The organism is Burkholderia sp. NFPP32 (assembly GCF_900119325.1).
GTDB lineage: Bacteria > Pseudomonadota > Gammaproteobacteria > Burkholderiales > Burkholderiaceae > Burkholderia > Burkholderia pyrrocinia_C.
Map to the genome: position 1 here is coordinate 56,264 of NZ_FPJP01000002.1, position 57,671 is coordinate 113,934.

At 65.8% G+C, this 57,671-nt stretch carries 46 protein-coding genes and 1 pseudogene (2 of these 47 running past the window's edge); 16 read left to right on the plus strand and 31 right to left on the minus strand.

Annotated elements, in window-relative coordinates; all coding sequences use genetic code 11:
* Positions 1-184 carry the beginning of a type IV pilus twitching motility protein PilT gene (locus tag BT264_RS04590; protein WP_072436846.1) on the minus strand. Its footprint begins 920 nt before the window's first position, so only the first 184 of its 1,104 coding nucleotides appear in the window; it begins with the start codon at positions 182-184; the stop codon falls past the left edge of the window.
* A 312-nt stretch (positions 185-496) separates the two neighbouring features.
* Between BT264_RS04590 and BT264_RS04595 the strand changes: the two genes are divergently transcribed.
* The 10 genes from BT264_RS04595 to sctC all read left to right on the plus strand — a co-directional run bounded on the left by BT264_RS04595 (position 497) and on the right by sctC (position 11,944).
* Positions 497-1,000, plus strand: a complete 504-nt coding sequence (locus BT264_RS04595) for a toxin co-regulated pilus biosynthesis Q family protein (RefSeq protein ID WP_072436845.1) — start codon at positions 497-499, stop codon at positions 998-1,000.
* The gene (locus tag BT264_RS04600) at positions 1,000-2,748 is read left to right on the plus strand and encodes a PilN family type IVB pilus formation outer membrane protein (RefSeq protein WP_072436844.1); all 1,749 of its coding nucleotides are present in this window, start codon (positions 1,000-1,002) and stop codon (positions 2,746-2,748) included. The genes BT264_RS04595 and BT264_RS04600 overlap by 1 nt, the downstream gene beginning before the upstream one ends.
* A gap of 11 nt (positions 2,749-2,759) precedes the next feature.
* Complete coding sequence (pilO2, locus tag BT264_RS04605; protein WP_072436843.1) at positions 2,760-4,049, plus strand: type 4b pilus protein PilO2; 1,290 nt, start codon at positions 2,760-2,762, stop codon at positions 4,047-4,049.
* A gap of 13 nt (positions 4,050-4,062) precedes the next feature.
* Positions 4,063-4,551 (plus strand): type IV pilus biogenesis protein PilP, encoded by a 489-nt coding sequence (gene pilP, locus BT264_RS04610; protein WP_072436932.1) that lies wholly within the window; start codon positions 4,063-4,065, stop codon positions 4,549-4,551.
* Positions 4,548-6,158: a GspE/PulE family protein gene (locus BT264_RS04615; RefSeq protein ID WP_072436842.1), complete on the plus strand. Its 1,611-nt coding sequence runs from the start codon at positions 4,548-4,550 to the stop codon at positions 6,156-6,158. Before pilP ends, BT264_RS04615 begins: the two co-directional genes overlap by 4 nt.
* Positions 6,148-7,224 (plus strand): type II secretion system F family protein, encoded by a 1,077-nt coding sequence (locus BT264_RS04620; RefSeq protein WP_072436841.1) that lies wholly within the window; start codon positions 6,148-6,150, stop codon positions 7,222-7,224. Before BT264_RS04615 ends, BT264_RS04620 begins: the two co-directional genes overlap by 11 nt.
* A gap of 32 nt (positions 7,225-7,256) precedes the next feature.
* Positions 7,257-7,808, plus strand: coding sequence for a type 4 pilus major pilin (locus tag BT264_RS04625; RefSeq protein WP_177318343.1), 552 nt, complete (start codon positions 7,257-7,259; stop codon positions 7,806-7,808).
* A 36-nt stretch (positions 7,809-7,844) separates the two neighbouring features.
* Positions 7,845-8,324 (plus strand): type IV pilus biogenesis protein PilM, encoded by a 480-nt coding sequence (gene pilM, locus BT264_RS04630; protein ID WP_072436839.1) that lies wholly within the window; start codon positions 7,845-7,847, stop codon positions 8,322-8,324.
* Positions 8,324-10,006, plus strand: coding sequence for a type II secretion system protein (locus BT264_RS04635; protein WP_072436838.1), 1,683 nt, complete (start codon positions 8,324-8,326; stop codon positions 10,004-10,006). The genes pilM and BT264_RS04635 overlap by 1 nt, the downstream gene beginning before the upstream one ends.
* Positions 10,007-10,123: 117 nt before the next feature.
* On the plus strand, positions 10,124-11,944 hold the full coding sequence (gene sctC, locus BT264_RS04640) for a type III secretion system outer membrane ring subunit SctC (RefSeq protein WP_072436837.1): 1,821 nt from the start codon (positions 10,124-10,126) through the stop codon (positions 11,942-11,944).
* Positions 11,945-12,016: 72 nt separating this feature from the next.
* Here the strand turns inward: sctC and BT264_RS39535 are convergent, their stop codons facing one another.
* Positions 12,017-12,157, minus strand: a complete 141-nt coding sequence (locus tag BT264_RS39535; protein ID WP_371293566.1) for a hypothetical protein — start codon at positions 12,155-12,157, stop codon at positions 12,017-12,019.
* Between the two features lie 336 nt (positions 12,158-12,493).
* On the opposite strand from BT264_RS39535, the gene BT264_RS04650 reads away from it, so the two are divergent.
* Entirely contained in the window at positions 12,494-13,363 is an 870-nt protein-coding gene (locus BT264_RS04650; RefSeq protein WP_072436836.1) for a S66 peptidase family protein, read from the plus strand.
* Between the two features lie 92 nt (positions 13,364-13,455).
* On the opposite strand, the pseudogene BT264_RS37865 reads toward BT264_RS04650, so the two are convergent.
* Positions 13,456-13,896: pseudogene (locus BT264_RS37865) on the minus strand (ISNCY family transposase); the annotation flags it as partial.
* A 186-nt stretch (positions 13,897-14,082) separates the two neighbouring features.
* On the opposite strand from BT264_RS37865, the gene BT264_RS04665 reads away from it, so the two are divergent.
* Positions 14,083-14,832 carry an SDR family NAD(P)-dependent oxidoreductase gene (locus BT264_RS04665; RefSeq protein ID WP_072436833.1) on the plus strand — a complete coding sequence of 250 codons (750 nt, stop codon included), beginning with the start codon at positions 14,083-14,085 and terminating at the stop codon, positions 14,830-14,832.
* A 9-nt stretch (positions 14,833-14,841) separates the two neighbouring features.
* Here the strand turns inward: BT264_RS04665 and BT264_RS04670 are convergent, their stop codons facing one another.
* From BT264_RS04670 to BT264_RS04705, 8 genes are all read right to left on the minus strand, one after another.
* The gene (locus BT264_RS04670; protein ID WP_072436832.1) at positions 14,842-15,420 is read right to left on the minus strand and encodes a YbhB/YbcL family Raf kinase inhibitor-like protein; all 579 of its coding nucleotides are present in this window, start codon (positions 15,418-15,420) and stop codon (positions 14,842-14,844) included.
* Positions 15,421-15,769: 349 nt separating this feature from the next.
* Entirely contained in the window at positions 15,770-16,702 is a 933-nt protein-coding gene (locus BT264_RS04675) for an MBL fold metallo-hydrolase (RefSeq protein WP_072436831.1), read from the minus strand.
* 371 nt (positions 16,703-17,073) lie between these two features.
* A complete protein-coding gene (locus tag BT264_RS04680) occupies positions 17,074-17,478 on the minus strand; it encodes a cupin domain-containing protein (RefSeq protein WP_072436830.1) in 405 nt (134 codons plus the stop codon).
* A gap of 4 nt (positions 17,479-17,482) precedes the next feature.
* Entirely contained in the window at positions 17,483-17,962 is a 480-nt protein-coding gene (locus BT264_RS04685; protein ID WP_072436829.1) for a carboxymuconolactone decarboxylase family protein, read from the minus strand.
* 179 nt (positions 17,963-18,141) lie between these two features.
* Positions 18,142-18,642 (minus strand): Ohr family peroxiredoxin, encoded by a 501-nt coding sequence (locus BT264_RS04690; protein ID WP_072436828.1) that lies wholly within the window; start codon positions 18,640-18,642, stop codon positions 18,142-18,144.
* A 472-nt stretch (positions 18,643-19,114) separates the two neighbouring features.
* A complete protein-coding gene (locus BT264_RS04695; RefSeq protein WP_072436827.1) occupies positions 19,115-20,116 on the minus strand; it encodes a bestrophin family protein in 1,002 nt (333 codons plus the stop codon).
* Between the two features lie 120 nt (positions 20,117-20,236).
* Positions 20,237-20,737 carry an Ohr family peroxiredoxin gene (locus BT264_RS04700; RefSeq protein ID WP_072436826.1) on the minus strand — a complete coding sequence of 167 codons (501 nt, stop codon included), beginning with the start codon at positions 20,735-20,737 and terminating at the stop codon, positions 20,237-20,239.
* 310 nt (positions 20,738-21,047) lie between these two features.
* On the minus strand, positions 21,048-22,547 hold the full coding sequence (locus tag BT264_RS04705; protein WP_072436825.1) for a MocR-like pyridoxine biosynthesis transcription factor PdxR: 1,500 nt from the start codon (positions 22,545-22,547) through the stop codon (positions 21,048-21,050).
* 205 nt (positions 22,548-22,752) lie between these two features.
* Here BT264_RS04705 and BT264_RS04710 point away from each other — a divergent pair, with 205 nt between their 5' ends.
* Both BT264_RS04710 and BT264_RS04715 read left to right on the plus strand, forming a co-directional pair.
* A complete protein-coding gene (locus BT264_RS04710) occupies positions 22,753-23,496 on the plus strand; it encodes an SDR family oxidoreductase (protein ID WP_072436824.1) in 744 nt (247 codons plus the stop codon).
* Positions 23,497-23,578: 82 nt separating this feature from the next.
* Positions 23,579-24,616: a LysR family transcriptional regulator gene (locus tag BT264_RS04715; protein ID WP_072436823.1), complete on the plus strand. Its 1,038-nt coding sequence runs from the start codon at positions 23,579-23,581 to the stop codon at positions 24,614-24,616.
* 393 nt (positions 24,617-25,009) lie between these two features.
* Here BT264_RS04715 and BT264_RS04720 read toward each other — a convergent pair whose 3' ends face one another.
* The 19 genes from BT264_RS04720 to tssJ all read right to left on the minus strand — a co-directional run bounded on the left by BT264_RS04720 (position 25,010) and on the right by tssJ (position 54,762).
* Complete coding sequence (locus BT264_RS04720; protein WP_072436931.1) at positions 25,010-26,017, minus strand: IS110 family RNA-guided transposase; 1,008 nt, start codon at positions 26,015-26,017, stop codon at positions 25,010-25,012.
* Between the two features lie 217 nt (positions 26,018-26,234).
* Positions 26,235-26,579 carry an immunity protein Imm33 domain-containing protein gene (locus BT264_RS04725; RefSeq protein WP_256260565.1) on the minus strand — a complete coding sequence of 115 codons (345 nt, stop codon included), beginning with the start codon at positions 26,577-26,579 and terminating at the stop codon, positions 26,235-26,237.
* Between the two features lie 21 nt (positions 26,580-26,600).
* Positions 26,601-31,250 (minus strand): RHS repeat-associated core domain-containing protein, encoded by a 4,650-nt coding sequence (locus tag BT264_RS04730; RefSeq protein WP_177318342.1) that lies wholly within the window; start codon positions 31,248-31,250, stop codon positions 26,601-26,603.
* 14 nt (positions 31,251-31,264) lie between these two features.
* Positions 31,265-32,530 (minus strand): hypothetical protein, encoded by a 1,266-nt coding sequence (locus BT264_RS04735; RefSeq protein WP_072436820.1) that lies wholly within the window; start codon positions 32,528-32,530, stop codon positions 31,265-31,267.
* 15 nt (positions 32,531-32,545) lie between these two features.
* Positions 32,546-34,750, minus strand: coding sequence for a type VI secretion system Vgr family protein (gene tssI, locus BT264_RS04740; RefSeq protein WP_072436819.1), 2,205 nt, complete (start codon positions 34,748-34,750; stop codon positions 32,546-32,548).
* Positions 34,747-37,395: a type VI secretion system ATPase TssH gene (tssH, locus tag BT264_RS04745; RefSeq protein ID WP_072436818.1), complete on the minus strand. Its 2,649-nt coding sequence runs from the start codon at positions 37,393-37,395 to the stop codon at positions 34,747-34,749. The genes tssI and tssH overlap by 4 nt, the downstream gene beginning before the upstream one ends.
* Positions 37,396-37,407: 12 nt before the next feature.
* Positions 37,408-38,496: a type VI secretion system baseplate subunit TssG gene (tssG, locus tag BT264_RS04750; protein ID WP_072436817.1), complete on the minus strand. Its 1,089-nt coding sequence runs from the start codon at positions 38,494-38,496 to the stop codon at positions 37,408-37,410.
* Positions 38,493-40,364, minus strand: a complete 1,872-nt coding sequence (tssF, locus tag BT264_RS04755; protein WP_072436816.1) for a type VI secretion system baseplate subunit TssF — start codon at positions 40,362-40,364, stop codon at positions 38,493-38,495. The genes tssG and tssF overlap by 4 nt, the downstream gene beginning before the upstream one ends.
* A gap of 4 nt (positions 40,365-40,368) precedes the next feature.
* Positions 40,369-40,926, minus strand: a complete 558-nt coding sequence (tssE, locus tag BT264_RS04760; protein ID WP_072436930.1) for a type VI secretion system baseplate subunit TssE — start codon at positions 40,924-40,926, stop codon at positions 40,369-40,371.
* 26 nt (positions 40,927-40,952) lie between these two features.
* Positions 40,953-41,444 carry an Hcp family type VI secretion system effector gene (locus BT264_RS04765; protein WP_072436815.1) on the minus strand — a complete coding sequence of 164 codons (492 nt, stop codon included), beginning with the start codon at positions 41,442-41,444 and terminating at the stop codon, positions 40,953-40,955.
* Positions 41,445-41,527: 83 nt separating this feature from the next.
* A complete protein-coding gene (tssC, locus tag BT264_RS04770) occupies positions 41,528-43,036 on the minus strand; it encodes a type VI secretion system contractile sheath large subunit (protein WP_072436814.1) in 1,509 nt (502 codons plus the stop codon).
* Positions 43,029-43,583: a type VI secretion system contractile sheath small subunit gene (tssB, locus tag BT264_RS04775; protein WP_034179510.1), complete on the minus strand. Its 555-nt coding sequence runs from the start codon at positions 43,581-43,583 to the stop codon at positions 43,029-43,031. Before tssB ends, tssC begins: the two co-directional genes overlap by 8 nt.
* A gap of 73 nt (positions 43,584-43,656) precedes the next feature.
* A complete protein-coding gene (gene tssA, locus BT264_RS04780; protein WP_083533910.1) occupies positions 43,657-44,772 on the minus strand; it encodes a type VI secretion system protein TssA in 1,116 nt (371 codons plus the stop codon).
* Positions 44,759-47,104 (minus strand): serine/threonine protein kinase, encoded by a 2,346-nt coding sequence (locus BT264_RS04785; RefSeq protein WP_072436813.1) that lies wholly within the window; start codon positions 47,102-47,104, stop codon positions 44,759-44,761. Before BT264_RS04785 ends, tssA begins: the two co-directional genes overlap by 14 nt.
* Positions 47,105-47,144: 40 nt before the next feature.
* Positions 47,145-47,837: a type VI secretion system-associated protein TagF gene (gene tagF, locus BT264_RS04790; protein WP_072436812.1), complete on the minus strand. Its 693-nt coding sequence runs from the start codon at positions 47,835-47,837 to the stop codon at positions 47,145-47,147.
* Entirely contained in the window at positions 47,834-51,460 is a 3,627-nt protein-coding gene (gene tssM / locus BT264_RS04795) for a type VI secretion system membrane subunit TssM (protein WP_072436811.1), read from the minus strand. The genes tagF and tssM overlap by 4 nt, the downstream gene beginning before the upstream one ends.
* A 1-nt stretch (position 51,461) precedes the next feature.
* Positions 51,462-52,796 carry a DotU family type VI secretion system protein gene (locus BT264_RS04800; RefSeq protein ID WP_072436810.1) on the minus strand — a complete coding sequence of 445 codons (1,335 nt, stop codon included), beginning with the start codon at positions 52,794-52,796 and terminating at the stop codon, positions 51,462-51,464.
* Between the two features lie 14 nt (positions 52,797-52,810).
* Positions 52,811-54,250, minus strand: a complete 1,440-nt coding sequence (gene tssK / locus BT264_RS04805) for a type VI secretion system baseplate subunit TssK (protein WP_072436809.1) — start codon at positions 54,248-54,250, stop codon at positions 52,811-52,813.
* Positions 54,247-54,762, minus strand: coding sequence for a type VI secretion system lipoprotein TssJ (gene tssJ / locus BT264_RS04810; protein ID WP_034179516.1), 516 nt, complete (start codon positions 54,760-54,762; stop codon positions 54,247-54,249). The genes tssK and tssJ overlap by 4 nt, the downstream gene beginning before the upstream one ends.
* A gap of 629 nt (positions 54,763-55,391) precedes the next feature.
* Here tssJ and BT264_RS04815 point away from each other — a divergent pair.
* Positions 55,392-55,778: a TssQ family T6SS-associated lipoprotein gene (locus tag BT264_RS04815; RefSeq protein ID WP_072436808.1), complete on the plus strand. Its 387-nt coding sequence runs from the start codon at positions 55,392-55,394 to the stop codon at positions 55,776-55,778.
* A 48-nt stretch (positions 55,779-55,826) separates the two neighbouring features.
* The gene (gene tagH / locus BT264_RS04820; protein ID WP_072436807.1) at positions 55,827-57,284 is read left to right on the plus strand and encodes a type VI secretion system-associated FHA domain protein TagH; all 1,458 of its coding nucleotides are present in this window, start codon (positions 55,827-55,829) and stop codon (positions 57,282-57,284) included.
* Positions 57,285-57,327: 43 nt separating this feature from the next.
* On the opposite strand, the gene BT264_RS04825 is transcribed toward tagH, so the two are convergent.
* Positions 57,328-57,671 carry the 3' portion of a DUF4430 domain-containing protein gene (locus BT264_RS04825; protein WP_072436806.1) on the minus strand. The gene runs 28 nt beyond the window's last position, so 344 of the gene's 372 nt are visible here — the last part of the coding sequence; its start codon lies off the right edge, out of view; its stop codon occupies positions 57,328-57,330.

The following is a 57,671-nucleotide window of genomic DNA, read 5'->3' on the forward strand; positions in this document are numbered from 1 at the left end:
GCAGCGGCCGCATGTCGTCGAGGAGCACCGGTTCGTCGCTCGTCTCGACCCAGCCGCGCGGGGTCTTGATCGTGACGGGACGGTCCTGCTCGATGTGGATGTCGGTGAACATCTGCTTCAGGTCGATCAGGCCGAGCACTTCGCCCGCGAGATCGCGCAGCGGGGCGGCGGCATGCTGGTTCATCTTGGCAGTTCGAATGAATGGATTGGGCGGCGGATTTCGCGCGGTGAAAGAGAAAATTGAATGGTCTATTTAATTTTGCATGCAAACTAGCTTTTGTCAAACTGTTCGGGGTATATTTGCCGCGCAATAATCACTTCAATAATGCGACTGCGTGCGTAGACCTATTATGTAACGCTGCGGTAATCCCATGTTCGGAAAGCCATTTCCGGCCGCGCAGGCGGTCCGGGGCGTCGAACGCGGCATCCGGGATCATCGAGCAGCAAAGCGCGGGGGCCAGCGGCGCACGGCAGCAGTCGAGTAACGAGGACAATCATGATGCACGGCGCTACGGTCGCCGCGGCCGCGTTCATCGCGACCGCGCTTTTTGCAACCGATTGCGCGGCGAGCGGCCCGCCCGCCGGCACCGATCCGGCGATCGGCGGCCCATTTGTCGAGCGCTTCGATCACGCACCGCTGACGGCAACGCGCGTCGACGTCTTGCACGCGGTATCGCCATCGGCGTCAGCCGGGGCCGCGCCGGCCACGGCCGCGCGGCCCGCGTCGCTGCCCGTTGCGGACGCACCCGTCTGGGACGTGCGCGCGTCCGACGGCACGATCCGCGGCGTCTTGTTGCGATGGGCGCGCACGGCGGGCTGGCAGCTCGTCTGGGATGCGCCGGTCGATTTCAGCATCGACGCGCAGGCGACGCTGCGCGGCTCGTTCGAGGATGCGCTGCAAGTGCTCGTCGCGAGTCTCGGCCGCACGGCGACGCCGATCCAGGCGATTCTCTATCAAGGCAATCACGTGTTGCGCGTCGTCGCGCAGGGAGCGGGCTGATGCGCGTCTTTTTCGTCATTTCGTTACTGGCCGCCGCGCTGCTGGGCGGCTGCACCGGGCTGCGCAGCGGCATCGAGCGGGACGTGCGACGCGATTCGGACGAATCCGGCGCGCTCCTCAAGCGCACCGCCGACGGCGACAACAGCGTGCACGCGCTGTCGCCCGTCGTCGTCGACAACGGGCTGTGGGTGTCGGCGGGCGCCGTGAAGCTGCAGAGCCGCGAACAGCTCCCCGCGCTATTCGACGAGCCGGCGTCGTTCGACCGCGCGGTCTCTTCGTTATCCGAATTCGCCGAGCAGATCACGCGGCTCACGCTGGTACCGACGCAGGTCGCCGCGAGCGCGCAGCAGGCGGCCGCGCGTTCGCAGCAAGGCGGCGGCGCGGACGGCGTCGCGCGCGGCGCACCCGCGTTCCTCGACGCGGCGGGCGGGCGCTCGGTGCCGCCGCTGCCGCCCGGCATGCCGGGTGGCGGGTCGTCCGGCGGCGGCAAGGCGGGCAGCGGCGCGGACGGCGGCGGCGCCGGCACGTCGTTCGCGCCGGCGCGCATCCTATACACGGGCGGCACGCTGCGCGGCCTGCTCGACGCGGCATGCGCGCGCTTCGGGGTCTTCTGGAAATACGAGCAGGGGACGATCCGCTTCTTCTTCACCGATACCCGCACGTTCCAGGTCAACGCGATTCCCGGCGACTCGTCGCTGAACGCGTCGGTGGTGAGCGGCGCGACGAGCGACGGCACGTCGGGCGGCTCGCAGTCCGGCGGCTCGGGCGGCGGCGCGAGCGGCTCGGGCTCCGGCACGACGGGCCTCACCGCGAACAATACGGCGAACACCGCGGTGAATTCGCAGCTGTCCGTGTTCAACGGGCTGCAGAGCGCGATCCAGTCGATGCTGTCGCGCTACGGCAGCTCGGTCGCATCGCCCGCGACCGGCTCGATCTCGGTGACCGACACGCCCGACGTGATCGAGCGCGTCGCCGCGTTCATGACGCAGCAGAACCGCTCGCTGTCGCGGCAGGTGATGCTCAACGTGACGGTGCTCAGCGTGTCGCTGAAGGCGGGCGACGCATACGGGATCGACTGGAGCCTCGTCTACAAGACGGTGTCGGCGCAATTCGGGATCTCCAACCCGTTCACGCCGGCCACGGTGACGCCCGGCGACCTGTCCGCGACGGTGCTCAGCCCGACGAGCCGCTTCAACGGCACCAAGCTGCTGATTCGCGCGTTGTCGCAGCAGGGGACGGTGCGGCGCAAGACGTCGGCGTCGGTCACGACGCTCAACAACCAGCCGGTGCCCGTGCAGGTCGCGACGCAGACGGGCTATCTCGCGTCGGTGTCGACGACGAACACCGCGAACGTCGGCTCGTCGACCGCGCTCACGCCGGGCACCGTAACGACGGGCTTCAACATGACGCTGTTGCCGCACGTGCTCGACGATGGCACCGTGATGCTGCAGTTCTCGACGAACATCTCGTCGCTGCTCCAGCTGAAGGAAGTGTCGAGCAGCACGGGCAGCGGCGCGACGCGGATCCAGACGCCCGACGTCGACATGCGCAACTTCCTGCAGCGGGTCGCGATGAAGTCGGGCGAGACGCTCGTCATCAGCGGCTACGAAGGCACGAACGATTCGCTCGACGAGCGCGGCATCGGCACGCCGAAGATGATCGCGCTCGGCGGCGGCTACGAGGCGCAACGCTCGCGCGAGGTGATCGTGATCCTGATCACGCCCGTCACGCAGCGCGGCGGCGCCTGACGGAGCCGGCAATGAGCGCGCAGGTGATTCAAATCGGCCGCCAGCGCTTCGTCGGCGGCTTGTTCTGGCAGTCGCTGTCGAGGCGCAACGAGCTGCGCGCCGAAGCAGTCGAGCTCGCGAAGAAGCTGAAGTTCGACCTGATGGTGCTGCGGATCGATCGCGGCGGCGCGGCGGCGGGCTATGCGAACACGCGCGACGGCTTCGCGCCCGGGCATCTGTCGCTCGGCGCGATGGTGTCGCGCGCGATCGCGCTCGAAGGCGCGTTCTACAACGGACGCCGGCAGCCCGCGCCGAACTGGCTCGGCGCGTTCGCGCTGCCCGACGGACGCTGGGCGTACTTCGCGGTGCGCGACCACGCGTTCATGCCGAACGGCGACTGGGTCGGCACTCGCGAAGAAGCGTTGGAACGGCTGCATACCGATTACGCTTGGGGCGGCTGGAACGTCGTGATCGGCGAGCTGGAGCTCGAGAAGCAGGGCTTCCAGAATTTCCAGCCGAAGCGGCTCGACGATCTGCTGCCGCGCCGTGGCGGCCGGCCGCGTACCGAGCGCTGGTGGGCGTTGCGGCCCATCGAGCGGCGCTTGTCGCCGCGCGCCGCACTGGTCGCCGCGGCGGTCGTGTGCGTCGCGGGCGGCGGCGCGTTCGCCTATTGGCATCATCGCGCGAAGGTCGAGGACGAGCAACGCGAGGCGGCGCTCGAACGCGTGCGCGCGGAGCTCGCCGCGCGGCAGGCGAAGAGCGGCCCCGTCGTTCCGCCGTGGGCGGCGCTGCCCGACGCGGTCGGGTTCGCGCGCGCGTGCGCGACGCGCTTCGGCCGGCTCGCGCCGGGCGGCTGGCGGCTCGATCGCTACGAATGCACGCCGGACGCGGCGCACTACACGTGGGCGCGCAATGGCTCGAACGTGCGCTACCTGCTCGCCGCGGAGCCCGACGCGATCGTCGACACCGACGGCGAACGCGCGACGCTCGAGGTGCCGCTCGCCGCACCGACGGCGGGCGACACGCCGCTCGTCGACGATTCGGTTGTCAGGACGCAACTTCTGTCGCGTCTCCAATGGCTCGATGCCGTGGCTAAACTGGACCCGCTGCTTCCCGATCAGGCGGCGCGCGCCCCGCTCGCGAATCTCGCGCAGCAGGCGGCCGCCGCGGTCGGGTGGCGCGCGTACCGGCTGAACGCGAGCCTCGGCGGCGTCGCGCCGCCCGAGTTCGTGCGCGCGATCGACGTGCCGGGGCTGCGCGTGCAGCGCCTCGCTTACCAGAACAATCAGTGGACTCTCGAAGGAGTGCTCTATGCGAAATAGTCGCGTCCGATGGATATGCGCACTTGGCCTGGCGGTGCTCGCCGGCGCCGTGCGCGCGGCGGGGCCCGTGTCGTCCGACGAGGACGGCGCGACCGCCGCGCGGCTCACGCAGTTGCAAAGCGAGACGGTGCTGCTGCAGGCGCAGTTGAAGAAGCTCGAGACCGAGCAACAGGTCGCCGAGCGGTCCGCGCAGCTCGCGCGCGTGCGCGGCGGCGCGCCGGCCGGGCAGTTCGCGGTGACGGCGATCGAAGGCGTCGGCAAGCGCGCGTTCGCGACGCTGCGGATGAACGGCGGCGCCGAATTCGAAGTGCAGCGCGGCGACGCGCTGCCGGACGGTGGACGCGTCATCGCGATCGAGCCGCGTGCGGTCGTCGTATCGAATCGTGGGCGCACCACGAGGCTGTCGACGGCGTCGCCGTCGTACGCGGGCAATCCGCCGCTGCCGGCCGACCCGGCCGCGCCGCCGCCGATGCTGCCCGCACTGCCGGCGAGCGGATCATGAGCCACGCCGCGCAACGACCCGACGCGACGCCCGTGCGCGCGCCGCTGCCCGCCAGCGGCGATGCCGCGCCGCCGCGCGGCCCGCGCGCCGTCAGCGAAGCGGGCGACTTCGCTGCGAGCGTCGAGGAACGCAAGTTCGTCTGCCTGTTCGACGACGGGCGTCTCCTGATTGCCGACGGCCACGAGATGAATCCGTTCGTGCTGTCGTATCGCGCGCGGCTTGACCGGATGGGCCGGCCGTACCGGCCGACGCCCGCGACGCTGATGCAGGTGCGCGAGGCGTACCGGCAGAACGCCGCGGGCGGCGGCGAGCGGCTCGATCACACGGTGATGCAGGTGCTCGCGAAGGAGCTGATCGGCCGCGCGTGCCGCGAGCGCGCATCGGACATCCATATCCGCGTGCGCCGCTTCAGCACCGAGGTCTACTTCCGGATCCACAACGAGCTCATGCGCGTGAACGAGCACACGCGCGAGCACGGCGAGCGGCTGCTCGCGACGCTGTACGGCGCGATGACGACCGTATCGGACAACAGCTACCGGCCGAGCGAACGTCAGGACGCGAGCATTGGCGACCGCGACAAGCTGCCGGACGATCTGTACGGCGTGCGGATCGCGACGACGCCGACCAACGAAGGCAGCCTGATGGTGCTGCGGCTCCTGTACAACGATGCAGGCGACGCGACCGATCTCGCGGCGCTCGGCTTCGCGCCCGAGCACGTCGCGGCGTTCCGTGCGCTGCGCGCACAGCCGCACGGGATGAACATCATCAGCGGCCCGACGGGTTCCGGCAAATCGACGACGCTGCAGCGGATGCTCGCCGCGCAGATCGACGAGTCGCGCGGCAGCCTGCACGTGATCACGGTCGAGGACCCGATCGAATATCCGATCGACGGCGCGGTGCAGACGCCCGTCGCGAACGCGCCGACCGAGGACGCGCGCGCGCTCGCGTTCGCGGCGGCGATCACGAACGCGATGCGGCTCGATCCGGACACGATCATGATCGGCGAGGTCCGCGACCGCGCGTCCGGGCAGACGGCGCTGCGCGCGTCGATGACGGGCCACCAGGTGTGGACGACGGTGCACGCGAACAGCGCGCTCGCGATCGCCGACCGCCTGATCGATCTCGGCCTGCACGCGCGGATGGTCACCGATCACACGGTGATCTCGGGGCTCATCAGCCAGCGTCTCGTGAAGCTGCTGTGTCCGCATTGCAAGCTGCGGCTCGTCGATCATCCGGACCGGATCGAGCCGGGCCTGTTCGCGCGGCTGCGGCTCGCGCTCGACAGCCGGATGCACGACGTGTGCATCGCAGGCGACGGCTGCGAGCACTGCCGCACGGTCGGCACGATCGGCCGCACCGTCGTCGCCGAAGTGATCCTGCCCGATGCGCGGCTGTTCGAATTCCTGCGCGACGGCGACAAGGTCGGCGCGCTCGAGTACTGGACCGGCACGCGCGGCGGGATGACGCTTGGCGAGCACGCGCTGCGCAAGGTCGCGGCGGGGCTCGTCGATCCGCGCGGCGTCGAGCGCGTCGTCGGCACGCTCGCGCCGGTTGCGGGCGAAGCGCGACAGCAACTGTCGCTCGTCGGATTCAGCTATGGCACTTGAGCTGAATCGCCGCTGGGCGAAGTTCTGCCTGAATGCCGACGAGCGGCTGCGCGTCTATCGGAAGATCGCGAAGATGCTCGGCAACGGGCTGCCGCTCCTCAAGGTGCTGGAGGAACTCGAATGGCGCGCGTCGCGCGAAGGGCGCAAGCCGCGCGAGCCGCTCGCGATCGTGCTGTCCGACTGGCGGCTCGCCGTGCAGAACGGCCGGATGCTGTCGGAGGCGATGGAGGCATGGGTGCCCGCGACGGAGCAGATGATCGTCGCGGCGGGCGAGCAGGCGGGGCGCATCGAGGACGCGCTCGTGTCGGTTGCCGACATCGTGCAGTCGAGCCGCAAGATCCGCCGCGCGGTCACGGGCGGCGTCGCGTATCCGGTCGGGCTCGTCGTGATGGTGATCGGCTATCTGTACCTGTTCGGCACGCACGTGATCCCGAAGTTCGCGCTGATCGCCGATCCGACGCACTGGCGCGGCGCCGCGCGCTCGCTGTACCTGATGTCGCTGTTCGTGCAGGGCTGGATGCTCGTCGTCGTCGCGGCGCTCGTCGCGGTGCTCGCCGCGCTCGCGTGGTCGCTGCCGCGCTGGCGCGGGCCGCTGCGCATCTACGCGGATCGCGTGCCGCCTTATTCGATCTACCGGCTCGTCACGGGCAGCGGCTTCCTGATCGCGTTCTCGGCGCTGCAGGCGTCGGGCGTCACGGTCGAGAGGGCGCTGCTCAAGATCGGCGCGGTCGCGGAGCCGTGGCTGCGCGAGCGGATCGACGACACGCTGGTCGGCGTGAAGTCGGGCCTCAACGCCGGCGAGGCGCTGCTCAACGCCGGTTATCAGTTTCCGTCGCGCGAGATCGTCGAGGATTTGTGCATCTACGCCGAATACGGCGGCTTCGACGCGGCACTCAAGATGCTCGCCGACGAATGGCTCGAAGAGGGCGTTGCGCGGATTACCGCGCAGATGCGCGTGCTGAACGGCGTCGCGATCGTCACGCTCGCGATGGTGATCGGCTGGCTCGTGACGGGCTTTTTCGGCATTCAGCAGGAAATCGCCGCGATGACGCGCGCGATGCATTGACGTCGCGCATTTTCAATTCAGGAGAACACATTATGAAACCACTCGCCAACCCTCCCGCCTATCGACATACACCGGCGTTCTGCCGGAGGCACCGCAAGGAGCGCGGTGCGTCGCTGCTCGAGAGCATCGCGTATCTGGGCGTCGCGGCGATCGTGATCGTCGGCGCGATCGCGCTGCTCGGGTCGGCGTTCTCGAGCGCGAATACGAATCGGCTGACTGAGGATCTGAATGCGATTCAGACGGGCACAAAAAAGCTTTACATGGGGCAGGTGAACAACTACGGCTCGGGTTCGATGAACGCGAATTTGAGTGCGGCGAAGGTGTTTCCGGGGACGCTGACACCGGACGGCAACGGCGGTGTTTCGAATACGTGGGGAGGGACTGTGACCGTGACCGGTGCGAACCAGACTTTCACAGTCACTTACACGCAGGTGCCGAGAGAAGTCTGCGTCAACACGTTGACGGCCGGCGGAAACTGGAAATCGGCGAAGATTGGCGAAAATTCCGTCGATTATCCGGTCTCGCCGAGCGCTGCGACAGGCGCTTGCACCGATAACGCCACCATGATCTGGACGTCGAACTGACGCCACCAGACTCATTCGCCATCACCCACTTCACTTATGTACGCCCTCGCCGCCGCACTGGCCTTCGCGTCGATCGCCGCTGTCTATGCGACGCTGCAAGACCCGTCCGCCATTCCCGCGCTGCAACCGGCGCGCACCGCGCAGGCGCTCGCCGAAAACCTCGCCATCTACCGGCAGGCGACGCTCGACTACGCGCGCGTGCATCCCGGCACGCGCGGCGCGGTGCCGAATACGCGGCTGCCGTTTCCGACGTGGTATCCGGGCGCGAACCCGCTATGGCGCAACTACGTCATGGACGGCACCGTTGTCGCGTATGCGTCGGCGGCGCCGTCCGTCAATATCACCGGCGAAATCACGACGCTCGCCGACGGTTCGCTGTTCGCGGGCGTCGCGTATCGCAATGCGGTCGTGCGCCCCGGCAACGCGAATCCGAACGCGCCGGTGAGCGGCGTGCCGCTGCCAGCCGGGTTGAAAATTGCGAACGGCATGCCGGTCTGGATGGGGCAAGCGTACTGATGCATTTCAAGTCTTCCCGTCGCCGCGCGCGCGGCATCGCGCTGATCGAGGTGCTCGGCGCGCTGGCGATCGCCGCAGTGATGCTCGCCGGCATCGCGATGATGATGGATTCGTCGCTGGACGACGTGCGTGCGGAGCAGGCCGCGCAATACCAGGCGCAGGTGACGGCCGCCGCCACGCGGGCGTTGAAGCGCGATTACGATACCTGGCTGCAGCGCGCGAACAAGCAGACGCCCATCGTGATGAAGCTTGCCGATCTGCAGGCGACGAATGATCTGCCTGCAGCACTTCGGCCAACGAATGCATACGGCCAGAACACGTGCGTACTCGTCAAGCGGAGCGCGCTCGGCACCGGGCTCGACGCGCTGGTCGTGACGACCGGCGGCGAGACGATCGGCGACAAGGAACTCGGGCTCGTCGCCGCGAGTGCGGGGCCGGGTGGCGGTTCGATCAGCAGGGCGTTTCCGAATGAAGTGCGCGGCGCATTCGACGCGTGGCGGATGCCGCTCGGCACGTTTCTCGGCGGCAGCTCGCCAACCTGCGGTCCGAACGGCGCCACGCCGCCGAATGTGGGACACCTCGCGAACGAGATCTTCTTCAACGGCCCGGGCCAGCAGATCAACAGCGATTACCTGTACCGCGTTGGCGTCGGCGGCCATCCGGAGGCGAACGCGATGCAGGTGCCGATCTGGCTCACGCACACGTTCACGGACGGCAACCCCGACGCGGCGAACTGCGGAACGGCCGGCAACTTCACGAACGGCAAGCTTGGCGCGGACGCATTCGGCAATCTGCTGAGCTGCAAGAGTGGCGTGTGGCGCGGCGCTGGCGGCCACTGGAAGGATCCTGTCGAAGAGACCAACGATCTGCCCACCGATGCATCGAACGAGAAAGGCGACGTGCGCCTCACGCTCGACACATTCCGCGCCTATGCGTGGACGGGCGCCGCCTGGCAGGCGCTCGCGGTCGATCAGAACGACAACCTGATCGTGCCCGGCGTCGTTTCCGCGAACCAGTACGAGATCACCGGACGTGTCGTCGTCAACACGCCGTGCGCGCCCGACAAAAATCGTCCAACTGCCGGCCTCATATCGATGGGCCAGGACGGACAAGTGCTGTCATGCCAGGACGGCAAGTGGCTGCCGCAGTCAGGGATCAAGATCGGCGGCACCGACACGGCATGCGCGATCCTGATGGAGACGCCTGGCGCGAGTGATTTTTCATGCGGGTTCACCTACCGTGGCGGGTATCCGAATCCGCCGCTCATCACCTACGAACGGGACGGCACGTACACGTACACGATCGACCGGCCGGTGAAGCTCGACAACAATGGCCTGATTGCGGTGAGCGCATACATGCACATGAGCTATGCGACCTGCGACCTGAAGGGGCGGGAAGGGCAGATGCGCCTGGTCGTCGAAGTCATCGACCGTCAGGGCGACAAGGTGATCGCGCACAACGAGGCGCAGTCGCCGAAATTGCGCGAAGACGCCGCGACGATCAACGTCACGCTGAACGTGGCCGCCGAGCCGCGCAGCGGATACACGGTCAGGCTTTCGAGCAAATGGGCGACGTACGACAGCTACGCGAAGACGCCGTGGACGTCCTCCTATTGCGGCGGCGGCCAGACCTTCCTTCAGACGCCGCTCGCAACCGGCTGGACCATCAATTCGTTCTATTGAACGGACCTTCGCCGCGCGCGGCCGCTGCCGCGCCCGGATGCGGTTAACTGCACGGGTCTCCCATTCGCGGCGCGCGCCTGTCCGACCGACGGCCGCGCGTCCTCACCGGACGGACCCATGAAGGCCAAGATTTCCATTTTGCTGTCCCTGATGTGCTCGCTTGCGAGCCTTTCCGTCGATGCCGCGCCGATCCGCTGGCGCAGCACCGAAATCCAGTACGCGGCGGAAGGCAAGGACGTGAAGGACGTCCTGCGCGACCTCTCCGCGAGCCAGAACATCGCGGCGAACGTCGCGTCCGGCGTGAGCGGCGCCGTCAGCGGCAAGATGAAGATGCCGCCGCAGCGCTTCCTCGACACGCTCTCCGCGTCGTTCGGCTTCGTCTGGTACTACGACGGCACCGTGCTGTACGTGACGCCCGCGAGCGACATGAAGAGCACGCTCGTCAAGCTCGATCACGCGAACATGGGCGACCTGCGGGACCTGCTCGAGCAGATGAAGGTCGCCGATCCGCGCTATCCGGTCACCTACAACGCGCAGCAGCGCACCGCGCTCGTCGCGGGGCCGCCGCGCTACGTCGAGCTCGTGACGAGCGTCGCCGCGCGGCTCGACGAGAATTCCGCGCGCACGGGCGGCACGACGATCCGCGTGTTCTCGCTGAAGCACGCGTGGGCCGCCGACCGCGACGTCAACGTCGACGGCACGACGGTGACGATGCCGGGCGTCGCGTCGCTGCTGAACCGGATGTATCACCCGGGCGGCGGCAAGCGCGCGTCGCAGACGACCGTCGGCAAGCCGATCAGCCGCGCCGCACCGATGACGGATCTCGGCGGCGGGCGCGGCGGCGTGCCGCAATTGCCGCCGCTGCCGCCGTACATGCAGGGCGCACAGTCGGGCGATGGCGCGAGCATGCCGGCCGGCGGCCTCGGCGGTCAGGGCGGCGATCCGCGTCCGAGCGGCATGGTTGCCGCCGCGATCGCCAATCCGGGCGCGGCGCGCGTGTCGGGCGCCGGCTGGCCCGACGCGAGCGGCGGTGCGAACGGCGTACCGGTGGGCGCGAGCGATTCGACCGACCTGCCGGTGATCCAGGCCGATCCGCGCACGAACTCGATTCTCGTGCGCGACGTGCCGGAACACATGGCGCAGTATCCGGACCTGATCGCGCTCCTCGACGTGAAGCCGCGCTTGATCGAGATCGAGGCGCGCATCATCCAGATCGACGAAGGCGCGCTCAAGCAGCTCGGCGTCGACTGGCGCGCGCACAACAGCCATCTCGATCTGCAGACGGGCACGGGGCTCACGTCGCAGAACTCGTATGCGAACGGTTCGCTGAATCCGACATTCGGTTCGATCACGCTGCCTGGCAACGATTCGGTTGGCCTGCCGGCGAGCCCGCTCGGTTTGTCGCTGACGGCCGTGCTCGGCGACGCGGGCCGCTATCTGCTCGCGCGGATCAACGCGCTCGAATCGTCGAACCAGGCGCGCACCGACGCGAGCCCGAAAGTCACGACGCTCGACAACGTCGAAGCGGTGATGGACAACAAGAAGCAGTTCTTCGTGCGCGTCGCGGGCTACACGTCGGCCGACCTGTACAGCATCTCGACGGGCGTGTCGCTGCGCGTGCTGCCGATGGTCGTCGAGGAGGGCGGGCGCACGCAGATCAAGCTCGACGTGCGGATCGTCGACGGCGAGCTGTCGCAGCAAACGGTCGACAACATTCCGGTGATCGTATCGAACGAGATCAACACGCAGGCGTTCATCGAGCAGGGGCAGGCGTTGCTGATCGCCGGCTACAAGGTGGATGCGCGCTCGAGCACGCAATCGGGCATACCGGTGCTGTCGAAGCTGCCGCTCGTCGGCGCGCTGTTCCGCTCGACCGACAGGCAGGACGGCCATAGTGAGCGGCTCTTTCTCGTGACGCCGCGTGTGATCGAGCCTTGAACGGGCGGCAGCCGGCTGCTTCGTGGCGGCCGGCGAGCGTGCGCGTGGGCGGGGTGCCGGCGCGCAATGCGTTCACCGGTCGATCTGCCGGACCGTCAGGCCCAGTCGTTCGGCCGCGCGGCCAGGCCGCAGGCCCAAATCCACTACAGCCTGGATTACCTTCAGACGCTCGAGTTCTCGCATGTTCAATGTCACCAGTGCTGTTCGGTGCATCGCCGGCTCCATGATCTGACGGGGAGCCGGCAAGCTTACCGAGGTCCAAACGCGACATTTCAACTTTGCTGCCACAAACAAAAGAATCGTATCTTGGTACTTGAGGGAGCGTGTTGCGTCGCTTGGTTCTACGCTTCTCTTAGATTTCTAGGCGTAGTACAGGTGGGTTGCTCACAGATTATCGGATTTATTCTCAAGCGGTGCTGGAAGCGAATCGGATTCGCGGACGACGGAGAATGGCATCTCCCCGCGTTCAATGTCGCCTCGCGGGTGTGAGCGGCTCGCGAAGGGTATCAGGTATATTCAGCGGGTTCTTATCCTCACGGTATCCGTTCAATGGAATCAAGACGCAAGACAGTGTGCGTCGTCGCGCCCGCAGGTGTACCCGATCCGCAAGGAATCGAGCGCGGCATCGCGCTCGTCGAAAGCTGGGGCTTCAAGGTCACGACGAGCGCACATCTCGGCAGCCGGTACCGCTATTTCGCCGGTACCGCCGAGGAGCGCGCGGACGATCTGCGGCGCGCCTTGATGGATCCGTCAATCGATATCGTCTGGCTCGCGCGAGGGGGATTCGGTTGCGCGCATCTGCTCGAGCACCTGCCCGACGAGATCGCGACGCCGAAGACGATCGTCGGTTTTTCCGACGCGACGTCACTATTCTGCGCGCTTGCAGACCGGCCCGGCGTGCGCTTGTTGCATGGTCCGACATTCCACAGCCTGGCGACCAAGGTCGACGACGCGACGCGTGCCGACATGCGCGCCGTGCTGACCGGTGGCAAACGCGCCCCGCTGAGCCTGCGGCATTTGTCCGGCGCCCCTGGCGCGGTGCGGGGACGTCTGTGCGGCGGCAACGTGACGGTGCTCGCGAGCGTTGCGGGTACACGCTGGTCGCTTCGCTCACGCGACGCGATCGTACTGCTGGAGGACGTGACGGAATTCGGCTACCGGCTCGACCGCAGCCTGACGCAACTGCGTCTGAGCGGCGCGTTCGACGGGGCCCGCGCGTTCGTGCTCGGGCAATTCATGCGCTGCCCGATCCCGGACGGCGCGGATTTCACGCTCGAGCAGATGCTTGTCGACGTGCTGGGCGGCTTCGGCCTGCCGATCTACTCGGGTCTGCCGATCGGACATGAACACCGCAACATCACTTGGCAATACGGCAACCAGGCTGCCATCGAGAACAGCGCGATCCGGTTCGTCGCGTAGCGTGTCAAAGCCATTTCAAGATGTCGTAGCGCCAGCTAAATGGAAATGTCGTGTTTTCAGGGGTTCAGGATTTGTTTCTCATGGGCTGCAGCTCACGCCGTATCGAAGAGCTGGTCCTGATCGGGCAGGGCGCTTACGCTTACTGCGTTAGTCTTCGCAGACCGTCGGCCAGGTTTGCGAGGTTGATTCTGTGCCTGTCGGTGTTCAGCGAGATCCAAGATTACCTGCTCGACGTCGGCCTGCGTAAATGCACGTTGCTTCCTCGTGCCAACGGGTTGCTTTGAACCGCGCACGGCCTGACCTTGGTTGGTTCGCGACGGCGATTCGGAAGCTCGACGGTTGTCGCGCTGAACCTGAATCGCTTGCGAAACTTGCAGCACGTGGCTCAATCGCTTTTGCTCGATCACTGCACCTTGATCGACTTCCGCCAGCTTGTCGTAAAGCCGGCAAGACAGGACCTTGCCATCGGCTCGGATTTCGATTCGCCCGTCGGGGTACTCCCATACATCGATGTAGCGGTGAATCAGCATGCGCGCTGCTCCGGTGAACGAACCGACCTCGACCGCTCGAACAAAGGCAGATAAGCCGTTCAGGTTCTCAACAGTCATTTGTGCTCATTCGGCAAAACTGATAGTCCCGCTGGATGAGTAGGCTGTCGTCTCACCCAAGGCTAAATTAGCGTTCTACGCGACGTCCGCGTAGAACAACGGAGATTCAAAATGAACAGACTCGAAAACAAAGTCGTCGTCATCACCGGCGGTAATAGCGGCATTGGCTTTGCGATGGCAAAGCTGTTTGTGGCCGAGGGAGCGCATGTACTGATCGTCGGACGGCGTCCGGCCGCGGTAAATGCCGCAGTGTCCGAGATTGGGGATCGGGCAATGGGCCTCACCGGCGACCTCGCCGATCCCGCAACGCATGACCGGGTTGCGTCGTTGATTGCAGAACGGTTCGGTGGCCTCGACATTTACGTCGCCAATGCTGGCGTCAACACGATCACCCGCTCGGATCTAGTCAGTCTCGAAGAGTACGAAGCACAATTCGCCACGAACACCCGGTCGGTATTCTTCGGTGTTCAGAAAGTCGCGTCCCAACTTCGCAACGGAGGCGCCATTCTGTTGACGAGCTCGATAGCGAGTTCGAAAGTATTCGAAGGCCATGCGGCGTATGCCGGTAGTAAAGCAGCCATCGAAGCTTTCGCTCGCAGTTGGGCGCTCGAATTCAAAGAGCGCGGCATCAGGGTCAATGTGATCAGTCCAGGCCCCGTCGACACACCCATTCTTTCCAAGTTGGGTATCGCCGCTGCCGATCGCCCCGCATTCGAGACCGCCGTTGCGGGAAAGATTCCGCTTGGCCGGCTGGGCCATGCAGAAGAGCTGGCTCGTGCCGCACTGTTTCTCGTTAGCGATGAAAGCAGCTTCGTTACCGGCATCAACCTGAACGTCGATGGTGGAATGTCGTTGGCGTGACCGCAACCATCAATCGTTAGTCAAGGCGCGATGATATCTGGCGACGTACTTCGCCTGAGCGATGACTTTCCCGTGCATCTGATAGGCGACGACTGCAGGACTCGCCGCCGGCGCCACGTCAATTTTTGCCACGTCCAGGGCGGACGCCGTCACGACATATCGATGCGACGCTCCCTGAGGCGGGCAGGGCCCACCGTATCTGGATTCGCCAAAGTCCGTCAACGTCTCGACAGCGCCTGCCGGCAGGAGCTTCGGATTGCCGGAAGCGCCTTTTTCGATCGACGACTCCGAAGGCGGAATATTGACGATCTCCCAGTGGGTCCAGCCGAGTCCCCCGGTCGGCGCATCGGGGTCGAAAATTGTCACGACGATGCTCTTCGTGCCGCGCGGAACGTGAGTCCACGAAATGCGCGGCGAAACGTTCTGACCGTGACAGCCAAAACCTCCGTACACGTGTTCGTTCGTAAAGTGTCCGTGACTGAGGTCATCGACCCTGATTGTGAACGGCGCCGCGCTGGCTGTCGCCGGGATGACCGCTAGTGCTGCTGAAGTGCATAGAATCGCGGGAAAAAAAATCCTCGATCGCATGATGTGCTCCGTTGAAGGGTAAGAGTTCAGTACAACGGTATCAACCGTATCGTGTAGCGATTCGCACCGGAAGGCAGATTCGCGAACCACGGTGTTGCCTTCGCTGCAACGTCGTGGCAGGACTTTCAGTCGATTCGATCGTCGCTCGTGCCGGTGAGGTCGAGCGCCGGCATGTACGAGAGCAGCGGCGGCGGGCGCTGAATGAGCGTGCAAGTGCCTTTGAACGAGTGGCCACCGCGCAGACAAGCGATCGTTTACAAAAAACCGCCGCGAGTCATGTGAATTCGCGGCGGTTCTCCGGCAATCGTCAATGCAACCTATACGACTATTGCTGCCAGTCGAGCGTCGATCAGTAGTCCCACTGCACCGGCACGAAACGGAAACCTTCACCGCTCTTTGCAATGTGACCGATGGAGGGGAACGCGACATGCGCCGCGGCCAGCAGTGAGCCGGTTTCAGCCGCTTCGTTGAGCAGCGCGATACGCACGTCGATAGCGCCTTCCGGATCATGCTCGAAGCCATTTTGCCAATCGGGATTGTCGAAGTTGACTTCGAAAATCGCGTCGCCCACGAACGTCAGTTTCTCGCCGTTGGACGCGATGTCCACGACGCAGTGTCCCGGCGTATGACCGCCCGTCACGCGGGCCGACACGCCCGCGGCGACTTCCACGGTCTGATCGAACTGCACGATGTTTTCGCGGTAGAGTTCCACGAACTTTGCAGCAGCCTTGCGCAGCGCGGGAGGTACCGTTTCCGGCATCACCGTCTTGCTGAAGTCTGGGTTTTTCCAGAATTCCATTTCCGTGGCCGACACGTGAATGCGTACGTCGTGGCGCAGCTTGGCCTTGACGCCATTCACGTTCAGTCCACCGACATGATCCATGTGCATATGTGTAATCACGATATCGGTGATCGCCGCCAGGTCGATGCCGGCCGCTTCCAGGCGCATCACCGACCGACCGGCGCGCGAGAAGTATTCGAATCCGTCACCCACGCCCGAGTCGATCAGGATCAGGCGTTCGCCGCTACGCACGAGCGCGATATTCAGCGCCCAGTCGAACATGTCGCGCTGGAGGAAACGACCGTCGAACCATTCGTTGCGGTCGGCTTCGCTCACGTTGGTTGACATGGTGGACGTCGGCAGCGGCAAAACGCCATCGCTAATCAACACGACGTCGACGTCACCCACGCGCACGGCATAGCGGGAAGGCACGAGTTCGCCCGACCCTTCTTTGCCAAGGTTGGCGATAACTGGCTGCACATTGCGGATTGTTTTGCTCATCTTCAATAGTCCTATTGATTAAGTGGAGTAAGCCGCGCAGCACGGCACGGTCAAACAGTACGACCACGAACGTCGCGCGCTTCGTTTTGCTCGCATTTCGAAGGAGCGCGTGACGGATAGTAGTCTTGGATGGTGAGAGTCAGTAGCGTCGCGAATGTGTACATCATGTTGTCCGAACGGCAAAAATCACCGACTGACATGAGAGGCAAAGCGAGCGCCAGTATTACTGCTCAGCCTTTCCACAGAAACGCCTTCGCGCATGACTGGTTTGGCGCGTCCCGCGCAATATAGGTAGTGCGCGATCGCGACGCACTGGCTCGACCAAAACCGGGGAAGCGGCCCGGCGTGGCCGGGCCTCGACAACGATTGCGCTAATTCACGGGCGTGAGGACCGGCGCCCCATTGTTCTTGATCAGGAACACGACGAATCTTGCCGGCTTCGTGCTGCTGGCATTTCGGCCGACCGTGTGTATGTCTTTCGGGCCTTCGTGGAACGTATCGCCGGCATGGAGCGTGACTTCCTTCCCGCCATTCAGGCCCATCACGATGCTGCCGTCCAGCACGTAGACGAATGCGTGCGCGTCGTGACGATGAACGGGATCGACGCTGCCGGGCGGATAATCCACGACGATCATCTCGACCTCCTTGCCCGGATACTCGGGCAACGGCTCCGTGGTCAGCGTTGTAACCGTCGCTTGCGGCGCGGCGGCGGCCGGCTGAACGGGCATCAGCAGCGACAGCGCGAGCGGTGCAAGTGCGAGCATGATGCGTTTCATGTCGTTACTCCAGGTTGGCCTTGTCGAGCCCGAACGTCTTGTCGAACGATCCGGGCACGATGCGGAACGCGACATTCAGCCGGTTCCAGCAGTTGATCGCACCGACGAGGAAGGTCAGATCCGACAGCTCCTTTTCGGAATAGTGGGTACGCACGCGTTCGTAGAGATCATCCGGCACGCCATCCGACGGAAGATGCGTCAGGGCTTCGGTCCATGCGAGCGCGGCGCGTTCGCGCGGCGAAAAGAGCGTCGACTCGCGCCAGATCGCGACGTGATGCATGCGCAGTTCGCGCTCGCCGTGGATCCGGGCCATCTTGACGTGCATGTCGACGCAGAACGCGCAGCCGTTCAGTTGTGATGCGCGAATCTCGACGAGCTCGCGGACCGGCGCTTCGATCGTCGTCTTTTGAAACAACCCGTCGAGCTCGACGAGTTTCTTGGTGAATTCCGGCGATTGCTGAAAGTAGTTGATACGTTGCGTCATGATCCGTTCTCCTGATTGGTGGAAGGGGGTACTGCCGACCCTGCGTATCCCGATTGATCGCACGACCCGCTTGGCAGCCATCGTAATCGCGGGTCCCGCGGGTCAGTAGTACCGGGTGCGTGTGCACTCTGTTGTCGCTTCGGCACCAATCGTTCGCCACGTATGCCGGCGAGATTCAGTCACGCCGACACGGCGAGGACACTGCAGATTCCCTGCCGCGCCATCTTCGTATAGGGGCACAGGCGTTCCGTGTCGCGGACAAGACGTTCCGCGACCTGCCGGTCGATACCCGGCATGCGGACGGTGATATTGGCGATCAGCGCATATCCGCCATCCATCGGATCACGACCGAACGTGACTTCGACGGACACGGTGGCGTCGCGAATATTGATCCGCTCGCGTTGCGCGAGCAGGCTCAGCGCGCCGTGAAAGCACGCGGCGTAGCCGGCGGCAAGAAGCTGTTCGGGATTGGTCCCGCCGCCCGGACCACCGAGTTCGGTCGGCAACCGCAGATCGAGGGCGAGACAGCCGTCGTCGGAGCGCGCGACGCCCGAAGCACGGCCGTGCCCGGATTCGCCTCCGGAGACGGTAACCGTCGTCGTGTAGAGCGGGGCGAATTCCCGCCCCCGGTATTTGTCGAGTAGCGTCAGCGGCGGAGGTTGCAACCTCTCGTTCTCCATACGTCTCCCGGTCTGTAATCGGCGAACGCGAACGTTCGAATCTTGCGTATCCGGACGGTGCGTGGTGTGTCGAAGCACATCGGCGCAAGGGGGCTGGCCTTGCCGGCGAGTCGATTCCATCACCCATCGTTCGAACGATGGCCGACGCGCACTCGCATGCTAGTCAAAGACGCGCCGCCGGACCAGATCGGCTCGGGATGCATGGTGTTGCCCGCTCCGTACCAATACGGTGAGAGCGACGGGTGCCCGGGCGCATGGATTTTTCCACGACTGCGGTGGCGAGACCGATGGGCGCTGGTTGTCGTCGATCATCTTCATCGTGATCGTGCCGCTGGTCTGGCTCACCAAGCCCGCCAGGGGCGGTGGTGGCATGGCGGGCGGCGCGCACTGAACGAGGCCGCCGGGAATCGTACGCAGGTGATCGGACGTGCGCCACCTTCGGCCCGATGCCGGCGAGAAACTGCCCGGTTCCCTATAGCGCAATGATCGTGTGGTCGCACGGATGGTCGGCAGGATCTCCGAGCATTGCTTTCAGATCGCGCTCGATCGTGCCGCACAGCGTCGAAATGGGAACGTCGTTCGCACCGCCTTCGAACGGATTCTCGGTGCTTTCGCCGACCTGGTCGAGCGACGTATACATCCACGACACCGCGACGCTGCATGGCACGACCAGCCATACCATGTTGCCGTGCATGAAGCCGCTCACGCCATCGTTCAGCCGGTTGAATTCGTTCAGAAGACCGAACGGAAGGGACAGGCAGAAGAACCGGACGAACAGCGAGCTGACGGTCGCGTACTGTCGCGGATACGGGAAGTTCTTGAAACGTTCCGATCTCGACTGGAGCGCGATGAAATCCCCGATCGTCTTGTGAAGCTCCATATAGAAGCTCGTATTCAGCCGACCGGCCGCGTGAAGCGTCCTGAGCGCACTGCATTGCAGGTTCAGCACGAATGTCGCGATGGACGCGGAAGAGAGCGCCTGTGCCGTCTCGGACGGCGACAGGTATTTCAGCAACACGTCCCTGATGTCCTGTTCCCACTCCGGAACGCGATAGAACCGGCGGTACTCCGCGTTGTAGAGTTTGCTCGTGCTTTCCCAGACCCGAGGGCGACGCAGTTCGTATCGCTGCGCGGTCAGCCATCCAAGGTGCCGATCGATCAACGTGCGGGAAATCGCTTCGTCGCCGGCAAAATCGCGCGCGATCTGGCCCCAACGACGGCTCTTGCCCACGATTTCGGTCCAGATTTCCAGCGCGTCCGTTGCGTGGTTGTACGTCTGGACATTCTTGAAGCCGACGATGAACGACGTCGCGGTTCCGAGGAGAACCACGATCGTCAGCGGGATCGACAACCATGTGACGCACAGGAACTTGTACAGAATGACCGGCACAGTCCCGAAGACGAAAAGCGCGTAGATGTTCCACCGTGTCCAGATCAGGAACTCCGACAACTTGTACGATTTTCCGAGATGCATTTCATTTGCCTCATCGAGGACTCGGCGCGTCCCCGAATGCGCGGCGCAGCGCCACGCACGACGGAGCAGCAACGAAGGTCTTCAGCGGACAGGTGCCGCTACCGCCCGACGGGCGTCGCGTCAATCAACGACAGTCACGATATTGACGGTGGCTGGTCTGGCCATCTTTGCGTACGGGCACAGGCGCTCCGCGGCTCGAACCAGTTCTTCCGCGATGTCTTGATCGACGCCGGGCATCCGGACGCGGACGTCGACGAGCAATGCATGACCGCCGTCCATCGGATCGCGGCCAAACGAAACCCGCACCTCCACGACCGTATCGGCGGGTTCCATGCCGGCGCGTTGCTCGAGCAGGTTCAGCGCACCGTGAAAGCACGCGGCGAAGCCCGCCGCGAACAATTGCTCGGGGTTGGTCCCATTGCCGGGTCCGCCCAACTCGGTGGGCAGGCGCAGATCGACGGCGAGGTTCCCGTCGTCCGAGCGCACGACGCCGGATGCGCGGCCGTGTCCCGTTTCGCCACCGGACACGGTGACGCTCGTCGTATAGAGCGGCTGGAAATCGCGACCCCGATACCTGTCGAGGAGGGAGAGCGGAGGGGCCTGCAGCTTGTTGTCATTCATGATGCGTGCTCGAGTTCAGCGACGCTTCGATTCCCGGTCGTTCATTTGTCGAAGCGTGTTGCAAAGGGGGGCTGCACGGCCCGGGCAGACGGCATCTTCACGAAAGGTGGAGCGAACGATCGTATGCGGAGCGTGGCGATCTTCCGGTGCAGCCCGAATCCAGGTTCGTCCACGGAGAAGGGCGCCCCCATGCTAGCGGAGCGCACCGTGCGACGGTATGGCCGTCGCGGGCGATTCAATGTTTCCCGTCGGACACCAATCGGGGCCGTGACGCAGGACTGTGACACCCCACCCGGCTGCGGCCCGCGCGTCAGCGGCCGACGCAGGCGCGCAGCGTTGTCGCGTGACGCTGCGCTTCGTCCGCGTCGACGATGTTCGCGAACCCGATGATGAGGCCGCGCGGCGTGAGCTGCGTGTGGCTGTTCGCATACCAGATCGACAGCGGCACGACCGCGAGCCCGGCGTCGCGCGCGCGTGCGGCGACGGCGACGTCGTCGACCGGCCCATCGGGCCCGTCGGTGAATCGCACCGCGAACTGGATGCCGCCCACCGGCAATTCGACGATCAGCCGCTCGCCGAACGCCTGACGCAATGCATGCACGATCAGCATGCGGCGCTCGCCGTACAGCGCGCGCATGCGCTTCAGATGGCGGGCAAAGTGCCCCTGTTCGATGAAATCGGCCAGCGCCGCCTGCAGGAGCGGCGGCGACCCGGCATTCATGCTGCACGCCACGCGTTCGACGCGCTCCACGGCGCGCTCCGGCACGACCGCGTAGGCGAGCCGCAAACCGGGGTACATCGCCTTGCTGAAGGTACTGCAATAGATCACGCGATCGCGCCGGTCGAGACTCTTCAACGCGGGCAGCGGGCGGCCGAGATAGCGGAACTCGCTGTCGTAGTCGTCCTCGACGATCCACCCCGACATTTTTTCGGCCCAGTCGAGCAGCGCGATGCGGCGGGACAGCGACAGCGTATGCCCGAGCGGGCTCTGATGCGACGGCGTCACCAGCGCGAAGCGTGCCTGCGCGTCCAGCTGCATGCCGCGTTCGACGTCGATCCCGTCGGCGTCCACCGGCACGGGGACGAGTTGTACGCCGGTCTCGGACAGGAACCCGCGTGCGAGCAGATAGCCGGGATCCTCGAACCACACGCGCTCGTCTGCCCGTGCGAGGCTGCGCAGTATGAGTTCCAGCGTGGCGCGGTAGCCGCCGGTGACGAACACCTGTTCCGGCACGCAGGTGACGCCGCGCGACAGCGTCAGATAGGTGGCGATGTGTTCGCGCAGCGGCCGGTAACCGGCCGGATTCGGGTAGCCGAGCAGTGCGCGTTCGCTGCTGCGCGCGCGCTGCGACACGAGCCGGTGCCAGACCTTGCGCGGAAATGCGTCGAGCGCCGGGAGCCCGGGTTGCAGCGGGCGCGGCTCGCCGCTCAGCGCGACGGCGATCGGCTGCGCTCGGCGTGGCGGCGGGGTGTCGTTCGATCCGACTGACGCACGTTGCGGGTCGGCGTGTTCGGCGGGGGCGGGCGGCGGCTGCGTCAGCGAGACCGGGAGGGACGGCGAGACGAATGTGCCTGCCGCGCCGCGCATTTGCAGATAGCCCTCGTCGACCAGGATCGTGTAGGCCTGTTCGACCGTGCCGCGCGCCGTATTCAGTTGCGTCGCCAGGCCGCGCAGCGCGGGCACGCGATCGCCGGGGCGCAGATGACCGGCGGCGATCGCGGCCTTGAACCGCTCGCAAATCTGCAGATAGACGGGCAACTGGTGTTGCCGGTCGATTTCGATGGCCAGCGGGGGCGTTTGCGCAGACATCACGGTCTCTCGGGTAGCGCGAACAGGACGGGAACAGATGCGGTATGGACCAGTCCGATCGACGATTCTTGGCACTTATGGATAGGACATGATTCTTCCACAATTGCGGCACGTCATGCGACGGCCATGACCGCCTTTCAACAGATCCGACGCCGTCGCGTACCCCTCGCAGTCCAATGCAATCCATTCGTCAGGAGATTTTGCGATGAAGATCGTTGTCATCGGTGGTTCGGGCCTGATCGGCTCGCGTGTCGTCGCGCTGCTCGGCGAGGCCGGCCATCATGCGCTGGCTGCCTCGCCGCGCACCGGCGTCAATACCATCACGGGCGAAGGCCTGGCTGACGCATTGACGGGCGCGGACGTCGTCGTGGACGTGGCGAATGCGCCGTCATGGGAGCCGCAGGCGGTGCTGGACTTCTTCCGCACGTCGGCACGCAATCTCGGCAAGGCGGAAGTGGCCGCCGGCGTGCGCCACCATGTCGCGTTGTCGATCGTCGGCTGCGACCGCATGCCGGGGAACGGTTATTTCGCGGCGAAGGTCGCGCAGGAACAGGCGATCGAAGCGGCGGGCGTTCCGTACACCATCGTTCGCGCGACGCAATTCATGGAATTCATCGGCGGCATCGCGGATGCCGGCACGGTAGACGGCACGATCCGCATCGGCGACGGCCTGTTTCAGCCGATCGCTGCGGAAGACGTGTCGGCGCTCGTCGTGCAGGTCGCGCTCGCCGGGCCGCGGAACGGCACGGTCGAGATCGCGGGCCCGGATCGCGCGCCGTTCGCGGAGATCGTCGCACGGTATCTGAAATCGGTCGGCGATACGCGTACGGTGGTGACCGATCGCGACGCCCGTTACTACGGCGGCCGCGTCGAGGAGAAATCGCTGGTGCCGCTTGGGAGTGCGCGACTCGGCCGCATCGGTCTCGACCAGTGGCTCGCAAGAAGCTGATTCGCGTTCGCACGTGCAGCGGTTCGCCGGCGCACGCCGGTAACGGGCAATCGGAGTGAGCGACATGTCTGAGGAAGCGGAAATGAATCATTCGGAACCATCGGAGCACGGCGTTCGTCGCGACCTGACCGGTCGCGCCGATGCACTGTCCGCGAGCTTCGGTGCGAGCTATGCAGGCATCCTTGCCTTCGTTGCAGTGGCGAGCGAGGGAAGCTTCACAAAGGCCGCCGAACGGCTCGGCGTCGGACGGCCGGCCGTGAGCCGGAATGTCCAGAAGCTCGAAGCGCAGTTAAGTACGCGGCTGTTCCAGCGGACCACGCGCATGACCGAGCTGACGTGCGAAGGCCAGCGATTCTTCGAGAACTGCCGCCAGGGCGTCGCGCAGATCGTCGAGGCCATGAACGACATGCTGGAACTGCGGCAGGGGCCGCCGCGCGGCCTGATCCGTATTAGCTCGGCGGTGGGGTTTGGCCGGAAAATCGTTGCGCCGTTGCTGGAAACGTTTGCGCAGGCGTACCCCGACATCGTCTTCGACCTGCTGCTCGACGACCGGCCGATCGACCTGGTGTCGGAACGGATCGACGTGGCGTTTCGCAATGGCCGCATCGAGGACTCCAGCATCATTGCGCGGCAACTGATTCCGATGCAGATGGCGCTTTGCGCAGCACCATCGTACGTGGCGAGGCACGGGCTCCCGCAGAGCCTGGAGGATCTCGACCGGCACGAGTGCATCAACTTCCGTTTTGCGAGCGGCCGTATCTTCGAATGGGAATTCAACGTCGAAGGCCGAGTACAAAAGTACTTGCCGACGTCCCGCCTCACGTTCAATGACGCGGATCTGGTGTTGCAGGCGGTTCTACGCGGAGCGGGTATCGCGCAGATGGCGGGCTATCAGATTCGCGACCACCTTGCATCGAACGAGCTCGTAGTCGCGCTGGCGAAGTATTTGCCGGAAGATCGCGGTCACTACATCTGCTATCTCAGTCGGCAACATCTGCCGACACGCATTCGTATCTTCGTCGACTTCATGACCGAGCAGATACGCGCACTTGACCTGAACTGCATGACCCGTTTCAACCCGGATGTCACGGATGAATCATCGCCGGCATTAGCTGCTTGAAGGATCCAGGAAGGAAGACGTTGAGGGCGCGCGATTGACCTGTCGAGCATCGGGTGCGGGTGAGCAGACGGATGTTGAGACCGCGTCAGGCAGTGGTGACCCAGCGGCCGGTCAGCTTACGCGACACGAACACGACATTTCTTATATGGTCGCCTCCCATTTGCAAGGTGATTTTTGATCGTGGCGAGGAGGGTGGTTGCGGACTTATATCCGGACTCGATCGCAGGACGTGCCTGCCGGCCCCGATGGATTTCGCCGCAAGGTTCCTAATCTAAATAGCGGACTCGAGGTCCGAGAAATGTCTCAGGCTTGCCCTTGCGCGGTCCAACCTGTCTTGCCATCTTTCAGCATCACCTGTGCAACCGTGGATGGGTTAAAGGGATTGAAGCTTGACTACTGCGACGGTGCTGCCTCATACGTTCGGCCATACGCCAGCAGCGCCCAGATTGTTCGCGCCATCTTGTTTGCGAGTGCAACAGCAACGACGTTCGTTGGTCGTCGGGACAGCATCTGACGCAAACGCTCCGGCAAGTGCTTTGAGCTCGAGATGACCGATCGCGCGCCGTGGATCAGCAGCGTCCGCAAATAAACGTCACCGCGTTTGCTGATCCCACTGAGCTTGATTTTGCCTCCCGAGCCGTTTTGCCGCGGCACGAGACCGAGATAGGCGGCAAACTCCCGCCCCGAGCGAAACGTTCTTGCCTGTCCAATGACCGAAACCGCGGCAGTTGCCGTGAGCACGCCCACGCCCGGAATCTCAGAGATGCGCAGGCATGCGTCGTCATTGCGACGCCAATTGAGAATGCGTTGCTCGATCCGAGCAATCTGCTCATCGAGCGCACGGAGTCGCGAAAGCTGATCCTGCAGGCTGTCTAGCAGCATGGCCGGCAACTCGTCGGCCAGTGACGCCAGCGCGGCTTTGGCGGCGTCGACCGATGCACGACGGCCTTGAGGCAACACGACGCCGAACTCGTAGAGCAATCCGCGAAGTTGGTTGACCTGCATGACGCGAATCCGGACCAGTTGCTGGCGTATCCGGTGCATCGCCAGCATGGCCTGCTGGTCTTCGGTCTTAACGGCCACGAACCGCATGCCGGGACGCTGGGCAGCCTCCCAGATCGCCGCGGCGTCAGCCGCATCATTCTTGTTTGACTTCACGAACGGCCGCACAAACTGAGCTGCGATGAGCCGCACGTCGTGGCCGAGCCGCGCCAGGACCCGGGCCCAATGATGAGCGCTGCCGCAGGCCTCCATAACGACGTGGCTCGCCGGCCGGTTGGCGAAGAACGGCAGCATCTGGGCACGCTTGAGCACCTTGCTGTGAATCGTGCCGTCCGGGTCCACAAAGTGAATCTGAAAAACGCGCTTGGCTAGATCGATGGCAATGGTCGTGGGTTCCATCTGGTTCTCCTTGTCGGCTAGGCTGCCGAACCAGCAATGTCGCATGCTCTGGACGCGAGATTGCGGCGCCGGACGGCCCGTTAAGGCGGGAGGCGACCATTCCATCTAAAAAGCTACTACACCCAAAAATTCGATAATTCACGTTATGTAAAATCAAAATTGCACGCAAACCGAGTTGCGACGATCATTGACCCGGCGGTCGACTACCGCGACGATTTCAGGCCGGCTCCTGCCACACATCTTCGTATCCTTGATCGTCGATGATGAAATGTGTGCCCGGCGGTAACGCGAGATATTTGATGACGAGCGGCAGCATTTGTTGAAGATGCTCCGTATGTATCGGCTGATAGAAATCGTCGGCGTCCGAGTATTCACCACAATGAAAGTACCAACTGATATTGTCTCCCGCACCGCGTTCAACGCGCGTGCCATAGACAGGCATCTGACCCAAAGTCGAGGTCGCGAAGGCGACCATGTCCTCCACGGGTTCGCGGCGCAACCCATATCGTTCGCATACTTCGCGCTGCATTACCGCAATCGCTGCTTCGTGTCGTGATTCCATCTTCCTCTTCCGGATGTGCGTTCAGATACCGAGAATCTTGTTCATTGCTTTCGAAAATGCCGATGCCTTGCCCCCTTGGGATGGCGAGCAAGTGGGGCAATGTGGTTGCACTGCGGCAACTGACGATTGCACGCTGACGTCGTTGGCGCCGGTTCGATAATACTCGACCACAAGTGCATCGATATGGTCCGCAATCATCCTGGGCTTCGTCTGGCCACACTCCGCGCATGGTTTGCCTTGTACCGCCCTCGTTTGTGCTGGGGTTGGTCCGCATTTTGAATTGCGCGAGTATGGCGTCGTGATGCCGGACTTGGGTTTGAACAAGGTCCTATCAGGGATACCCAGGGCGACGATCGGGACCGTATTCCCCTGTCCGTCAATGGTGTTCGCAAGACCATAGGGGTCGACCCAGGAGGCAGGATTCGGAGCATATTGATAGAGGGTTGGACCGCCCTCGATCCGGCTCGGGTCCTGACTGATGAATTGCCCGATTTCATGGTCAAAATACCGATATCGGTTGTAGCAGAAACCGGTTTCTTCGTCGTAGTACTGTCCTTGAAGACGAATGGGCTGATCAAGATTCGTTCTGTCTTTCCCCTGTATCGGGGCATCGCTTGTCCATGTGGCGTAACTCACTTCCCACGCGACGTCGCCATGTTCATCGACCAGGCGGACTGGTGCGCCGTTCGGGTCATTGTGAAAGAAGTAGACTGTGCCACGAGGATGATAGGACTGCGACCGATCAGCTGTGTCGATTTGCGTGGCGTAGTCTGGAACCAGCGCAGGCGGTCGCGACCGTTTTCGTAAAGGCTCGTCTGTCTCGCCTGGATATTCGTCTTGTCGCGTCGTGCGCCCTATATCAACGTTGGAGTTCCGATGAACCATTGCGATCGGACGAAATGTGTCCGGATAATAGATCCAGTCCCGTACGTCCTGACGAGTTGGCGCGTCGCGCATGCCCGGTTGGACCATGCCGGGGCGACACGCGGCTTGCTCGGCTTCTGGTGTGATCTCGTCCGTCGTTTCGGCATCGAACCGTAATTCGCTGGCGAGCATATCGCCGTCCCAGAAGAATCGATGGACACACGTTCGGCTGACTTCGCGCCGCAGTGTCGACGTGATTTTCCTGGTTCGTCGCTGGAAAGCGTCGTATTCGTACCGCACGCGAATACGACAATCGTGACTGCGGTTGCTTTTTCCTGAGTGCCGGGTCGCTAGCGTCTCGGTCAATTGCCCTGCGGCGTCCCATCGAAGCGCAATATCCTGTTCCGCATCTTGCTTGTGCGTGAGATTGCCCGCTCTGTCGAACACGTAGCGACTGTCGCCGTGCCACCCTTCGCGCAACCATGTGCGCGACGTCGAACTGTTCTGGATAGCGCCCGTCAGAAAATTCTTGGTGCGCAGCAGATTTCCGGCGGGATCGTACAGAAAACGACGTACCGTACCCGCGGGATCGATATGCGCAACGACGTTTCCGACCGGGTCGTATTGAAACCGCTCTATACCCGACCGGGAATCGCGTCGCTCGATCAGATCGCCGTTCGCGTTATACGCATACTCGATTGCGAACATTTCCCCGGTCTCGGCAAGCAGCGATTGCCGAGACAAACGCCCTCTTGCTTCATACGACATCTCGCGGCGGAGAACATCGCCCAGGCGTTCGTCGCGGATTTGACCAAGCGCATCCCGTTCGATAACGATCGGCGCGTGTCCGTCGATCTCGATTCGGACGACGGCATTCAATGCGTTGTAGCCGTAACGAATCGATTGCTCGACGGGTTTGCCACCGGAAACGAGATGTGTTTTTCGTTCGACGCGATTACCGGCAGCGTCGTATCGATTGAAAAGCCTGAAGTTGTTACCCTGTCGTTCTTCGATCAGCTGGCCGTCGCAGTCATATCTGAACTGAAGGATCACGGATGGGTTTGATGCGCGGACAAGATCCCCATGTTCGTCGTAATGAAAGCAATCCGTACGAAATCCGTTCTGCTGGTCCGGATCGGGAATGCGTTTCTCGACGATTCGCCCCACTCTGTCATATCGATAGTGGATTGTTTGACCGAGAGGGTTGATCGAGCGTAGGAGTTCACCGGTCTGGCCGTATTCGTAGCGGCGTGACTGCCCCCAATAGTCGATTTCTTCGACTATTCTTCCTAGCGCGTCGCGCTTGATCAGGTAGCGCTCTCCTCGCTCGTTGACAACCTCGACAAGTTGTCCTTCAGGATCGTAGTGATACTGGACTTCGGTGCCATCCGGCTGAATACGCTTAGCGATCTCACCAAGCGTTGTATAGGTTAGGCGTATCACATGGCCGGCCGGATCGTGATACCGCACCAGATTGCCATCTGCGTCGTAGGTACAGTGGGTTTCACGTCCGTCGGATTCGATGGCTCGCACGAGCCTGCCGCATGGATCGCGTTCGTATCGGTTTTCATGTCCGGCTGCATCGACAGTGCCAACGACGTATCCACGCGCGTCACGCTCGTATTGCGTGGCGTTCCCAAGCGCATCGATTATTGAAGTGAGATTGCCATGACGGTCGTAACCGAATGTCGTCGCATCGCCGTTCGGTCCGGTCCAGGATGTGATGCGACCATGACTGTCGTACTCGTATCTGGATATCGCTCGGGATGGGGTGATGTAAGAGAGAAGGCGTCCGCGTGAATCCCATTCGTATTGCCACTGGCGCCCCCCCGGGGCGGTGACGAACCGGGGCTTGTGATTCGCATCATATTCGGTTCGGACAGCCTGACCGTCCGGCATGAATTGCGCGGTCAGATTGCCGTGCACGTCGTATTCCCATCGAGACGTACGGCCCATCGGGTCCGTCTCGGTACTGGTTCGCCCATGGGCGTCGTAACCGTAGCTGGTTATGCCTCCGAGTACGTCGATCTCGGCGATCGGAACGTGACGCCCGTTCATCTGGATGACGGCGACGTGTCCGATGGAATCGGTAATGCGCGTTTCGTATCGGTCGAGATCGTAGGCGAAGCGGTAATCAAGCACGCCCTCATCGCCCCATGCGTGATCGACACGCCATATGCCGTCGCTACCTTGCAGATAGCTGTAATGGAACGAAACGCCGCGTGCGCTCGTATGCCCGGTCATTCGATTGCCGTTCTCGTAGTTGAAAGGGCACGAGTTGCGAATGGCGTCGAGTGCTGCGACCAGATTCAATTCGCGATCGTATTCGTACCCCGCGAGCGGATATGCATGCATGTCGGCATCGATTAGCGTCATCGACGTCGTTAACGCTACATCCGAGACGATACTGGATTCGCATTCGATGCATCGTCCGCTTGGACCCTCGACGTCATGTTCAAGTACTCGCGAAAGATGACCTGAAGGCTTGCGCTCGAACAGCCACGCGTGACCATGGAGATCGCCGATCCAGTCGAGCATCAGCGTTAGCGCGGGCGTGTTGGCTAGGCTGCCGACAGCCGCGTCCCACGATTGCGGTAACGAGAACCCGTATTCGATGCCTTCGCCCGTTCTCAGTACCAGTTGATTGTCGCGGGAATACAGTGCATAGCCGTATTGCCAATCGTAGACCCGCGTCGACCACCCCTCATGCCTGGGAACTTCATCGAATGCCGTGGCGTGATCGACGAAGTAGACGGCTGCCCCGATGCCGTCGTCGCGCGAAACGAGATTCAATTGAATGTCTGCTGGCGTACTCCATCCGACGCCAATGGTACCGAGGCGCCGGTCGCTGCTCGCATAACGCCGGTTCCATTCGAGAGGAAGATGTCCGGTGACAGTGAAGTCGTGCTGCGCAACGATGACTTCTCCTGTCGTGACGTCCACCGGTTCCGCATGCAGGATGTTGCATTTCAGAAAACCCGGCTTGAGATTCAGCTTGTCCGCGAGCTTCTTCGCCCACTTCGACCCCTGAAACGCCTTGAACAGCCCCTTCGCCGCCGCAGCCATATTCAACACCGGCGGCCCGCCGACCATCACCGGCCTTCCCGCCGGAATCGGCAGCATCACCGAACTCGGCATCGACGGATAAGTCCGCTCCGTATGCGCGCTGTTGTGCCCCGGCGGCTCCATGCCAACCGACCAGCAGCTCAGCGCCGGCAGTGCCATGAACGACATCGGATCGTTGTTGGCCAGTACCGTCCGGCTGCCCATGTACGACTCCGCGTCGTCCGACGGCATGGGATCCGGCGCCGGCGGAGGTGCGAACGACTCCCCGAGTGGAAAATGCAGCCCCGGAACGTGATACGAATGCGTCCCGACTGTGGCCCGCATCAAGCCGTTCACGAATATCGGCCTGCCGGCGGCTCCACCCATTCCGACGCCTGCGCCGAGCACGCTTCCAATGCTGTTCCGTAGTGCCGCGGCTTGCTGTTCGAGTTTCAGCCCCTCCTCGACGATCGAGTTGTCCTGGATATCCGTCAGTTTTCCCGACGTGAACGCTGCCGCATCGTCGAGCTTCTTCACGACATCCGGATGGTCCTCGAGATACTCGGTCACCTTCTCCTGAACAATCGCCATCGCGATGCTGCCAACGACGCCCTTCGCCGCCTCGACATACTCCCGCAGGTCGAGCATGAACCCGACGTGGGGATGCGGTAGAAACACCGGCGTCGGGCTAGGTGCAACCAACACCGAATGAACGTCGATGCCAACGACGGGATCCAGATGCTTGACGGCCAGTAGTCCCACGTCATCCTCCCCGCTCAGCGCCCACCGCGCAACGCGGCGACCTTCTCGCTGAGCGCGTTGCGCCGCCGGTCTTGCACACCCAACTGCGAAATCATCCACTCGACAACCATCGGCAGATTACTTTTCGCCCGCATCGGTTCGTCGACCATCAATCCCGCATCGAGCGCATTGAACCCCGCCTCGAGCGCATGCTCTCGCTCTCCTGCCCGCTCCCAGCACACGGCGCTCATGCGCCACGCCTCGACGGTCATCAGCCCGTCTTTTGCAGCCGTGGTCGACGCCGCTGCGCGTTCATAGCAATACGCCGAGTGAGCGTAATCCTTGTGCGTCAGATGCACGCTCGCCTCGCCGAACAGCCCGTTAGCAACAAGCTTGTGCCCTGCCGGATGCCCTGCCTCGACCGCGAGCATGCCGCTGCTGGCGGCGCTCCGGTACGCTTCTATCGCACGCTCGCGATCGCGCCACTTCAGATACGCCGCACCTGCGATCAAATGCACGACAACGCACTGGTCGAACCACTGCTCGCGTTGAGCTACCTTCAGCGCCGCCGCACGCAATTCTTCGAGCCGAACCGGATTACCGCCTTCAATCACCTCGGTCAGCATCACGAAATGTCGTCTAAACTCACCACTCGGCCCGCGCTCGCCCGACTCCGCCAGCAATTCGCGCGGCACGCTCGCCATCGAATACTTGCCTTGTACAACGCGCACCGCGGCGCGATGCCGTTGCATCAAGGCTTCAAACGGCGCGATATCGATGCGCGGCACCACAAAACGCACGCGCTCGCCAAGCTGCGGCGCGACCGCCATGATCGTCAGCAAGCCATCCATCCACTGCACCCATGCCGCGTCATCCCGCACTTTCGCCGGCTCCAGCACGAAGACCATCGCCGGGAAAATATCCGGATGGTGCTGCATCAGGCTGTCGGCAACCGTGAACAGATACAGCAAAGGATTCTTCCCATCGTCGTACGGCGCTTGCCAATCCGCCCGCACACCTTGCGCAGCGGACCCCTCACGCCGACTGTCGTAGAACGCAATAAGCTCGTCCGTCAGCGCCTTCGCATACCCTGCTTCATTGACGAACGACGCCCGCATCGTCCTTACCGCACACGAAGTTTCATCCTGGACCTGAAAATACAGCCGCACGAGTTCCGCATCCGTCTCGTCGGTCTGCCATATCATCAATCGCGCGTCGCGTTCCTTCGCGAAACTCATCCAGTCCGTATGCGCATCCATGAACCTGCGCTCCACCGGATTGGTCGGCTGCCAGTTCTGCATTCGTGCGAACCTCCGTCACGGATTCAGTTTCAGGATCGTCCCTTCGACCGTGTGCTCGACCGACGCCGACGACGTTACCTTCTTGCTGTTCACGCTGTGGCTTTCCGTGCCGCTTGATGCGACATTGACGCCCTGGATCGTGATCGTGCCGTCGCTCTTCATCACGATGCTGGACATCCCGCAGACGAGCGAAAGCTGGTCGCCGGCGTTGACGGTCACCTGATGCTGTACGTTCGTCGTATGGTTCGCCCCGACGTTGACGGTGTGTTCGCCGCCGACCGTGTGCGTATGGGCTTTGGCGATCGTCGACGTTCGCGTGCCGATCTCCTCGGTATGCGCCGACGCAACCAGCGTCTTCATGTCCTGCGACGTCGTCTGATACATCTGTCCGACGTTCAGCGTCTTGCCTTCGCCAATCGTTTCGGTCTTGGCATGCGTGACCGACTCCGTGTGGCTGCCGCCGATCGTCGCCTCACGATCCGACGCGATCGTCACGGTCTCCTTCTTCCCGACCGTTCGCGTCCGGTTCCCGCCAACCTCATGCGTTTCATCCACCCCGATCTGCGCGACCCGGTTCTTGCCGATATTCACCGTCTCGTTCTGCCCCACACTACGTTGCCGGTTGTTCTTGACCTGCATCGTTTCGTCATTCCCGACCGTATGCGTATGGTTGTTCCCGACGGAAAGCGTGTGATCGGCCTCCGTCTCCGCATCGAAGTTCCGTTCCGCGTGCATCCAGAGTTGCTCCGCGCCCTTCTTGTCCTCGAACCGGAACGCATTCGCATGCTCGGTCGTTCCGCCCGGCGACGATCTCGACAGCAGCCCGCTCTGCGTCGCACTCCCCGGCAGCCCCCACGGCGGCATCTTCTCGCCGTTATAAACGCGTCCCGTCACGATCGGCTCATCCGGATCGCCGTTCAGGAAATCGACCACCACCTCGTCGCCCACACGCGGAATCTGCACGCCCCCGAACCCGCCGCCGGCCCAAGGACTCGACACCCGGACCCAGCAAGACGAATCTTGATTGCTCTGCCCATACCTGTCCCAGCGGAATTGCAGCTTCACCCGCCCATACTGATCGGTCCAGATTTCCTCGCCCGGCGGCCCGACGACGGTCGCCGTCTGCGGCCCGTTGGTGCGCGGCCGCGGCGTCTCACGCGGCGACCGGAACGGCAAACTCGACGGCTGCACGAGCATCATCGTCTGATGCACCACCGCCTCCGCGCCCTGATCGCTCGCGTACGCGTTCTCCTGAAAGCGGTACCGACACCGCACGATCAGGTACTCGCGGTTCTGATCGGCACGAGGACAATGCGCGAGCGTGAACAGATACCCAGGCGCGGCGCCGCGTACGTCGGTATCCGCGCTTGCGCGCTCGTGCTCCGCCTGCTGTTCCTCGAGCCTTACGCGGCTGTAATGCACACCGGGCGCATCGTCGCGATAACCGCCCGGCCATTCGAACGACGCAAAACTGTCGTGATCGTGTCCGCGCGGATCGACCTTCTGCGACGAAAGATCGGCGCGCGGCTTCGTATAGTCGTAGTCGGTGGTCTGGTGCTTGCCGACGCTTACCTCTTGCGCAGGCAGCCAGCCGTCGATGTGCTCCTCGTCGGCGATCGCGGTGCGGTCGCGCGCGATGTACGGAATCGTTTCGTAGCCGGGCAGCGCCGTGTGCGACGACATCGCGTCGCTCAGCATCAGCGTATGCGTGTCCTCCGCATGCTTGAACCAGTAATAGATGCCCTCGAACTCCATCAGCCGCGACACGAACGCGGCGTCGGTCTCGTTGTACTGCACGCAGTACTCGCGCGGCACATACGATTCGGCGAGGTGGTTTTCGATAGGAAAGCCGTACGTCGACAGCACCTCCTGCACGATCTCGGGCACGGTCTTGTTCTGGAAGATCCGGCAATCGGAGCGGCGCGTCGCGAGCCACAGCCACGGGCGCACGACCAGCTCGTAGCCGTAGTACCGCTCGGCACGCCGGCCGGCAAGCGATGCGCGCGCAACGATGCCGTTCAGGTAGCGCGTCGACTGGTTCTGCTGTTCGATGCGGACAGTCACAGGCTTGCCGAGCATGTCCTTCAGCGACAGGCTGTGACTGTCCGCAAGCGCCTCGATCCGGAATTCGAACAGCCGGCCGAGTTCGTCGCTGCCGTCGAGCGTGTGGAATTTCAGGTCGTCGCCGTGCGGGCTGTCGAGGGTGAATACGCGATTCACGTCGTTGCCTCCTCGTCGAACCGGTAGGCGAATTCACCATCGGCCGCGCTCACCTCGATCGACGCCAGCGTGCGGCCTTCGAGCGTGGCCTGCAGGATCGCGCGGCTGATGCGCGGCATCACGGTGTGCGTGAGGATCGCGTCGACCATCCGGCCACCGGATTCGATCGTCCGGCACCGCTCGACGATCAGCGCGGTCGCCGCGTCGGTGCAGCGCAGCCGGATGCCGTGATGCGCGTCGATTCGCTTCTCGATCCGCCGCAACTGCAACGCGACGATCCGCGCGAGCGTCGCATCGGTGAGCGGGTAATACGGCACGACGGTCAACCGACCGAGCAGCGCGGCCGGGAACACGTCGAGCAGCGGCGCGCGCAGCGCATCGGCGAGCGTCTGCGCGTCGGGCAGGCGCTCGGGGTCGCGGCAGAGCTGCATCACGCGATCGGCGCCGACGTTCGATGTCAGCAGGATCACGGTATGCCGGAAATCGATGTCGCGCCCCTCGCCGTCCTCCATCCAGCCCTTGTCGAATACCTGGAAGAAAATCTCGTGCACGTCGCGGTGCGCCTTCTCGATCTCGTCGAGCAGCACGACGCTGTAAGGCCGGCGGCGCACGGCTTCGGTGAGTACGCCGCCCTGCCCGTAGCCGACATAACCGGGCGGCGCACCCTTCAGCGTCGACACGGTATGCGCTTCCTGGAACTCGCTCATGTTGATCGTGATCGCGTTGCGCTCGCCGCCGTACAGCGTGTCGGCCAGCGCGAGCGCGGTCTCGGTCTTGCCGACGCCGGACGGGCCGCACAGCAGGAACACGCCGTGCGGCTTGGTCGGATCGTCGAGCTTCGCGCGCGCGGTCTGGATCCGCTGCGCGATCAGTTCGACCGCATGCCGCTGGCCGACGACGCGTTCGCCGAGCGTATCGGCGAGCTTCAGCACGGCCTGCGTCTCGTCGCGCACCATCCGGCCGAGCGGAATGCCGGTCCAGTCGGCGACCACGGCCGCCACCGCGTGCGTGTCGACGGCGGGCAGCACGAGCGGCGCATCGCCCTGCACGTCGGCCAGCGCCTGTTGCGCGGTCGCAAGGTGCGCCTGGATTTCGGCGCGCGTGGCGGCATCGAGTTCGCGCGACGGATCGTCGTCGAGCAACGCGGCGCGTGATTCGACGATCGCCGCCAATGCGTTGCGTTCGGTTTGCCAGCGCACGTCGAGCTGATCGAGTTCCGCCTGCGCGGCCGCAATGTCGGTGTCGATCGCGTAGCGCCGCTCGGCATCACCGGTGCCGAGCGCGCACTCGCGCCCGATCCGCTCCTGTTCGACACGCAGGCTGTCGATGCGACGGCGCGCGTCCTCGATCGGCGCGGGCACCGCGTGCTGGCTGACGGCGACGCGCGCGCAGGCCGTATCGAGCAGGCTGATCGCCTTGTCCGGCAACTGCCGGGCGGGGATGTACCGGTGCGACAGCGTGACGGCGGCCTGCAGCGCGTCGTCGAGCACGAGCACGTGGTGATGGGCCTCGAGTTTCGCGGCGAGGCCGCGCAGCATCGTCAGCGCGGCCTCTTCTTCCGGCTCGAGTACGTGCACGAGCTGGAAGCGCCGCGTCAACGCGGGGTCCTTCTCGATGTACTGCTTGTACTCGGACCACGTGGTCGCGCCGACCGTGCGCAGCAGGCCGCGCGCGAGCGCGGGCTTCAGCAGGTTCGCGGCGTCACCGGTGCCGGCCGCCCCGCCCGCGCCGACGAGCGTATGCACTTCATCGATGAACAGGATCGCCGGCCGCTCGGACGACATCGCTTCGTCGATCACGCCGCGCAGCCGGCTCTCGAACTCGCCCTTCACGCTGGCGCCGGCCTGCAGCAGCCCGATGTCGAGCAGGTACAGCGCGACGTCGCGCAGCGACGGCGGTACGTCGCCGGCGGCGATCCGCAGCGCGAAGCCTTCCGCGACGGCTGTCTTGCCGACACCGGCCTCGCCGACCAGCAGCGGGTTGTTCTGGCGGCGCCGCAGCAGGATGTCGACGATCTGGCGAATCTCGGCGTCGCGCCCGACGACGGGATCGATCTCGCCGGCCCGCGCGCGCTCGGTCAGGTCGACGGCGAAGCGCGCGAGCGCCGAGCCGTCGGCTGGCGCGGCGCGCAACGCGTCGCCCTTCGATGCCTGTGCGGCCGGCTGCGCCTCGGGCGAGCCGTCGACGATCGATTCGAGTTCGTCGGCGAGCAGGTCAGGCACGATGCGCTCGAATTCGCGCGTGATCGCAATCAGCACGTTGCGCAACTGCGGCGTCTTCAGGATCGCGAGCAACAGCACCGCGCCGCGAATCCGTGTCGCGTCGTACTTCAGCGTCGCATAGACCCACGCGCGTTCGACGGCGTCGTCGATGTGCACGGACAGGTCCGACACCGAGCCCGCGCCACGCGGCAGCCGGTCGAGCGCGGTGACCAGCGCGCGGTCGATCACATCCGTGTCGATGTCGAAGCGGCGCAGCACGCGCTGCAGGTCGCCGTCGGGCCGCTGCAGCATCTGCTTGAACCAGTGCGCGAGTTCGACGTACGGATTGCCGCGCAGCCGGCAGAACCCGGTCGCCTGCTCGAGCGTCTCGTAGAGGAACGGATTCAGTTTTCCGAACAGGTTGACGCGGCCGATATCGGACATGACGGCTCCCGTTTAGGCGGTTTCGCGATGAAGGGGGGCACCGCCACGCCGCACGTCGTAGCGGACGACGAGGTCGCGCGCGGGGCCCGGTTCGAGCCGCTGCCCGAGCCACGCGGTGCGGCCGATCCCCTGCGGCGCGCCGAGCGCGATCGCCGGCACCGCGTCGGCCGCCAGTTCGAGCTGCACGTCCCAGTCGAACTCGATGCCGACGTATTCGCGCACCCATTGCGCGAGCTGCCGCGCGTGCGGCCCGCCCGGCAGGAAGCCGCGGTAGGCGTCGAGCGACAGCGGGCCGAGCACGATCCGGAAACGCGACTGCGCATCGCGCACCGCGACGCCGAGCGCGACGGCGCCGACACGCAACGTCGGCCGCGTCGCGCGGATCGTGCAGCGCTGCGAGCGTTCGATCGCGACCCACTGCGGTACGTGCTCGACGATGCGCGCATCGACGCCGAAATGCCGGCGCAGGATCTGCACGAGCCCTTCCGGGTTGCGTGTGTGCCGCACGAGATGGCCGGCATGGAAATAGCGTGCATGCGGCGCGAGCGTGTCGGTGTCTGTCGGCGTGGTCGGCGTGTCGCCATGCGACGACCGCCCGATCAGGCTCGCGACATAGCCGTCGAACCGTGCGCGCCCGGGGTGATCGAGGCTCACCGTCGGCTGTGCGTCCGCCCATGCGCGGTAGAACAGCAGGATCAGCCGGTGATGGAACAGGTCCGCGAACGCGGCGAACGTCGGGTCGTCGTGCTGGGCCGCGCGCTCGTGCGCATATTCGGTCAGGTGCGTCGGCAGCGGCCCGTTCGGCCCGAACAACCCGAAACCGTGGATCGCGATACGCGGCGGCGCGGTGCCGTTCTCGTGCACGCCGGCCAGCATCGACGCCGCGAATGCGAGCGACGGCTGCTGCCCGAGCCGCACCGGCTCGTCGCGCGGTCGCGCGGCATGGCCGAGCGGCGCGCGGCCGGGCGACAGCGCGTCGAGCCAGCGCAGCGCCTGGAACAGGTCGTAGCCGTGCGGCGCGGCCCGCAGCCGTGCCCACCACGCGTCGCGGCGTGCGGCTTCGGCGGCCGGCCGAGTGCCGGGCGACGTATCGCGTTTCATATCGCAGGCCGCCTGCCGATGCGCGCGGGCCAGCGTGCGAGCGTGCCGCGCTGCGCGCTGGTCAGCACGCATTCGGCGAACGCGTTGATCGACACATGGCGCGCGAAGAACTGTTCGAGCACCGCGCCGAGCAGGAACGGGCTGTCGCCGGAGAACGCATGGTCGTCGACGGTCACGTCGACCTGCACGCCGCGCCCGAACATCAGCGGCCCGAGCGCCGGCAGCCGGCGGAACACCGGCGAGAACGCGACGCGCTGCACGCCGTCGATCTGCCGACGCATTGCGGCATCGGCCGGATCGGCATGCAGGCCGAGCAGTTCGCGCAGCGCATGCGCGCCTTCGTCGTCGTCGAGATCGGTCAGCGTGTGGCGTGCGAGACCGAGATGGCGGATCAACCGCCATGCGGTTTGCGCGTCGGCGATCGGCGGGCGCGGCCGCGACGGGCCGCGGATCGCGACGATGCGCTCGACCGGGGCCGACACGCGCAGCGTGAACGTGTTCGCGTCGCCGGGCGGCTGCAGCAGCACGAGATCGCGGTTCGTGCACAGCGTATCGGCCGCCAGGTAGCGCATCGTCTCGTCGTAAGGCGCGCACTGGCTGTCGACCAGCGACACGTAGGTCTCGCTGCCGACGTAGCCGGTGCGCGTGCCGTTCGCGCGTGCCTGCGCGGACACCAGCCGCGGCTCGCGCCGCACCGTGTAGTACGCGCCGTGGTTGCCGTCATCGCCGGCGAACGATGCGTGAAACGGCCGAAATTCGCGCGACTGGCCGTCGTCGCGCTGCTCGCTTGCGAGCCGCTGCACCGCATAGACCTCGTAGTCGAGCGGCCGGCTGCGGTCGACGACGACATGATGCTCGCGCGCACCCGGCTGCAGCGGAATCCGATCGGCGCGGCGCGCGAACAGGTTCACGGCCGGCGTGCAGTTCAGCGCGAGATGGCGCGCGTCGACGGCCGCTTCGAGCGCCGCGTCGTGGCGATCGAACAGCACGGTCAGCTCGCACTCGTCGCCGGTCGCGCGCGCCAGCGCGGCACGCAGCCCGCCGATGCCGAAGAACAGGAAGCGCGCCGGAAACGCGAAGTACTCGCGCAGCAGCCGGTAGCCGTGGAAGCTGCGGCCGTCGTCCGGCAGGATCGCCTGCGCCGGATCGAAACCCTCGTGGACGATCGCGTCGGCGTCGAGCGTATGCAGCCAGCGCGGCGGCTGCGCCGGGTCGTGACACACGACGCCGAGCGCATGCGCGGCGATCAGTTCGAGCAGGTGCAGCGCGTCGCGCTCGGGGCCCGCGAGATGGAACGTCAGCCGGTCGAGCGGCAACTGCGATAGTTTGGCGCCGCCGCGCGCCTTCAGCCGGATGCGCAGCGCGGCGCGCACGTCCTGTCGCGCCGCGACGGCGCCGCGCGGCAGCCACGACGGCGCGCCGGTGACGGTCGCATCGGTCAGTTCGAGCGGCCACAGTGTCAGGTCGTGCGCGGTACGGAATTCGCACGCGGTCTGCTCGGACGCCGCCGGTCGCGCGCGCAGCGCGGTGCCGGCCGGCAGCCGCCAGCCCTGCGCAAGGCTGCCTTCGTTCATCAGCGGCGCGAACCGGACGATCGCCATCGACGGTAACGGCGAGATGTAACCGGGATACACGGCATCGAGCAGCGCCTGCGTGAAGCGCGGGAATTCGGCGTCCATCTTCAGCTGCACGCGCGCGGTGAGGAAGCTGAAACCCTCGAGCAGCCGTTCGACGTACGGGTCGGGCGGCCCCGATTCATGCAGCCGCAGCCGCGCGGCCACCTTCGGGAACTGCTGCGCGAATTCGCCGCCGAGCTCGCGCAGATACGCGAGTTCGCGGTTGTAGTAGTCGAGCAGGCGCGTATCCATTGCGTCAGGCCCCCGCCACGGATTGCAGCGACATCGCGCCCGTTTCCAGATCGAGGTCGGAGCGCAGCACGAATTCGAGCGGATGCGGGATCGACCACAGCGTGCCGCGGATCTCGAACTGCAGCACGTTGTGGCGTCGCTCGCCGGCCCGGCCGCCCGGCGCGTCGATCACGCTGCGCACCTCGACGCTGTCGGGCGCGATGCGCGGCTCGAAGCGAACGATGGCGTCGCGGATCGACGCCTCGACCGACATCCGCTCGACGCCCGACATCGGCTTACCGACGAGCGGCCGCATCCCGTAGTTCAGCACCGACGCCTGCGCGTGCGCGAACGCCGACCAGTCGACGAAACCGTCCTCGGCGTTGCGCGTGTTGAGCAGCCACGCGAGATCGCGCAGCACGGCCGCGCGCAGCCGCTCGGTGCCGATCCATTGCGTGCCGGGCGCTTCGGCCGCGCGCTGCGGCGCATCGTCGGTGAGGCGGTCGAGCAAGGCGGGTTGCAGCCGGTCGCGCAGGCTGCCTTCCCGGCCCTCGCGTCCGTCGCGGGTTCGCGGGTCGTCCATCGTCGTCTCCGTGCCTGCCCGGCCCGTCACATCTCGGTGTTTTCCTTGATGTTCCAGCCGACCGTCACTTCGGCGCCCTTGCCGCCGTTGTCGTTCTGCTGCCAGTACTGCTTCTTCACCTTCGCGGCCTGGAAGCCGTAATGCATCATCAGCCGGTCCGCGACGTCGCCCGGATCGACGCCCGCCACCTGCGCGGACGTGACGAGCACCTCCTGCAGCGTCACGCGCATGAACTCGACCTGCGTGCCGCCCGTCTTGCACGCGGAAATCTCGACCGACGAAAGGTGCTTGCCGTTCGCGCAGTTCTTGATGATCGCGGGTGCGCCCTTGTCCATGTACGCGGCGACGACGAGATCGTTGAAGCTCGCCTTGCCTGCGTTGCCGCCGCTGCCGCTCGCCATCGCGCCCGGCTGGCTCGCGCCCCACGTAAACGACTGGATGTCGGTCCAGCCCTTGTGCTGCGCGTCCGCCGATTCGCCGGTCACGCCGTCCACCTTCATAAACATTGCCACGCCCATTGCCGTCTCCGTTTCGGTTCGAGGTCAGGTTGAATGCCGTGTTGAATGCCGCTTTCCGCTCGTTTTTCAGCTCATTTTTCAGCTCATTCGTTCGCCGCCTTCGCGGTCGGCAGCCGCGAGATCAGCCGCAGCGACACGGTGAGCCCTTCGAGCTGGTAGTGCGGCCGCAGGAAGAATTTCGACGTGTAGTAGCCGGGGTTGTCCTCGACCTCGTCGACGACCACCTGCGCGGCCGCGAGCGGCTTGCGCGCCTTGGTTTCCTGCGACGAGTTGGTGGGGTCGCCGTCGACGTAGTTCATGATCCAGTCGTTCAGCCAGCGCTCCATGTCGGCGCGCTCGCGGAACGAGCCGATCTTGTCGCGCACGATGCACTTCAGGTAGTGCGCGAAGCGGCAGCATGCGAACAGGTACGGCAGGCGGCCGGACAGCCGCGCGTTCGCGGTCGCGTCGGGATCGTGGTATTCGGCCGGCTGGTACAGCGACTGCGCACCGATGAACGCCGCGAAATCCGAGTTCTTCCGGTGTACGAACGGCATGAAGCCGTTCTTCGCGAGCTCGGCCTCGCGGCGGTCACTGATCGCGATTTCGGTCGGGCACTTCTGGTCGACGCCGCCGTCGTCGGTCGGGAACGTGTGGCTCGGCAGCCCTTCGACCGCCCCGCCCGATTCGACGCCGCGGATCGACGAGCACCAGCCGTACTGTTTGAACGAGCGGTTGATGTTCGCGGCCATCGCGTATGCCGAATTCGCCCACGTGTAGCGGTCGTGGTTCGCGGCGTCCGTATCTTCCTCGAAGTCGAATTCGTCGACCGGATTGGTGCGCGCGCCGTACGGCAGCCGCGCGAGAAAACGCGGCATCGCGAGGCCGACGTAGCGCGAATCCTCCGACTGCCGCAGGCTGCGCCACGCCGCGTATTCGGTGTTCTGGAAGATCTTGGTCAGGTCGCGCGGGTTCGACAGCTCCTGCCACGAATCCATCTGCATCAGCTCCGGCGATGCGCCGGCGATGAACGGCGCGTGCGCGGCCGCCGCGATCTTCGACAGCTCGCCGAGCATCTCGACGTCGGGCGGGCTGTGGTTGAAATGGAAATCGCCGACCAGGCAGCCGAACGGCTCGCCGCCGAACTGCCCGTATTCCTCCTCGTAGATCTTGCGGAACAGCGGGCTTTGATCCCACGCGACGCCCTTGTAGCGCTTCAGCATCCGCGCGACCTCGTTGCGTGATGCCGGCAGCGCCTTGATCTTCAGCAGCTCGTCGGTCTCGGTATGCGTGACGAGGTAATGCAGGCCGCGCCACGCGCCTTCGAGCGTCTGGAACTCCTCGTGATGCAGGATCTGGTTGATCTGGTCGGACAGCTTCCGGTCGATCTCCGCGATGATCTGCTTCACGCTGCCGTACGCGTCGGTCGTCATGCCGACCGTATGTTCGAGCGCCTGCTGCGCGAGCGTGCGCACCGCGCGCTCCACCGATTCGCGCGCCTCGGCCGTCTTCGGCTTGAATTCCTTTTGCAGCAACGCGGCGAACTCGTCGTGCGCGACGGCCGGCTGCGCGGCGTCGCGCGTGTCGGCGCGGGTTTGGACGGGGTCATTCATCGCGGGCCTCCGGTTGGGTCGCATCGCCGCGCTGCGCGGATTCGTGCGGATTGCGCACGAGCGTCTTCAGCAGGTCGGGATCGTTGATCGCGCGCTCGATCAGTTGTTCGGCACCGTGCTTGCCGTCCATGTACGACAGCAGGTTCGACAGCTCGGTGCGCGCTTCCAGCAGCCGGCGCAGCGCGTCGACATTGCGCGCGATCGCGGCCGGCGAGAAATCGTCGATCTGCTCGAACGTCATGTCGACGTTGAGCATCCCTTCGCCCGTCAGCGTGTTCGGCACCTGGAACGCGACGCGCGGCGCGACCGACTTCATCCGCTCGTCGAAGTTGTCGACGTCGATCTCGAGGAACTTGCGCTCCGGCAGGTCCGGCAGCGGCTCGGCGCGCTTGCCCGCCAGGTCCGAAATCACGCCCATCACGAACGGCAGCTGCACCTTGCGCTCGGCGCCGTAGGTTTCGACGTCGTACTCGATCTGCACGCGCGGTGCCCGATTGCGCGCGATGAACTTCTGTCCGCTGCCCGCTGCCTTGGTTCTGTCAGTCATCGTCCACTCCTTCACGTCGATCAGGTTGCGCGGTACGTTGCCGCCGCCCGCGTGGCGGCTTCCCTCGTTCGGTTCATTCGCTTCGCTCGCCGCTCAGCAGGTCCAGCTTCGGCAGGCTCTCCGGCGCGAGATCGCGGATGATTTCGTAGAAGTCGAGCGCGAGCAGCCGCTGCGCGCGCCGCAGCAGCAGCGGCGCCGGATGGCTCGGCTCGTGCAGCTCGAAATAGCGGCACATCTTGTCGAGGCCGAGCCGTACGTCGTCGCGGCTCGTTAGCTCGGCATCGCGCCATGCATGCGCGTTCGGCATCGCAGCGGGCGCGGCCGGCACGGTGCCGGCCTGCGATGCGTCACCGGATGCGGCCTGCGGCGTGGAGTTCGCTCCGTCCGACGCGCCCGGCTGCGATTCGGGCACCGGCACTTCGCGCACGATCCTCTGCAATGCCTTCTCCGCATCGCCCGCATCGGGTGCCCACTCGCGGCCGAGCTTGTCGATCACGCACGCGCGGATCGTGTCCAGCGCTTGCAACGCGGCGCGCGCAGCGTCGAGCGGCGTCGTGCCGTCGCCGCGCACGGCCGACAGCGCGGCAATCAGGCTTGCGCGGCCGCCGGCTTCGTCGCGGCCGTCGAGCAGCCGTTCGGCATCGCGCACGCTCGGGCCGCCGTCGAACAGCGGCTGGCGACGCGCCGCACGTGCGCAGTCGTGCGCGCCGGCCACGTCGGCGAGCGCGTTCATCCGTGGCGTCGGGTCAGGTTCGTCGTCGGCGTCGAGCCTCGGATGCAGGTCGTCCCACCGGCGCTCGAGCAAGTTCGCGACGACCGCGAGCGCGTCGGCATAGCCGGGCAGGCCGTGTTGCTCGATCCAGCTGCGCGCGAGATGCGCGACGACGCGCAGGTCCTTCGTGCGTGCGGACAGCGCCAGCGCCAGCCGCTCGACCGCGCCCCAGTCGGGCGCCTCGGCCGGGATCACGGTGTCGCCGTACTGCTGCTCGGCGCGCGGCGTCGCGCGCTCCTGCAACTGCAGGAATTCGGCGTCGTATTCGAGGTTCGCGCCGCACGGCGCATCGGGCGCGACGTCCGCGAGCAGCCGGCCGATCAGGTCGGCGCGCGGCGACGCCCACGGTACGCCGGGCGGCCCCGGGGAAAGCGCGGCGGCGGCCAGCGCCGCCTGGCTGATGTCATTCGAATGCATAGTCGATATTGATCGGTTTGCTGCCGAAATCGACCGCAACGGTGCGGTGCAACGGCGGCAGCGAGCCGTTGCGGATCTCGATCTGGTAGACGCCCGGCGTCAGCGACACGGAGCGCAGCGGCGGGCTCGCGCCGCGCCGCGCACCGTTCACGTACACGTCGCCCCACGGCCGCACGTTGAAGCGCACCTGGACGGTTTCCTGCGCCTTCGGCGGACGCTGTTCGGCAGGCAGCACGTTCACGGCAGCGACGGCCGTATCGGCTTCCGACGGCGGCTTCGGCGCCGGGGCCGGCGTCGTCGCCGGTAATGCGGCCGCTTCCGACGGCGGCACGCTGACGACGCGCTCCGACGTGTCGAGGCTGCCGGCGGGCGCGATGGTCGAACTGGAACCGGCATGCGAAGGGGGCGGGTTCGTGACCGTGGTCGCGACCTGCGGCGCGGCAGCGGCGGCCTCGACGGCTGGCGTGCTGGCCGGCGCGGCGGCGACGGGCGGCGGCGGAACCTGTGCCGACGAACCGGCCGGCAGGCTCGACGGCGGCACGACGATCGGCGTCGGTCCGTGCTGGGCCAGCGTGGTGTCCGGCGTACTGGCGGGCGACGACGTGCCGGCCTGCGGCTGGCTCGCGCCCGGTGCGGCCTCGTCGGCGATGCGCGCGGGACGCGACAGATAGGTCGCGGCGAGGCCGACGGCGATCAGCGCGACGAGCGCGCCACCGACGTAGACCGGTATGCGGCGGCGGGATCCTGCGAGTAAGTGGCTGCGTTGGGTGCCGGACGGCGCGGATGCCCGGCTCGATGCCGATGCAGCGGGATGCGGTGCGGTCGTATCGTCGGCGCCGGCAGTCGCATACGCGTTCCCGTTCGTGTTCCCGGAATCCGCTGCGCTGCGCTTGCCGATGTCTGCGTCGGCACGCGTGGATCGTGTATCTGCTTCGTGGTGCGTATCGGTTCTGGCAGGGGCTGGCTCCGTTGTACGCTCGGCGTTTCCGTTCGGCGCACCGGATTCAACCGGTTTCGCCGGGGGCTGCGAAGCATGCGAGGCCGACGATGCCGGCGCGCCCGTTGCCGCAATCGCGGCGCCCTGCGCAGCGGTCTTCGACGTTGAAGGCGCACCCACCTCCGGCTTGGCACCGAACACGGCAGATGAAGCAGACGCGGTGTCCGTCGGTGTCGACATACCGTCCTGACGCTCAGGCATTGACGACTGCACATCCGACACAGTCTTGCCCGAAGCCGTCCCGCCCGTGCCGATCGCAGCAGCACCAGCAGCGGCCGACGCGATGCCCGACGCAGCGGAACCCACCGACGCCTCACCCTTCCCCTCTCCTCCGCTGCCCGCGTCACCCACCGGCGGCACGACCGCGCCATACCCGCCGCCCGCCCTGTCGAAGTCCCGCAACCCGAGCTCCGCCGCGAACGCCGCGACCGATTCCGGCCGATCCGGAATCCGCAGCTGCAGCGCATGATCGACGGCCGCGAGAAACGCCGGGCTGTACACCTCGCCGGCCGGCAACTCGCGCGACGCGAGCGGCCGGTACGTGTCCTTGATGCTGCGCACGACGGCCGCGGGCGGCAGTTCGCCGGTAATCATCGCGTGCATCACCGCGCCGAGCGCATAGAGATCGGTCCACGGCCCCTGGCTGAACGCGGGATCGTCGGTGTACTGCTCGATCGGCGCGTAACCGGGCTTGATCATCATCGCGCCGTCGTCGACGAGATCGCCGATCCGTTTGCGCGCCGCGCCGAAGTCGAGCAGGATCGCGCTGCCGTTCGGGCGGATCAGCACGTTGTCGAGCGCCACGTCGCGATGGAAGCACTGCGCGCGATGCAGCGTGTCGAGCGCGCCGAGCAGCGCGCCGACGATGTTGCGCAGTTGCGTCTCGCTGATCCGCATGCCGCCGTCGAGCAGCTGCTTGAGCGTGCGCCCCTCGTAGAACGGCATCACCATGTACGCGGTGCCGTGGCTTTCCCAGAAGTGCAGGACCTTGACGAGCCCCGGATGATCGAATTGCGCGAGCAGGCGCGCCTCGTTGAGGAACGCGCCGCGCCCCGCGTCGAACGCCTGCGCGAACCGCTCGGAACGCAGCGACACCGTGTAGTCGCCGCCGCGCGTCGCGAGCATCGACGGCATGTACTCCTTGATCGCGACCGCGCGCCGCAACGTGCGGTCGAACGCGCGATAGACGATCCCGAAACCGCCGATCCCCAGCACCTCGTCGAGCTGCAGTTCACCGAGGCGATGGCCGAGCGGCAGCGGCCGCACCGTGAATTCGGATGCGTCGCCGCGTGTCGCCGTGTCGTACTCGTTGTCTCTCGATCCAGCGTCCTTCATGTCCACCTCATGAAACCGTGTGTCTTCTGCCCGCCGCGCTTCAGCCGGGCTGCTGACCGCCGCCGAACAGCGTCAGGAACAGCGCGTTGTCGGGCGTGCCCGTATGCGCATGCGTGCGCAGCGGCGATCCGTCGGCGCGGTTGGTCCACCAGAAGCTGGTGCCGCCGTGCGGATCGAAATAGCCGGACAGCCCCGGCCACGCTGCCGGCGCCGGCTGCTCCGGCAGCGCGGCCGGCATGCCGTCGACGCGTTCCGCGTACCTGCCGCTGCCCGGCACGAGCCGCACGCGTTCGAGTGTCCGTTCGAGATCGCCCGGCGCGCGCGCATGGCGGATCGCGTCGAGCAGCGCATGGCCGACCTGCCAGTAGAACGCGTCGGCGGTGTCCGGCAGCCCGTTCCAGTAATCGGCCGCGCGCATCGGCAGCGTGACGATCACCGGGTAGTAGCGCCCCACGCGGTCGCAGCTCGGCGCAAGGCAGCCCGGCTGCACGCACGACGCGCCGGCGCCCGTCGGGATCAGGAAATTCCAGACCGGCGCGACCGTGTAATGGCGTTCGATCTCGTCCGCGCCGCGCTGGCGCATCGCGGCCATCCCCTGCTGGAGCCAGCGTTCCCACCAGAGCGCGAGCGCATGCGGCAGCCGGCTGTTCACGAAGTCACCGGCGCCGGGAATCTTCCCGTACCAGGCCGGCGCGTCGCCGGCCGTGCTCGTGAGCGGCGGTGTGGGGCTCATTGCTTCGGAGGGCATGTAAAGGACTCCATCTGGGCCAGCCTGAACGGGTTGCGGACGCTGCCCGCATTCACCTGCAGCACGATCGGTTTGCCGTCGACCGTGAAGCGCGCAATCATCTGGTCCGAGCCGTGCCCGGCCGATACCGCCGCGCGGTCGAACAGCCGGTGCAGCGCCCACGGCCCGCCGGTCGTGAAACCGTCGGTCGCGCCGGCCTGCGCCGACACCTGCAGCCGCACCTGGTTGCTGCCGCGCGGGCCCGGCCAGTCCACCGCGCTCTGCACGAGCGGGCCGTGCGCGTAGCGGACGATCTGCCCGTCGACGTCGAGCACCATCTCCGTGATCGACGGGTCCATTTCGAGCGGCTGGATCTGCACCTTCAACTGCGCGGTGCGCGCCCCGCCGCCGAAATACGCGTCGCGGATCACCGCGGCCTTCTCGAACGACGCGAGCATCGCGGCCGCCGCCGGATCGGCGTCCGCATTGCGGTTCGCGAAGCGCCACGGGTGCGACGTCGTATCGACGATCGACTGCAGGTTCTTCTGGAAGAAATCGTCCATCAGCCCGCCCGGCGCGAACATCTGCGCGAAATCCGCCGGCGCGACGTCGCGCGACGATCCGCGCGCGAACGGATAGCGGCCCGCGATCGCCTGCCGGCAGAAGTCGCCGACATTCGCGCCGGCCCGCAGCGCGACGCTGCGCTGCTCGACGGTCGCGACGCTGCCGTTCGCGACGTTCGACAGGTCGTCGAGCACTTCGCGGAACGGCGTCGGCAGGCGGCCGGCCTGCGCGCGCAGCCGCGCGGGCGCGTCGGACGGTGGTGGTTGCGCGCCGCTGCGCAGCGCGTCGTCGGTGGCCGTCAGGTACGTGTACAGCGCGTCGATCGACTTCAGCACCGCGTCGAATCCTTGCGCCTGGTCGCCGCTGCCCGGCGCGAACGCGCGCAAGCCGGCGAAGTGGCTGTCGACGATCTGCTCGGGGCTCGCGGGCGCCGTCGCGGACGGATTCGCGTCGCTGGCCTGGCCCGCGAAGATCTGCGACAGCGAACTGCGCGCCTCGTCGACCTTGTCCTGCGCACGCGCCGCGAAATTGCGCGCCCCGCCCGGCGCATCGCCGAGCGCCGTGTCGCGCGCGAGCGCGACCATCAGCCGCGTAAGCGGCGAATCGGCCGACGACAGCGCGCGCGCCACCTGGATGCTCTGCGCGAGCGTGGCCGTGCGCTGCAGCTTGATGTCGGCAAGATAGTCGTCCCAGATCTTCAGGTAGTCGTTCAGGTAGAGCTGGCGGATATCGCGCGCCCACGCGGCCGCGTCGTTCGGCCCGGGGATCTCCGACAATCCGAGGTTCAGCACCCACACTTCCTCGCGCCCGTACGCTTCGACCTCGCCGGCCAGGCGCGGCGCGAACACGTTGCGATAGCCGTTGCGCGTATAGAGGCCCGGCACGCCTTCCGACAGCGGCTTGCCGCCCTGGCGGCGAAACACCAGCGATGCGTCGGGGCCGACCGCGCGCGCGACGCTGAAGTCGAACGCGGACGTCGCCGGGCGCAGCGTGCGCGTGAGCTGCCGGTACAGCCGCTGCGAGAACGGCACCTGTCGCAGCCGGTCGCGCACGTCGGCCACGAGCCGCTCGTTCATCGGATACGGCGACACCGCGACGCGGTTGCCGAACAGCGCGGCGAGATGCGCGCGCAGCGCGGAACGTTCGGTCGGCGAGAAATCCGGTGGCAGCGAGCGCTCCATCTCCAGATCGACGACGGCCTGTACGAACGCGGGATCGTAGTGCGCGCTGTCGTACAGCATCAGGTACGCCTTCAGCGCCGCATACGCGTAGTCGGTTTCGTCGGGCCGCGCGTCGCGCAGCGCGGCCTCCATCCGGCTCGCGGCGATCGGCAGCAGCACGTCGTCGAGCGCGCGCCGGTACACGGCATCGACGGCCTCGTCAATCTTCTCGCCCTGGAACAGCCCCCACCGATATGCGAGCGGCGGATGCTGCAGGTCGACGCCGCCCGCATTCGCGAGTCCGCCGAGCGCATCGAGCACGGGCAGCAGCCGCGCGATGTCGGCCGCGTCGGAGAACTTCGCGCCGGCGATCCGTGAATCGACGGCCGGCACGCCCGCGGCGATCTGGTCCAGATACGCGCGATTGTTCGAATAGCTGCGCAGCCACGCGGCCAGCACGGCCACGCATGCGAGCGCGAGCAGCGCGTAGCCGGCGATCCGCAGCACGCGCCGCTTCTGATGCCAGCGCAGGTCGCTGCCGGCGAGCGCGGCTTCGCGGAAGATGTGCTCCTGCAGCAGCGACTTCAGGAAGAAGCTGCGCCCGGTCGAGCCGACCTGCGCGACCGGCGGCACGCCCTCGATCTTCAGGAAGCGCTTGATGCCGCTCATCACGCGATCGAACGCGGTGCCCTCCTGCGTGCCGCTCGTCAGGTAGACGCCGCGCAGCATCGGCATCGGCTCGAAGCTCGATACGGAAAACACCTCGGCGACGAACTGGCCGAGCATGTCCTGCAGGTCGGCGATCTGCTGCGGCAGCAGGTAGGTCATCTCGCGCTGGCGTGCATCGGTCTGCGCGGCGAGCAGTTCGGGCAGACCGTCGTTCAGCCGCTGGTGCAGCAGCCGGTATTCGCGGTCGAATGCCGCGCGCAGGTCGAAGCCGGGCGCCTCGCTCTGCGCGAGCGGGAACGTGAAGCCCCACACCTGCGCGCATTCCGCGCGGCCGTAGTTGCCGAAATATTCGGCGAAGCCCGCGAGCAGGTCGGCCTTCGTCACGAGCAAGTACACGGGAAAACGGATGCCGAGCTGCGCGCGCAGTTCGAGCAGCCGCTTGCGCAGCACCATCGCATGCTGCGTGCGTTCGGCCTCCGACGCGCCGAGCAGGTCGGCCACGCTGATCGTCAGCATCGCGCCGTTCAGCGGCTGGCGCGTGCGGTATTTCTTCAGCAGGTCGACGAAGCCTTTCCATTCGGCTTCGTCGAGCGCGCGGTTGCCTTCGTGCGTCGTGTAGCGGCCGGCCGTGTCGATCAGCACCGCGTCGTTCGTGAACCACCAGTCGCAGTGCCGCGTGCCGCCCACGCCGCGAATCGCCGCGCGGCCGAACTGCTCGGCGAGCGGAAAGCTGAGCCCGGAATTCACGAGCGCGGTCGTCTTGCCCGAGCCCGGCGCGCCGATGAACACGTACCACGGCAATTGATACAGATACTGGCGCGACATCCGGTCGAACCAGCGCGGCAGGCCCTTGCGCACCGCATCGGCCTGCCCGAAGCGGACCTTCTTCAGCAGCGTCGCGGCTTCGTCGAAACGGCTGCGCAACTCGTCGAGCTGCGCCTTCGCCGGATCGTCGGCGGTGGCCGGCGCCGGCGCGGCCTCGCGCAACTGGTTCAGCAACTGCGCATTGAGGCGGCCCGCGCGCCAGCTTCGCCACGCGACGCGCGCGCCCCACGCGGCGAACAGCACCGCGATCGTCAGCCCGCGGGCCCAGCCGCTTTCGAGCGGCCGGATCTCGGCGAACGCGAACAGCGGGCCCGCGAGCCACACGAAGCACGCGAGCACGACGAGACCGGCGAAGGTCCAGATCTCCCGCGACGGCAACGGCCGGACGAAACGCGCGACAGCCTGGTTCATGTCAGTTGGTCCCCTGCGTCGCGCCAACGGCGGCGCTGCCGGGCGCCGGCAGCAGCGTGATCTCGACGCGCCGGTTCAGCGCGCGGTTCGCGGGCGAATCGTTCGGCGCGACCGGATCGAGCGTGCCGCGCCCTTCCGCCGCGAGCCGCTCCGGATGGTCGAGCCGCGCGGCGATCATGCTGCGCACGGCTTCCGCGCGTTCGCGCGACAGGTCCCAGTTCGACGCGAAGCGCGCGGTATGCACGGGCGTGTCGTCGGTATAGCCGGTCGCGCGCACGTTGCCGGGCACCTTGTTCAGCGCGTCGGCGACGCGCGCGAGCACCGGCACGTAGCGGTCGATCACCGAGGTCGAACCGGACTTGAACAGCCCGTCGCCGCGCAGCACGATCACGCTGCGATCGGCGTCGTCGCGCACGGATACGAGGCCGGCCGCGATCTCGGGTGCCAGGAACTTCGCGACGCGCGGCGCCGGCGCGGGGCGCGGCGGCGCCTGCGCGGGCTGCAGCTTCGGCACGTGCAGCGCGTCGATCGACGCGAACAGTCGATCCGAATGCCCGGCAAGCGCGATGCGCAGCCCGACGAACACGCCGAAGCCGATCAGCAGCGCGAGCGCCACGCACACCCACAGCGGCACGGTGAAGCGGCGCGCGACGTCGCGCGTGACGACGTCGCGCCAGTGCGGCGACAGCGCGGGATCGAATTCGCCGCGCACGGAGCGGATCGTCTGCGCGAGCTGGCGGCGCAGCGCATCGAGCTGCGCGTGGCCGTTGTCGAGCACGCGATAGCGGCCCTCGAAACCGAGCGCGAGACAGAAATACAGCAACTCGAGCAGGTCGAGATGCTGGCGCGGCTGCTGCGACAGGCGTTCGAGCAGGTGGAAGAACTTCTCGCCGCCCCACGTCTCGTTGTGGAACGACACGAGCAGGCTGTGCGACGACCATACGCTGCCGCCCCACGGCGTCAGCGCGGCCGCTTCATCGAGCGCCGTGCACAGGCAGTAGCGCGCGCCGATGATCGCCTCGGACGGCACGCCGGCTTCCTGCGCGCGCGCCTCGAACTGCCGGATCTCGACGACGAGATGCTCGCGCAGCCACGCCGGGTTCGGATGATGGACGGTCGAGCGGATCTGCGGCACCAGGTTGAGCAACGGGTTCGCGGCCGCGACGAGCGGGTTCGTGCCGCTCGCGGCCCAGCGGCCGGGCCGCGGCTGCGTGGCCGTCGGCCCGGTCGCGCCGGACGCACCGGATGCGGCGGCCGGATGCATGCCGCCCGGATTCGGCGGCACAAAGCCGCCCGCGCCTGCGCCGGTGGCGATCGAATCGGAGGAACTATTCATCGCGATGCCCGCCCTCACCCGCGGATCGCCCAGAACTCCATCGAGAGCCCAGGGAATTCGCCGGCGAAATGAAATGCGAGACCGCCGGAGCGCGCCAGTTGCTTCCACAGGTCGCTGCCCTTGTCGATCTCGAAGTACGTATGACCCGCGTGATACGGGATCTGCCGCGGCGCGACCGGCAACTGGCGCATCGTGATGCCCGGCAGTTGCAACTGCACCAGATCGCGGATCCGCTCGACCGGCCCGAGCTTCGCCTGCGCGGGAAAGCGCGCGCGCAGGCTGTCGGCCGGCACGTCCGCGCGCACCGCGAGCACGAAGCCGGCCGTGTCGCGCAGCGCCGGATCGGCCAGCGTCGCGACGCGGATGCCGTTGCCCGCGTCACGCAGCTCGATCTGGATCGCGTTCTGTTCGAGCACCGTCGACAGCGACCGGCGCAGTTCCGTCATCAGTTCCGCGAAGCTCGTGCGCAGGTCGTCGTGCACGTAGACCGCGAGCGACTGCGGGCGGCGGCCGGCCGCCGTGAACGTGCTCAGGTCGCATGCGAGCTTCAGCCAGTCGCAGAACAGCGCTTCCGGATGCGTCGACACGTGCTGCTGCGCATGCCAGGTCAGCGCGAGATAACGATTCACGAGTTGCAGCAGCAGGAAGTCCGCGACTTCCGACACGCCGCCGCGCCCCGGCTCCGACAGCCGTTCCGCGAGCGCCTCGCTGCGCTGCGTGAGCAGCCCGTGCAGCTCGCGCGCATACGCCAGCAACACCGCATCGCGCTGTGCGACGAGCCGCGGCGGAATGTAGCCGTCGTCGACGAGCAGCCGCGCGTCGGTGCGCCGCTCGACGATCCGTGCGACGCCGAGCGCATGCCAGTCGCCGGTCAGCTCGGCTTCGAGCATCAGCCGCACGTTCAGGCGCCCCGTCTGCAGCAGCGCGGGGCCGAGCGCGACCGCGTTCGCGTCGGCCACTTCGTATTCGCGCACGACGTAGCGTGCGACGTCGGCGTTGCCGTTTGCGCCGTTGCCGCCGTTCGCGTTGTTCGCGACGTTTCCGGCGCTTGCTCCTACGCCTACGACTGCACCTGCACCGAACGACACCTCCTCGCCGCCACCGCGCCACAGCGGCAGCGCGAGCACGACGAGCTGGTCCTTCGCGTCGGCCGGCACGTCGAGCGGTTCGGGGAGATCGTCCGGATGGGACAGGTCGAACGGCGTACCGTCGCGCATCACGCCCGACGCGGCTCGCAGCGCGACCTTGCCGAGCGCGAGCTGCTCGCGATCGATTTCCAGCGCATCGAAGCCCCAGTAGAACCCCTGCAGCGGCAGGCAGCGCAGCGCGACGTAGCGTTCCCAGTGCCGTTCGAGCTGCTGGAAATGCTGCGGCCGCAGGAACATCCCCTCGGTCCACACCACGCGCTGGCGGAGGGCCGCGACCGGCGTCGCGGACATCGTCGGTTCGGTCATGGGCGCCCCTGCGCGTCGTTCAGTGCGATGCCGCCGTTCCGGACCGCGATCGACAGCTTCAGCTCGCCCGGCGACGTCTGCCAGAACTTGTAGAGGTTGAGCTGCTTCGCGCGCGGCAGCGGCACCGTCAGCCGCCAGCGGTTCTTTTCGAGCATCCGGTATTCGGCGACGACGCCGATCGCGCCGGCCTCGACGTTGCCGCGGTAATGCAGCGTGCGCGATTCGCCCGGCCGCAGGATCACGCGGTCGGTGCCGAGCAGATCCGCGCCGAGCACGTTCCCGGGCTTGTCCTGCAGCGAGAAGAAATCCGCGCTGTCGAACGCCGACGCCGCTCGAAGCTGGAACACCTTCAGCACGATCGGCGAAGGCTTGCGATTCATGTCAGGGTTGACGTCCGGCGCAACGTCGACCGTGATCGCATACGGCACCGCGGCCGCGTGCTCCGTCGCGCCGCACCCCGGAAACAGCAACACGCATCCCCATACGATGAAACTGCTCGACCGCCATTGCATATTCCACCCTCGCCACCCAATAGCCATCCCCCGGTTTCCGAGTTCGAAACCGATTGACCGGATTAAAAAAGGGACAATTAATTGACCGGTAATTGTGTGGTTGGCATATCCTTCCGCTGAAATTTTTTCCGGAAAATTTTTATCGCAAAAACCGGGGCAAGTCATCCTGGGTTTATGAAAGTTGAATTATCGAGATGAAAGGCAATTGAATCGATATTGGTTATTAATCGAAAAAACTTACCCGGCCGGTTCGCCGTGGCGGCCCGGTTCTATTGCATGGACACCTGTCGGATGGGCGTGGGGCGCAAGCCAGCCGGCCGCCGGGCAAGGGATGCTCGCGACGCTGATGGTGTGCCAGGCTGTTCGTGCCGCCCGAACGGACGGTCCGGTTTTTTGTGCATTGCCGAGCGCTGACAAAACAACTGACGAATCCGAAAAACACAGCGAACTATAGGTCGTTTTCCCAGATTAACAAGTGATGAAATTCGTAGTCTATTTTCAGATTAAAATGGAATCGGATCGTCCAGTTGAAACAAAACGTAACAGCGGCATCGATGCCGATGATTGGCACTAGAATCCAACAGCGCTTGTGCGCCACCTTCCAATTACGCCGAATTTTCATTTCAAAAATGAAAGGCCGTTCATTGCTCGTTATTTTCCTCGGCGCCTTGTTGCTGGGGGCCGGCGGGTGCAGCACGTCCCCGACCCGGTCGGCCGCGCATGCGACGGTCGACAGCGCGCGCGCCGCGTACGCCGCCGGCGACTACGGGCGCACGATCGCGCTGCTGAGCCGCGCGAAGGAGATCGACGGCGCCGACACCGACACGCAGGTTGCCGCGCACAAGCTCCTCGCGTTCAGTTATTGCGTGACGAACCGCGTCATGCAGTGCCGCGCCGAGTTCTCGAAGATTCTCGACCTCAACCCGCGCTTCGACCTGTCCGCCGCCGAGAAGGGGCATCCGGTCTGGGGGCCCGCGTTCGAGTTCGCGCGCCGCAGACATGCGTCGTCATCCTGAACGAACCGGTTTCCACGCGAGCGCTTCATCCACCGAGCGACGTATGACATGCAACTGATCGTGATCGAACATGCCGGCGAACCGGTCGAAAACGACTCCTACGACGCCGTCGTGTTTCACCCGCCGGGCGGCACCATCGGCCGGGCCAGCGACAACCATCTGGTGTTGCGCGACGACACGCGGCAGATTTCGCGGCTGCAGGCGCTGCTGCAGGTCGGCGACGACGCGTGCCTGCTGAAGAACCTGAGCAGCGTGTCGACGATCGAGGTGAATCGCGAGCCGGTCGGCTATGCGCAGGAACGCCCGCTCAATACCGGCGACATCATCCGCATCGGGCCGTACGTGCTGAGGGCGGAACGCGACGATGGCGACGACGCGCCGGTCATCGACATGGCGCCCGATACAGGCGTGCACGTCGACAGGCGCGGCGCGCCGGAGGCCGCCGAATCGGCGCAGCCTCTGCACCCGCACTCGCCTTCGCGCGACGACACGAAAGGCGCCGGCAACCGGCTGTGGGGGCTGCTCCAGGACCGTCTCGCCCCGCGCGGCAAGGCGGCGGATACCGGCGCCAGGCCGGGCGGTCCTGCCCGCGCCGACGCAGCGCAGCCGGCGAACCGTGCCGCGCAGCACGCCGTGCCATCCGCACCGTCGCAGCGCGACCTGAATCAGCTATCGACCGATCCGCTGGACCTGTTCGCGCAGTCGTCCGGCGATATCGGCACGCCGGGCTCGGCGCCGCCGGCCGAGCGCGGCAATGCGGATCGAGAAGCGTCGTCCGCGACGCAGGCGGACCACGCGCCCGAGTGGACGCAGCACGTGCGCGTGCAGCCGGCAGCCGCGCGCGCCGACGTGCGTCCGGCCGACGAACCGGCGCCGCATGCCGCGCGCGCACCGGCGCCGCCGACACCCGACGAACTGCTGAACGCGTTCTTCGAAGGCGCGGGGCTCGATACGGCCGCCGAATCGCATCAATGGTCGGCCGAACAGCTCTACATCGCGGGCCAGTTGCTGGCGCTGTTCGCGAACGGCACGGTCGAGCTGCTGTCGTCGCGCAGCATCCTGAAGCGCGAGGTGAAGGCGCACATGACGATGCTGCTCGATCGCGAGAACAATCCGCTGAAGCTGCTGCCGGACGGCGGCGCGGTGCTGCGGCAGATGTTCGGGCTGCCGCTGCCGGGCTTCATGTCGCCGCAGAGCGCGGTCAGCGATGCGTTCCAGGATCTGCACGCGCACCAGATCGGCATGGTCGCCGGCATGCGCGCTGCGCTGATGGATCTGCTGACGCGTTTTTCGCCGCAACGGCTGCGCGAACGCGACGATGCGATGCGCTGGTACGAGAAGCGCGTGCCCGCGCTGTACAAGGCGCGGATGTGGGATCGCTACGCGGCGACGCATCGCGATACGGTGTTCGCGATCGAGGACGATTTCGCGTCGGTGTTCGGCAAGGCGTTTCTGGCGGCGTACGACGCGGAAGTGGAAAGCTATCGGGGGAGCGGCCGGCATTGAAGGGGCCGATGCCGGCCGCGTCGCATGGATCGCGTGACGAACGTCAAACCAGCGGCGGATGAACCGCCTGCTTCAAGCCGCTCGAGTAGTGCTTGTAGTCCCAGGCCACGCTGTCGCCGGGTTGCAGCGTGTAGACCGCACATGAGACGTCGGGCATCTGGCCGTTGACGAAATACACCCACCAGTAGCCGTTGCCGCCCTGGTTGGCGTCTACTCCACCCAAGGCCGTAATGAACAGGCTCGCGCCTGAACCTTGCCATTGCGGGTTGAGAGCGGGCGACACGCCGTCGGTCGTCAGCAGATCGAATACGGTCGTCACGCCGGGGGCAATCGCGATGCTGTCGTTCGCTTGCCACGGCGGATTGTGAAATTCCGAACCCCAATCGA

Bases quoted from the DNA above. Each gene is read 5' to 3' on its own strand.
- BT264_RS04620 (WP_072436841.1), top strand. From the start codon at position 6,148: ATGGCACTTGAGCTGAATCGCCGCTGGGCGAAGTTCTGCCTGAATGCC.
- BT264_RS04700 (WP_072436826.1), bottom strand. From the start codon at position 20,737: ATGAATGACAACAAGCTGCAGGCCCCTCCGCTCTCCCTCCTCGACAGG.
- BT264_RS04615 (WP_072436842.1), top strand. From the start codon at position 4,548: ATGAGCCACGCCGCGCAACGACCCGACGCGACGCCCGTGCGCGCGCCG.
- BT264_RS39535 (WP_371293566.1), bottom strand. From the start codon at position 12,157: ATGCACCGAACAGCACTGGTGACATTGAACATGCGAGAACTCGAGCGT.
- tssJ (WP_034179516.1), bottom strand. From the start codon at position 54,762: ATGCAATGGCGGTCGAGCAGTTTCATCGTATGGGGATGCGTGTTGCTG.
- BT264_RS04595 (WP_072436845.1), top strand. From the start codon at position 497: ATGATGCACGGCGCTACGGTCGCCGCGGCCGCGTTCATCGCGACCGCG.
- BT264_RS04680 (WP_072436830.1), bottom strand. From the start codon at position 17,478: ATGAAACGCATCATGCTCGCACTTGCACCGCTCGCGCTGTCGCTGCTG.
- BT264_RS04815 (WP_072436808.1), top strand. From the start codon at position 55,392: ATGAAAGGCCGTTCATTGCTCGTTATTTTCCTCGGCGCCTTGTTGCTG.
- BT264_RS04675 (WP_072436831.1), bottom strand. From the start codon at position 16,702: ATGAGCAAAACAATCCGCAATGTGCAGCCAGTTATCGCCAACCTTGGC.
- tagF (WP_072436812.1), bottom strand. From the start codon at position 47,837: ATGAGCCCCACACCGCCGCTCACGAGCACGGCCGGCGACGCGCCGGCC.
- tssA (WP_083533910.1), bottom strand. From the start codon at position 44,772: ATGCATTCGAATGACATCAGCCAGGCGGCGCTGGCCGCCGCCGCGCTT.
- tssC (WP_072436814.1), bottom strand. From the start codon at position 43,036: ATGAATGACCCCGTCCAAACCCGCGCCGACACGCGCGACGCCGCGCAG.
- tssF (WP_072436816.1), bottom strand. From the start codon at position 40,364: ATGGATACGCGCCTGCTCGACTACTACAACCGCGAACTCGCGTATCTG.
- BT264_RS04625 (WP_177318343.1), top strand. From the start codon at position 7,257: ATGAAACCACTCGCCAACCCTCCCGCCTATCGACATACACCGGCGTTC.
- BT264_RS04690 (WP_072436828.1), bottom strand. From the start codon at position 18,642: ATGGAGAACGAGAGGTTGCAACCTCCGCCGCTGACGCTACTCGACAAA.
- BT264_RS04725 (WP_256260565.1), bottom strand. From the start codon at position 26,579: ATGGAATCACGACACGAAGCAGCGATTGCGGTAATGCAGCGCGAAGTA.
- BT264_RS04670 (WP_072436832.1), bottom strand. From the start codon at position 15,420: ATGCGATCGAGGATTTTTTTTCCCGCGATTCTATGCACTTCAGCAGCA.
- BT264_RS04785 (WP_072436813.1), bottom strand. From the start codon at position 47,104: ATGAAGGACGCTGGATCGAGAGACAACGAGTACGACACGGCGACACGC.
- BT264_RS04650 (WP_072436836.1), top strand. From the start codon at position 12,494: ATGGAATCAAGACGCAAGACAGTGTGCGTCGTCGCGCCCGCAGGTGTA.
- tssK (WP_072436809.1), bottom strand. From the start codon at position 54,250: ATGACCGAACCGACGATGTCCGCGACGCCGGTCGCGGCCCTCCGCCAG.
- BT264_RS04720 (WP_072436931.1), bottom strand. From the start codon at position 26,017: ATGGAACCCACGACCATTGCCATCGATCTAGCCAAGCGCGTTTTTCAG.
- tagH (WP_072436807.1), top strand. From the start codon at position 55,827: ATGCAACTGATCGTGATCGAACATGCCGGCGAACCGGTCGAAAACGAC.
- BT264_RS04635 (WP_072436838.1), top strand. From the start codon at position 8,324: ATGCATTTCAAGTCTTCCCGTCGCCGCGCGCGCGGCATCGCGCTGATC.
- BT264_RS04735 (WP_072436820.1), bottom strand. From the start codon at position 32,530: ATGCAGAACTGGCAGCCGACCAATCCGGTGGAGCGCAGGTTCATGGAT.
- tssM (WP_072436811.1), bottom strand. From the start codon at position 51,460: ATGAACCAGGCTGTCGCGCGTTTCGTCCGGCCGTTGCCGTCGCGGGAG.
- tssG (WP_072436817.1), bottom strand. From the start codon at position 38,496: ATGAAACGCGATACGTCGCCCGGCACTCGGCCGGCCGCCGAAGCCGCA.
- BT264_RS04665 (WP_072436833.1), top strand. From the start codon at position 14,083: ATGAACAGACTCGAAAACAAAGTCGTCGTCATCACCGGCGGTAATAGC.
- BT264_RS04695 (WP_072436827.1), bottom strand. From the start codon at position 20,116: ATGCATCTCGGAAAATCGTACAAGTTGTCGGAGTTCCTGATCTGGACA.
- tssH (WP_072436818.1), bottom strand. From the start codon at position 37,395: ATGTCCGATATCGGCCGCGTCAACCTGTTCGGAAAACTGAATCCGTTC.
- sctC (WP_072436837.1), top strand. From the start codon at position 10,124: ATGAAGGCCAAGATTTCCATTTTGCTGTCCCTGATGTGCTCGCTTGCG.
- BT264_RS04710 (WP_072436824.1), top strand. From the start codon at position 22,753: ATGAAGATCGTTGTCATCGGTGGTTCGGGCCTGATCGGCTCGCGTGTC.
- tssE (WP_072436930.1), bottom strand. From the start codon at position 40,926: ATGGACGACCCGCGAACCCGCGACGGACGCGAGGGCCGGGAAGGCAGC.
- BT264_RS04800 (WP_072436810.1), bottom strand. From the start codon at position 52,796: ATGAATAGTTCCTCCGATTCGATCGCCACCGGCGCAGGCGCGGGCGGC.
- pilO2 (WP_072436843.1), top strand. From the start codon at position 2,760: ATGAGCGCGCAGGTGATTCAAATCGGCCGCCAGCGCTTCGTCGGCGGC.
- BT264_RS04685 (WP_072436829.1), bottom strand. From the start codon at position 17,962: ATGACGCAACGTATCAACTACTTTCAGCAATCGCCGGAATTCACCAAG.
- BT264_RS04715 (WP_072436823.1), top strand. From the start codon at position 23,579: ATGAATCATTCGGAACCATCGGAGCACGGCGTTCGTCGCGACCTGACC.
- pilM (WP_072436839.1), top strand. From the start codon at position 7,845: ATGTACGCCCTCGCCGCCGCACTGGCCTTCGCGTCGATCGCCGCTGTC.
- BT264_RS04705 (WP_072436825.1), bottom strand. From the start codon at position 22,547: ATGTCTGCGCAAACGCCCCCGCTGGCCATCGAAATCGACCGGCAACAC.
- BT264_RS04600 (WP_072436844.1), top strand. From the start codon at position 1,000: ATGCGCGTCTTTTTCGTCATTTCGTTACTGGCCGCCGCGCTGCTGGGC.
- tssB (WP_034179510.1), bottom strand. From the start codon at position 43,583: ATGACTGACAGAACCAAGGCAGCGGGCAGCGGACAGAAGTTCATCGCG.
- BT264_RS04765 (WP_072436815.1), bottom strand. From the start codon at position 41,444: ATGGGCGTGGCAATGTTTATGAAGGTGGACGGCGTGACCGGCGAATCG.